Origin of the sequence: Longitalea arenae, assembly GCF_016924755.1 — a bacterium.
Lineage (GTDB): Bacteria > Bacteroidota > Bacteroidia > Chitinophagales > Chitinophagaceae > Niastella > Niastella arenae.
Genome location: NZ_JAFFJX010000002.1, coordinates 115,343 through 173,013 on the forward strand (window position 1 = coordinate 115,343; position 57,671 = coordinate 173,013).

General features: G+C 47.2%; 47 protein-coding genes and 2 tRNA genes (1 of these 49 cut by a window edge). 21 read left to right on the forward strand and 28 right to left on the reverse strand.

Translation table 11 applies throughout. The features are described from left to right. The 6 genes from JT717_RS05495 to JT717_RS05520 form a co-directional block, all read right to left on the reverse strand. A protein-coding gene (locus JT717_RS05495) for a glycoside hydrolase family 31 protein (RefSeq protein WP_205509202.1) crosses the window boundary here: on the reverse strand, window positions 1–583 show its start. The gene continues 1,565 nt to the left of window position 1, outside the view; the window shows 583 of its 2,148 coding nt (coding positions 1–583); it begins with the start codon at window positions 581–583; its stop codon lies beyond the left edge, outside the window. Between the two features lie 28 nt (window positions 584–611). Beyond that, window positions 612–3,191, reverse strand: coding sequence for a glycoside hydrolase family 95 protein (locus tag JT717_RS05500; RefSeq protein WP_205509203.1), 2,580 nt, complete (start codon window positions 3,189–3,191; stop codon window positions 612–614). 64 nt (window positions 3,192–3,255) lie between these two features. Then, window positions 3,256–5,706: a glycoside hydrolase family 2 TIM barrel-domain containing protein gene (locus JT717_RS05505; protein WP_205509204.1), complete on the reverse strand. Its 2,451-nt coding sequence runs from the start codon at window positions 5,704–5,706 to the stop codon at window positions 3,256–3,258. A 317-nt stretch (window positions 5,707–6,023) separates the two neighbouring features. Beyond that, on the reverse strand, window positions 6,024–6,701 hold the full coding sequence (locus tag JT717_RS05510) for a fasciclin domain-containing protein (RefSeq protein WP_205509205.1): 678 nt from the start codon (window positions 6,699–6,701) through the stop codon (window positions 6,024–6,026). A gap of 28 nt (window positions 6,702–6,729) precedes the next feature. Next, on the reverse strand, window positions 6,730–8,187 hold the full coding sequence (locus tag JT717_RS05515; RefSeq protein ID WP_205509206.1) for a RagB/SusD family nutrient uptake outer membrane protein: 1,458 nt from the start codon (window positions 8,185–8,187) through the stop codon (window positions 6,730–6,732). 12 nt (window positions 8,188–8,199) lie between these two features. Beyond that, the gene (locus JT717_RS05520) at window positions 8,200–11,304 is read right to left on the reverse strand and encodes a SusC/RagA family TonB-linked outer membrane protein (protein WP_205509207.1); all 3,105 of its coding nucleotides are present in this window, start codon (window positions 11,302–11,304) and stop codon (window positions 8,200–8,202) included. Between the two features lie 306 nt (window positions 11,305–11,610). Between JT717_RS05520 and JT717_RS05525 the strand changes: the two genes are divergently transcribed. After that, the gene (locus JT717_RS05525; RefSeq protein ID WP_205509208.1) at window positions 11,611–12,228 is read left to right on the forward strand and encodes a hypothetical protein; all 618 of its coding nucleotides are present in this window, start codon (window positions 11,611–11,613) and stop codon (window positions 12,226–12,228) included. Between the two features lie 66 nt (window positions 12,229–12,294). Here JT717_RS05525 and JT717_RS05530 read toward each other — a convergent pair whose 3' ends face one another. The 6 genes from JT717_RS05530 to JT717_RS05555 form a co-directional block, all read right to left on the reverse strand. Next, window positions 12,295–12,813, reverse strand: a complete 519-nt coding sequence (locus tag JT717_RS05530; protein ID WP_240347852.1) for a CYTH domain-containing protein — start codon at window positions 12,811–12,813, stop codon at window positions 12,295–12,297. Between the two features lie 76 nt (window positions 12,814–12,889). Beyond that, entirely contained in the window at window positions 12,890–13,426 is a 537-nt protein-coding gene (locus JT717_RS05535) for a DUF5063 domain-containing protein (RefSeq protein WP_205509209.1), read from the reverse strand. A 470-nt stretch (window positions 13,427–13,896) separates the two neighbouring features. Then, the gene (locus JT717_RS05540; RefSeq protein WP_205509210.1) at window positions 13,897–15,036 is read right to left on the reverse strand and encodes a glycoside hydrolase family 88/105 protein; all 1,140 of its coding nucleotides are present in this window, start codon (window positions 15,034–15,036) and stop codon (window positions 13,897–13,899) included. A gap of 25 nt (window positions 15,037–15,061) precedes the next feature. Beyond that, complete coding sequence (locus tag JT717_RS05545) at window positions 15,062–16,780, reverse strand: RagB/SusD family nutrient uptake outer membrane protein (protein WP_205509211.1); 1,719 nt, start codon at window positions 16,778–16,780, stop codon at window positions 15,062–15,064. Window positions 16,781–16,805: 25 nt separating this feature from the next. Next, window positions 16,806–19,952 (reverse strand): SusC/RagA family TonB-linked outer membrane protein, encoded by a 3,147-nt coding sequence (locus tag JT717_RS05550; RefSeq protein WP_205509212.1) that lies wholly within the window; start codon window positions 19,950–19,952, stop codon window positions 16,806–16,808. A 431-nt stretch (window positions 19,953–20,383) separates the two neighbouring features. Then, window positions 20,384–20,566, reverse strand: a complete 183-nt coding sequence (locus tag JT717_RS05555; RefSeq protein ID WP_205509213.1) for a hypothetical protein — start codon at window positions 20,564–20,566, stop codon at window positions 20,384–20,386. Window positions 20,567–20,970: 404 nt separating this feature from the next. Here JT717_RS05555 and JT717_RS05560 point away from each other — a divergent pair, with 404 nt between their 5' ends. The 10 genes from JT717_RS05560 to JT717_RS05605 all read left to right on the forward strand — a co-directional run bounded on the left by JT717_RS05560 (window position 20,971) and on the right by JT717_RS05605 (window position 30,831). After that, on the forward strand, window positions 20,971–21,348 hold the full coding sequence (locus tag JT717_RS05560; RefSeq protein ID WP_205509214.1) for a LexA family protein: 378 nt from the start codon (window positions 20,971–20,973) through the stop codon (window positions 21,346–21,348). Further along, on the forward strand, window positions 21,323–22,594 hold the full coding sequence (locus JT717_RS05565) for a Y-family DNA polymerase (RefSeq protein ID WP_240347853.1): 1,272 nt from the start codon (window positions 21,323–21,325) through the stop codon (window positions 22,592–22,594). The genes JT717_RS05560 and JT717_RS05565 overlap by 26 nt, the downstream gene beginning before the upstream one ends. 3 nt (window positions 22,595–22,597) lie before the next feature. After that, complete coding sequence (locus JT717_RS05570) at window positions 22,598–23,089, forward strand: hypothetical protein (RefSeq protein WP_205509215.1); 492 nt, start codon at window positions 22,598–22,600, stop codon at window positions 23,087–23,089. Window positions 23,090–23,092: 3 nt separating this feature from the next. Continuing rightward, a complete protein-coding gene (locus JT717_RS05575) occupies window positions 23,093–23,890 on the forward strand; it encodes an SOS response-associated peptidase (protein ID WP_205509216.1) in 798 nt (265 codons plus the stop codon). 404 nt (window positions 23,891–24,294) lie between these two features. Then, the gene (locus JT717_RS05580; RefSeq protein WP_205509217.1) at window positions 24,295–26,439 is read left to right on the forward strand and encodes an NHL repeat-containing protein; all 2,145 of its coding nucleotides are present in this window, start codon (window positions 24,295–24,297) and stop codon (window positions 26,437–26,439) included. 445 nt (window positions 26,440–26,884) lie between these two features. Then, window positions 26,885–28,108 carry a T9SS type A sorting domain-containing protein gene (locus JT717_RS05585; RefSeq protein ID WP_205509218.1) on the forward strand — a complete coding sequence of 408 codons (1,224 nt, stop codon included), beginning with the start codon at window positions 26,885–26,887 and terminating at the stop codon, window positions 28,106–28,108. A gap of 101 nt (window positions 28,109–28,209) precedes the next feature. Further along, window positions 28,210–29,610: an aminopeptidase P family protein gene (locus JT717_RS05590; RefSeq protein WP_205509219.1), complete on the forward strand. Its 1,401-nt coding sequence runs from the start codon at window positions 28,210–28,212 to the stop codon at window positions 29,608–29,610. Window positions 29,611–29,811: 201 nt separating this feature from the next. Continuing rightward, the gene (locus tag JT717_RS05595) at window positions 29,812–30,480 is read left to right on the forward strand and encodes an alpha/beta hydrolase family protein (RefSeq protein WP_205509220.1); all 669 of its coding nucleotides are present in this window, start codon (window positions 29,812–29,814) and stop codon (window positions 30,478–30,480) included. Window positions 30,481–30,641: 161 nt separating this feature from the next. Continuing rightward, window positions 30,642–30,715, forward strand: a tRNA-Ala gene (locus JT717_RS05600). 40 nt (window positions 30,716–30,755) lie between these two features. Next, window positions 30,756–30,831: transfer RNA gene (locus tag JT717_RS05605), tRNA-OTHER, on the forward strand. A gap of 570 nt (window positions 30,832–31,401) precedes the next feature. Here JT717_RS05605 and JT717_RS05610 read toward each other — a convergent pair. From JT717_RS05610 to JT717_RS05635, 6 genes are all read right to left on the reverse strand, one after another. Beyond that, a complete protein-coding gene (locus JT717_RS05610; RefSeq protein WP_205509221.1) occupies window positions 31,402–31,827 on the reverse strand; it encodes a DUF6157 family protein in 426 nt (141 codons plus the stop codon). Window positions 31,828–31,989: 162 nt separating this feature from the next. Next, window positions 31,990–32,406, reverse strand: a complete 417-nt coding sequence (locus JT717_RS05615) for a hypothetical protein (protein ID WP_205509222.1) — start codon at window positions 32,404–32,406, stop codon at window positions 31,990–31,992. A gap of 255 nt (window positions 32,407–32,661) precedes the next feature. After that, window positions 32,662–33,096: an organic hydroperoxide resistance protein gene (locus JT717_RS05620; protein ID WP_205509223.1), complete on the reverse strand. Its 435-nt coding sequence runs from the start codon at window positions 33,094–33,096 to the stop codon at window positions 32,662–32,664. A 37-nt stretch (window positions 33,097–33,133) separates the two neighbouring features. Then, window positions 33,134–33,940 (reverse strand): alpha/beta hydrolase, encoded by an 807-nt coding sequence (locus tag JT717_RS05625; RefSeq protein WP_205509224.1) that lies wholly within the window; start codon window positions 33,938–33,940, stop codon window positions 33,134–33,136. Between the two features lie 64 nt (window positions 33,941–34,004). Further along, window positions 34,005–35,159 carry a DUF1223 domain-containing protein gene (locus tag JT717_RS05630; RefSeq protein ID WP_240347854.1) on the reverse strand — a complete coding sequence of 385 codons (1,155 nt, stop codon included), beginning with the start codon at window positions 35,157–35,159 and terminating at the stop codon, window positions 34,005–34,007. A 12-nt stretch (window positions 35,160–35,171) separates the two neighbouring features. After that, the gene (locus JT717_RS05635; RefSeq protein WP_205509225.1) at window positions 35,172–36,116 is read right to left on the reverse strand and encodes a heme-binding domain-containing protein; all 945 of its coding nucleotides are present in this window, start codon (window positions 36,114–36,116) and stop codon (window positions 35,172–35,174) included. A gap of 151 nt (window positions 36,117–36,267) precedes the next feature. Between JT717_RS05635 and JT717_RS05640 the strand changes: the two genes are divergently transcribed. The 4 genes from JT717_RS05640 (at window position 36,268) to JT717_RS05655 (ending at window position 39,464) form a co-directional block, all read left to right on the forward strand. Further along, a complete protein-coding gene (locus JT717_RS05640; RefSeq protein ID WP_205509226.1) occupies window positions 36,268–37,287 on the forward strand; it encodes a sensor histidine kinase in 1,020 nt (339 codons plus the stop codon). After that, on the forward strand, window positions 37,268–38,029 hold the full coding sequence (locus JT717_RS05645) for a LytR/AlgR family response regulator transcription factor (protein ID WP_205509227.1): 762 nt from the start codon (window positions 37,268–37,270) through the stop codon (window positions 38,027–38,029). Before JT717_RS05640 ends, JT717_RS05645 begins: the two co-directional genes overlap by 20 nt. 200 nt (window positions 38,030–38,229) lie before the next feature. Further along, complete coding sequence (locus JT717_RS05650; protein ID WP_205509228.1) at window positions 38,230–38,751, forward strand: hypothetical protein; 522 nt, start codon at window positions 38,230–38,232, stop codon at window positions 38,749–38,751. A gap of 38 nt (window positions 38,752–38,789) precedes the next feature. Further along, window positions 38,790–39,464 carry a hypothetical protein gene (locus JT717_RS05655; RefSeq protein WP_205509229.1) on the forward strand — a complete coding sequence of 225 codons (675 nt, stop codon included), beginning with the start codon at window positions 38,790–38,792 and terminating at the stop codon, window positions 39,462–39,464. A gap of 102 nt (window positions 39,465–39,566) precedes the next feature. Here the strand turns inward: JT717_RS05655 and JT717_RS05660 are convergent, their stop codons facing one another. After that, a complete protein-coding gene (locus JT717_RS05660; protein WP_205509230.1) occupies window positions 39,567–40,892 on the reverse strand; it encodes a citrate (Si)-synthase, eukaryotic in 1,326 nt (441 codons plus the stop codon). 157 nt (window positions 40,893–41,049) lie between these two features. After that, window positions 41,050–42,150: an LptF/LptG family permease gene (locus tag JT717_RS05665; RefSeq protein ID WP_205509231.1), complete on the reverse strand. Its 1,101-nt coding sequence runs from the start codon at window positions 42,148–42,150 to the stop codon at window positions 41,050–41,052. A 318-nt stretch (window positions 42,151–42,468) separates the two neighbouring features. On the opposite strand from JT717_RS05665, the gene JT717_RS05670 reads away from it, so the two are divergent. Next, on the forward strand, window positions 42,469–43,254 hold the full coding sequence (locus tag JT717_RS05670) for a carboxylesterase family protein (RefSeq protein ID WP_205509232.1): 786 nt from the start codon (window positions 42,469–42,471) through the stop codon (window positions 43,252–43,254). A 214-nt stretch (window positions 43,255–43,468) separates the two neighbouring features. After that, entirely contained in the window at window positions 43,469–44,716 is a 1,248-nt protein-coding gene (locus JT717_RS05675) for a sialidase family protein (RefSeq protein ID WP_205509233.1), read from the forward strand. Between the two features lie 26 nt (window positions 44,717–44,742). On the opposite strand, the gene tgt is transcribed toward JT717_RS05675, so the two are convergent. After that, the gene (gene tgt, locus JT717_RS05680) at window positions 44,743–46,017 is read right to left on the reverse strand and encodes a tRNA guanosine(34) transglycosylase Tgt (protein ID WP_240347855.1); all 1,275 of its coding nucleotides are present in this window, start codon (window positions 46,015–46,017) and stop codon (window positions 44,743–44,745) included. Window positions 46,018–46,312: 295 nt separating this feature from the next. Between tgt and JT717_RS05685 the strand changes: the two genes are divergently transcribed. The 3 genes from JT717_RS05685 (at window position 46,313) to JT717_RS05695 (ending at window position 48,793) form a co-directional block, all read left to right on the forward strand. After that, the gene (locus JT717_RS05685) at window positions 46,313–47,452 is read left to right on the forward strand and encodes a glycosyltransferase (protein WP_205509234.1); all 1,140 of its coding nucleotides are present in this window, start codon (window positions 46,313–46,315) and stop codon (window positions 47,450–47,452) included. Next, window positions 47,422–48,072, forward strand: a complete 651-nt coding sequence (gene rsmG / locus JT717_RS05690) for a 16S rRNA (guanine(527)-N(7))-methyltransferase RsmG (RefSeq protein ID WP_205509235.1) — start codon at window positions 47,422–47,424, stop codon at window positions 48,070–48,072. The genes JT717_RS05685 and rsmG overlap by 31 nt, the downstream gene beginning before the upstream one ends. Before the next feature lie 76 nt (window positions 48,073–48,148). After that, on the forward strand, window positions 48,149–48,793 hold the full coding sequence (locus JT717_RS05695) for a response regulator (RefSeq protein WP_205509236.1): 645 nt from the start codon (window positions 48,149–48,151) through the stop codon (window positions 48,791–48,793). Window positions 48,794–49,244: 451 nt separating this feature from the next. On the opposite strand, the gene JT717_RS05700 is transcribed toward JT717_RS05695, so the two are convergent. From JT717_RS05700 to JT717_RS05730, 7 genes are all read right to left on the reverse strand, one after another. After that, a complete protein-coding gene (locus tag JT717_RS05700) occupies window positions 49,245–51,266 on the reverse strand; it encodes a M1 family metallopeptidase (protein WP_205509237.1) in 2,022 nt (673 codons plus the stop codon). A gap of 214 nt (window positions 51,267–51,480) precedes the next feature. Then, window positions 51,481–51,936: a PepSY-like domain-containing protein gene (locus JT717_RS05705; protein ID WP_205509238.1), complete on the reverse strand. Its 456-nt coding sequence runs from the start codon at window positions 51,934–51,936 to the stop codon at window positions 51,481–51,483. A 254-nt stretch (window positions 51,937–52,190) separates the two neighbouring features. Further along, window positions 52,191–52,856 carry a 16S rRNA (cytidine(1402)-2'-O)-methyltransferase gene (gene rsmI / locus JT717_RS05710; protein WP_205509239.1) on the reverse strand — a complete coding sequence of 222 codons (666 nt, stop codon included), beginning with the start codon at window positions 52,854–52,856 and terminating at the stop codon, window positions 52,191–52,193. Between the two features lie 75 nt (window positions 52,857–52,931). Beyond that, window positions 52,932–53,288 (reverse strand): four helix bundle protein, encoded by a 357-nt coding sequence (locus JT717_RS05715; RefSeq protein WP_205509240.1) that lies wholly within the window; start codon window positions 53,286–53,288, stop codon window positions 52,932–52,934. Window positions 53,289–53,359: 71 nt separating this feature from the next. Further along, complete coding sequence (gene purS / locus JT717_RS05720; protein ID WP_205509241.1) at window positions 53,360–53,605, reverse strand: phosphoribosylformylglycinamidine synthase subunit PurS; 246 nt, start codon at window positions 53,603–53,605, stop codon at window positions 53,360–53,362. Next, on the reverse strand, window positions 53,602–54,366 hold the full coding sequence (gene pssA, locus JT717_RS05725; protein WP_205509242.1) for a CDP-diacylglycerol--serine O-phosphatidyltransferase: 765 nt from the start codon (window positions 54,364–54,366) through the stop codon (window positions 53,602–53,604). Before pssA ends, purS begins: the two co-directional genes overlap by 4 nt. A 76-nt stretch (window positions 54,367–54,442) precedes the next feature. Then, the gene (locus JT717_RS05730) at window positions 54,443–55,732 is read right to left on the reverse strand and encodes an aminopeptidase P N-terminal domain-containing protein (RefSeq protein ID WP_205509243.1); all 1,290 of its coding nucleotides are present in this window, start codon (window positions 55,730–55,732) and stop codon (window positions 54,443–54,445) included. A gap of 329 nt (window positions 55,733–56,061) precedes the next feature. On the opposite strand from JT717_RS05730, the gene pckA reads away from it, so the two are divergent. After that, a complete protein-coding gene (gene pckA, locus JT717_RS05735; RefSeq protein WP_205509244.1) occupies window positions 56,062–57,666 on the forward strand; it encodes a phosphoenolpyruvate carboxykinase (ATP) in 1,605 nt (534 codons plus the stop codon). The last annotated feature ends 5 nt before the right edge of the window (window positions 57,667–57,671 follow it).

Consider the following 57,671-nt stretch of genomic DNA (forward strand, 5'->3'; position numbering starts at 1 on the left):
CGGCAGCGGGCACCAGGATCTCAACCGCATCTGAATACGGCCGCGAACTCCAGCTTTTATCGGTATTCCGGTCTTTGGCAAGCGGCGCATTCTTACTGTCTTTACGCACGGCTGTACCTGCATACACATTCAGGTAGCGGGCGGAATTGATAAAAACGCCATATCCTTTTGAAGAAACATAAAAGGGCGTAGGCGCATGGGTACGGCCGTTATCTTTACCGCCATAGTGATCTACATGCAGCTGTAATATTTTGCCGCGTTGGTGAACGGTTTGGAAATTCAATCCAAAACCATATAACTGTTCTTCTTTTTGTAAAGGAAAGCGCAAATAAGTTTTGCCATCCACCACTTTAAAGGTGATATCGGTCTCTGATAAAGGGAATTTTGCCGGTGTTATCGCGGCTATCGCTTCGCGTACGGGTTCTGCCCCGGATGCTTTCAACAGATCATAACTTTCCGGCACGCCGGCTGTTGCTTTCCAGATGCCTGGTGCGGTTTCCGTCCACACCGGCGCCTGCGCGAAGGCGGGTCTGACCTCAACTATTAGTAAAATAACCAGCAATAATCGTCTTGTATGAATCATATGTATTTTGTTCATGAATGGTGAATGGTCAATGATGAATGGCTTCCTGATCAACCGGCACAATCGTATAACTTTTTCCCTTTTCAGTCTTGAAATCAATAGTATATCTATCCGGAACCCTGAGCTCCGTTAACGTAACACCCGGTTTCTTTTCATAGGGTGGTTTTCCATAGCTTGTATTTAATTCATTGGGATTGGCACCGCTTGCTTTCTTTGATGTCACTTCCATCACCTTCACCGGATGCGGGGCACTTACGCGGCAGGGTCCACCCAAATTAGAAACGATGATAGCCTTTGATAACCTGCCTTCTTTCCATTGCATGTTAACGGTGAAATTACCACGGGCTTTAATGCCGCTGATGGCTCCCTGCTTCCACGCATCGAGTACTGCCGGTAGTAAGGCCAGCTCGCCATTATGGCTCTGCAATAACAGCTCGGTCATGCCGGCTGTGGCCCCAAAGTTGCCATCAATCTGAAATGGCGGATGTGCATCAAACAGATTGGGATAGGTTCCACCGCCACTCATTGCATCCCTCGTCACCGTTGGATCAATATAAGTGAATGCATCGCTTAATATTTTATATGCATGATTGCCGTCCTGCAAACGCGCCCACCAGTTTATTTTCCAGGCCATTGACCAGCCTGTACTCACATCGCCCCTGTGGATCAGCGATTGTTTGGCCGCAGCGGCCAGCTCGGGCGTAGTAACCGGATCGATCTGGCTGCCGGGATAGAGCCCGAATAAATGCGACAAATGACGATGTTTATCTTTGGGATCATCCCAGTCATTATTCCACTCCTGCAACTGGCCATACTGGCCGATATGATAGGGATATAATTTTTCTTTCGCGCGGATCAGCTGCTTGCGGAAGCCTTCATCTGTTTTCAGCAGGCTGCTCGTTTTGATAACCGCTGTGAACAATTCCCGAATGACGCTCATGTCCATGGTAGAAGCCTTGCCCACCTGGTATTCCTTTCCATTGATCTTCATCGTATTTTCTGGCGAAGTAGAGGGATTGGTGACCAAATACCCATTTTTATCAGGCAGCAACCAATGCAGCATGAACTGCGCGGCGCCTTTCATCAGCGGCCAGTTATTTTTCAAAAAGTGTTTATCTCCCGTAAATAAATAATGCTCCCACAAATGTGTACACAACCAGGCCCCCGCCATGGGCCAGCAGCTCCAGCGCGGCATACCCCGCGGGTCCCATTCATAACCACCGGGCGGTGACGTTTTTGCCCACAGGTCTGAATTATGGTGCACTACCCAACCTTCCTTTATATTATAATTCACTTTAGCCGTTTGGGCGCCGTTAACCGCCAGCTCTTTCATAAAATCAAACAATGGCTGATGGCATTCCGGCAAATTCGTATTCTCTGCCAGCCAGTAATTCATCTCGGTGTTGATGTTGGTAGTGTAGTTACTGCCCCATGGTGGTTTCACATGATCGTTCCAGATGCCCTGCAAGTTTGCGGGGCGCGAACCAGGCCGTGAACTGGCGATCAGCAGGTAACGGCCAAACTGATAGTATAACACCTGTAATTGCTGGTCTGTAGGGTTTGATGCATATTGTTTTAACCGCAGATCCACCGGTAACTTAACCAGGTTTGGATCTGTGGCCAGCTTCAGTTCAACCCGTTTAAAAAGCGACTGGTAATCGCTGACATGCGTTGCCTGTAATTGGGAATACGACAATCCGCCTGCTTTATGCATATTGGTTCTCGCTTCCATGGCAGGGTCTTTTCCTGCAAGTCCGGGCGACTTGTCAAATCCATTAAAGCTGGTAGCTTCCGATAAATAAATGATCACTTCATCCGCATCGCTTACCTGCAGTTGATCGCTTTGTTGCTGCACCCGGCCGCCGGTGGTGATGACCCTTACATGCACTTCGAAGTTCATACCTTCGCCTTTGTCTCCTGCAGAATCATATACTACCTGCTGCGGTTCATAGTCCCTGTTAGCTACAAACTTTGGAGCTTTGCCCCGCAGCACCAGGTAATTGGCCGCTGTGGCATTTACTTTATATTTTAATTTACTGGTCAATCCAAGGCTTCCATTGATCGCTCCTGGTTTGTCGGCAGTGATCCGCATCACGAGCACCTTAGCCGGATAACTGATAAAAGTTTCGCGCTGGTAGCTGACCTTGCCTAATGTATAGCGAACAGTAGCTACCGCCTTGTTCAGATCCAGGTCGCGGTAGTAGCTGCCCGGTACTGAATCTTTTACCTGCAAATGCCACCACAGATCGGCCATTGGTAAATACCTTGCTGAATAGGGGCCCTGCATCTTCTTCCATAAAGCAGCCGCCTTTTCATAATCACCTTCATCCACAGCCCGCCGCACCTGCGGTAATACAATGGGGCCATTCGGATTATTACCTGGTTCGGGAGCGCCGGACCATAATGTGGCATCATTTAATTGCAGGCGTTCGGTCACAATGCCACCAAATACCATTGCCCCTGTTCTGCCATTGCCCAATGGCAATGCTTCTTCCCAGGCTATTGCCGGTTTGTTGTACCATAGTTTCAGATCAGGATCGTTAAGCTGCGCAGATAATGCACCGCTCACCAGTTGAAGAAAGCAAAATATCGTTAGATTAAATTTCATCGTTGATTGGTTATTGCCCTATTAGCTGTGGCAGACCTTGAAAGTCTTCCACCCATAAAGCACCTTACAGATCTTTAAAAACAGTTTTCAGCCCTTCGCTCTTTGCGCCGATCACCGATCTGCCGCCGTTGGTCTTAACCCTGATGATGGCCCGGCCATTATACGCCTGTACATAACGCGCGCCCGAAGAGGTACCCTGGTTATCGATCAGCTTGCCATCACCGGCCAGGCTGAAGCGGATCCAGTTGGCAGCATCTAAACATTGTACGCCTTTGTTGTCGAGCAGTTTCACCTGTATAGTGGCAATCCCGTTCTCATCACTTATTTTTTCCAATAGCAAAGCGGCAGGTTTGCCCCATTTCTCCGTTTGGTAATTGAAGTTGATCGAATCGGTCACAACTGTTTTTCCCTGGCGGGCGATCACTTTCACCTGGTACGCGCCTTTACTTAACCGTACGCCCCAACGCAAACCTGCAGCGGGAAAATCCTGGCTGTTGCGTTTCTTAACCCCACAGCTTTTGCCATTTACAAATAATTCCGCTTCCGAACAGTTGGAATACACTTTTATCATTTTCTCTTCTCCTTCATTGCCCCATCGCACGGGCATGGAATGACCGTAAATATGTACCATTGGCTGGCTGGTCCAGTATGATTGAAACACATAGAACGCTTCTTTTTTGGTGAGGTCCCGTTCAACCACCCCTTTTTGATTCATGTACGGGATCGGATTATCTGGCCTTACCGGCGTGGAAAAATCTTTAAATGGCCATTGGGCAGTTCCTGTTAACCAGGGCATGGTTTCCTGCTCTTTTAAATGCCAGTCGACCAGGTTGCAGATATAAGATTCACTCCAGTCGCCGTCTTTCGATACGCGCGCAGCACCGCCATACAAACTGGCATCCCCGGCCCGTTCATCGGCGCCATTACCGGTTTTTACCGCTTGCAGCGCTTTATCAGGATTCTCTGAATGGCGGCCGGCATGACTGTCACCACCCCATTCCACATGCAGAAAATGATTTACTTTTTTGAACTCATCTTCCGACACCTGTTTATATTCTGTATAAACGCCCCGGTACCAGCCGGCCCAGATGGAGGGAGAATATACATCTACAATGTCTTTACAAAAATCACAGCGGCGGATAGCTGTTTTTCGGGAAGGATCCAATTTGTGCGACAGATCATTCAGCTCTTTCATAAAGCTGCGGATCTTCTCTTTGTCAAATTCCGGGAAATCGCCGGGCCAGTCATTTTCATTGCCAAGGCCCCAGATGATCACGGAAGGGTGGTTGTAATGCTGTTCGATCATATTGGTAAGCATGCGGCGCGCCTGCTCTTGGTAAACCGGTCCACCCAAGCCACCGCGGCACCAGGGAATTTCCTCCCACACAACAATACCCAGGCTATCGCAGAGATCTAAGATGAGACGTGATTGCTGGTAATGTCCCAGGCGAATAAAGTTTACGCCCATCTCTTTCATCATGATCATTTCCCGGCGCATCATGTCTTCTGTCATGGCGGCAGCAACACCTGCATGATCTTCGTGCCGGTGGGTTCCGCGCAATAAGAGCCGCTGACCGTTCAGTAAGAATGGACCATGTTCTACAAACTCGAAATGCCTGAAACCGATCTTTTCGGTTTGAACGAATTTGTTACCGCCCGCAGTAATGGTGGCTTCTACCGTATAAAGAACCGGCCTTTGCGGCGACCATAACTGAGGGCTCTTAATGGAAAGTTCAGCCAGGCTCACATCACCTGTTAAACCCGTGGCTGTAATTTCTTTTTGATGCACCAGTTTGCCTGCGGGATCAATTAATTTTATCGTTGCGGTTGCGCTTGTGTTGGATACCGGATAAAAACGGGCTGTTACATGTACATGACCTGCTTTACCTGCTTTGTCGGTTGCTGCTTTGGCAAACAGTTTATCGACGGCCACCGGTGGTGTATACACCAGGTTCAGGTAACGGTAAATACCGCCATATACATTAAAATCCGACAGGTTCGAAGGGATCAATTCCAGGTCCCTTGAATTATCAGTTCTTATGGCAATGGGTATTTTGCCCTTGAACTGGTGCTGATATTGCGGGGTTTTGCGGAAGGCGGCAACTGCTTCGGTAATGTCTACGCTGAATTCATCATACCCGCCAATATGCGTTGCTACTTTAGTGGTATATACATACACATCTGTTTTCTGCCCGGCGCCTTCAAAGAAAAGCAGGGTACGGCCATTGCTGTATGGATTATCTATAACCAACTGTGTCCGGTACCAGGCTGGTCCCTGGTAATAATTCAGATCCGGATCAACGGCGTCTTCTGCGTTTACGCAATGAGGTAATTGCACCGGTGTCCATAGGGGTACACTTTCCGGATTGCCCTTACCTACCGGCCGCACAATTTCCCAGATACCGCCTGCATCCTGCTTTACAAATTCCCAGTTATCGGTTAAACGCATCTTTTGCTGAGCACTTACCGGCCCACCTGCAATCATCAATAAAAACAACCATCTTAGTATATTCATCACTTGCTATTGTATATATTTCAACCTAAGGCCCCTGGTGGGGAAGTATGAAAATGCTGAGTTCCGGCCGGGCCGGCGATAAAAAACGTCAGCGAAAGATAAGTAAGAACATTACACCTGTTTTGAGATTGTACGGAATCGTTTCCGGGTTGCATGCGTTTCGTTAAAAACTTAAAATTCCGGCCCGGAACTATAAATAGTCCTGGCCAGAATTCTATGATTAACCGTGCCACGGCATTGGCAACAGAAATGAATGCCCCACTTGAAGAAGCAGGCTGTGACACCGTCAAACTGCACGATATATTTACACCCAGGACCTAGGGTTTTACGCCATACTCCACGACCCGGTCTACCACATGAATAGGACCATTGTCACTCAGGATCCCGGAGGTACGGCCGACAGTTACCCGAACGCTGTTCAGAAAATCATTCACCCTCACTCTGGAATCGCGGTCGTTCGAAAGCTTCAGATACATAAGGCTTTTCGGATTAGCCGCATCGGTTCCTTCCGGTAAAAGGGTTTTTAGTTCCACATTCTCGGGTCCCAGGTTATGATAGCTATACTCTCCCTCTGCGATCAAATACAATAACCAGTTCTTAACCTGTTGCGGTGTATACTGCGTCCAGCTTTTTGCTATAGCATTGTTCACTTTATAACGCCCCCACCAGGTATCCGAAGCCGTTGGCTGGGCGCTTCTGAAAACGGCATCATTGTGAAAGAAAATGAAGGTTCTTCCTGGTTTGGTATATTCAGCCGTATCGATGCCTGAATAAATGATAGCATCGTACATGCGCTTCAACACCGTATCGGGCTGGCTCAATACACTGCGTTCTTTCAGGAATTGCCAGGCCGTCTTATGGATATGCGGATCGAGTGTACTGGTTTCATGATCTGTATCTTTTTGCAGCTCGAGGCCAGCCAGCTTGCGGCAACCGGTCATGCATACCAGCAGCAAACCAAAGAACAGCATGTTATATATCAGTTGTTGCTTCATTTTTTTGAGCTTTAGTATTACAAATAGGTTATTCAGAGTAAGGATCGTTCTGCCTGATCAATGTGTTCCGGGTCAATGCCTGCCGTGAAATAGGCCAGAGAATTTTCCGCGGATCATCGAAGCCGGTCTCGCTGATGCCCAGTAATCGCTGGCGATAACGTACCAGGGGGTCCATTACTTCTATCACGCGTCCTGTTCTTACCAGGTCGAACCAGCGCTTGCCCTCGCCAAAAAGCTCTAACTGGCGTTCATTCAGAATAGCCGTTTCCACATCCCGGTCTGTAGGATAATCGGCAGCCACCAATGGTGTTATTCCCCTTAATGTGCGAATACGGTTGAGAATGGTAAAAACAGGCGCTTTATTGGCGCTGGTCTTGTTCAGCGCTTCTGCACGCAACAACAGTACATCGGCCATGCGGTAGAGGGTAAGCTTGGCGTCATTCTGCGCATTCGCAGGATATACAAATTTGTTGGAGCTATTCAGCGGATAGAACTTACCGATCTGGATGATCCTGGTGCCGGCGCTCACCAATGCGGTGTCGTAGGTAGCTGCACGGCGGATATCATTTTTGTTGCTTTCATAACGCAGGAACACGGTACTGTCTATATAATACTGAGATGTATTACCGCCGGATCCTATTTTGGAAATACCATTGCTGCCATCGCGGGTATAATCCCAATGCATGCTCCAGATGGCTTCCTTGGTACTGGCCGGATCCAGAAAGATCTTCCTCCAGTCGGTAGAATTGGTAGCGGAAACATCATATCTGAATGAGAGGTTGATCAGATTCTGCGAAGATTCCAGCGCCTTTGCATAATCCTTCTTCCACATATACACATCTGTAAGCAGCGCCAGCACAGCACCGGCGTTCATTTCCCAGACATTGGTATTTGTTTTATCTACCAGGCTCCATGCTTTGGTGAGATCAGGTATGATCACATTATTCAGCACCTCATCGGCGGGGGTTCTTGGGGCCAAAGGATCTTCATTCAAATTCTCATAAGGCTCCAGCCGCACCGGTACGCCGCCCCAGAGCCGGATGGCATAAAAATACATATAGGCCCTGATCGCATAGGCCTGCGCCAGGTAATTGTTACGTTGAAGCTCAGTGAGATTGCCCGACAAAGGAATATCAGGAATGTATTTAATGGCCAAGTTGGCACGGCCGATGGTCAGGTATAAATTGTTCCAGTTAGCTGCTCCGGTAAGGGAATTCAAACCATTCAGGGTCACATTGATCTGGTTCTCACCCGTACCACCAAACGTAAAATTGTCTGAACGGGCATCGCCCCAATCGGTGTAGTTGCCATTCAACGTTCTTTGTATGCCATCATAGATGGCTGCCACGCCTGTTCTGGCATCGTCGGGCGATTTCCAGAAACTTTGAGGCGACAGGTCGGAAATCGGTTCCTGATCCAGATACTTTTTACAGCCTGCGCTTGCCAGCAGGCCGGGGATCAATATATAATAAAGTAATTTTTTCATTTGGTATACATTTTAAAAATTCAGGTTAATACCGGCGCCAAATTCTCTTTTCCGCGGATAGCGGCCATTGTCCTGTCCCATTTGCAACGCGTTATTGAAAGCAATTTCAGGATCATACCAGAAGTAGTTTGTCCAGGTAAGCAAATTATTGCCATATAAATACACGCTGGCGCCCTTCATTTTTATTTTCGACGTAACGGTTTGAGGCAGTCCATAGGTCAACCGCACGTTGCGTAACCTGATGAATGAAGCGTCTTCGAGGTAGAGACTGCTTAATTCCCGGGCATTACCCATACCGTTATTTCTGGCAATAGGCCATTTGGTAATATCACCGGGCTGCCACCATGAATCGCGGATATATTCCGGATCAGGCGTTACATTGCTGGTAGCATTTGTGTTCAACTGCTGGCGGCCACGGTCGTACAACAAGCCGCCCCAGCTTACATAGATGTTAAATGACAGACTGAAATTTTTATAGCTGAACTGGTTGGCAAGGCCTGCTATCCATTTCGGTTGGGCATTGCCTAATGAAATACGGTCGGCATCGTCTATCACACTGTCTCTGTTGTTATTTTCCCATATCATATCGCCACCTTTCAAAATATTACCTTGTGTTCTCAGTTTGTTTACACGGCCATTGTAGGCTTTACCATCAAGCGTATAGCCATTGAATACACCGCTTACAAACACGGGGGTCAATTGCTCCCAGTCATCGGTATAGGCATTGGATTCGTCATACTGGTACACGCCCAGCGCTTTCCATCCATAGAAATCGCCTAAACGCTGCCCTTCCTCGGTGATCCAGTTGCCGGATGCGATGGGAATACCGCCGTACAAACTTTTTATGGTAGCATTGTTGAACGACATGTTATAAATAAGGTTCCAGGAGAATCTATTCGTGCGTACCGGGTAGCTGTTGATCACAAATTCAAAACCCTTGTTTTGGATAGAACCGATATTTACATTCACTTCATTGAAACCTGTTTCGTAAGGTAGGGGCGCCTGGTACAGCAGCTTATCAGTGATCTTGTTATAATAATCTGCAGTAATGGTCAGTCGGCCACGTAAGAACGACAGGTCAACACCCAGGTTGAATTGTTTTGTTTCTTCCCAGCTTAAGGCAGGATTGCCAAAAGTACCTGAAGGCGCTACGCCGGAAACACCGTTATACCAGTTCCCGTTTTCGTTATCGTCGCTTTCACCGAAAGTGTAGGTTCTGATGGCATCGTATTCCCCTATGCGGTCATTACCGGTTACCCCATAACTGGCGCGGATCTTACCATCATCGAGGTATTTATAGGCCCATTGCATAAATGATTCTTCGCTGAAGCGCCATCCCGCTGATACGGAGGGAAAATAACCCCAGCGGTTCTCTTTACCGAACTTCGAAGAGGCATCTGCCCGGAAATTACTATTGATAAGATATTTGCCCTTATAACTATAACCCAGGCGGCCAAAAGCGGAAGCAGAGGTATATCTTCTTTCACGGGTGTTGGGAATGTTATATACCTGTGGTGAATTGAGTGTAGTAACTTCTTCCGTTACAAAATTGGTTCCTGAAATTTCTGAACCGCGGTTGAAATTACGATCGGCACTTACCCCCAGCACGCCGGTTAAGCTATGATCACCCAGTGTTTTATTGTAGTTTAAATAAGCCTGCAGCATCCAGTAGGTGGTCAGGTCCTGTTCATCACTGCCTTCATTATCATTACCGGTGTTGCTCAATAATTTTGGCGCGAACTGCTCATGGTGGATGTAATTGGCTTTTACGTTGGCATCTACGGTCAATTTCAATGAGGGAATGAATTGATAACTGATATAATTGTAAAAGTTACCGTCCATGGTCTGGTATTCATTTTTTCGCAGCAGGGCCTCTGCTACCGGGTTCCTCCGGCCGCCGATCTGGCCTGCCAGGGTTCCATCGGGCCAATATACCCTGAAATGCGGTGGCCGCTGAATGGCCTGGTTCAGGGTATTCCCTTCATTGATCCGGTTTTCGGTTTGATAAGAGAACTGTATACGGTTACCATAGGTAAGTTTGTCTGTTGCCCTGTAATCGACATTAAACCGGCCGCGCATGATCTTCGCCCAGCTATTGATGATAATACCCTCATCCTGCAGGTATCCCAAACTGCCGTAATAGTTCAGGTTGTGCGAACCGCCGCCGAGGCTCACATCTACCTGCTGGCGGGTAGCCGTTCTGGTGAGCTGATCCTGGTAATCATTATCCGCATTGAACGAAGGGTTTAACGAATCTGCGCTTAAACCGCCAGAGCCGTTGCGCTTGAGTTCGAGCAGCCGGCGTTCGGCCGCATTGGATTGTGGTATCTTATGCGAGAGCTGGCTCATGCTGGTGAGGTACCGCACATCGAGCGTTGGCTTTCCTTCCCTGCCCTTTTTGGTAGTGATGATCACTACCCCATTGGCTGAGCGGGAACCATAGATCGCTGCTGAAGCGGCGTCTTTTAATATCTCTATAGATTCAATGTCGTTCGGATTGATCCCGTCGATATTCACACCCTGTGCGCCGTCTACGATATACAGCGGATCGGCACCGCCCTGGAAAGTTCCAATACCACGGATGCGCACCGAATTCCCTGCGCCGGGCCGGCCCGATTCCTGGGCTATCTGAAGGCCCGGTGCCTGGCCCTGCATGGCATCCAGCACATCTATCGCCTGGCGTTCCTGAATTTGTTTTGAAGTAACTGAAGAAATAGCGCCGGTAACATCTTTTTTACGTTGTGTACCATAACCAACAACGACCACCTCATCCATAGAAAGATTGGTGGGTGATAAAACAACCGTGATCTCTGATTGAGCACCTACGGCTACTTCTTTGGTCGTAAATCCAACCGAAGAAAATACAAGAACAGCATTGGCGCCGGGCACCGCCAGGTGAAACTTTCCCTGGGCGTTGGTGCTGGTACCAATGTTACTACCTTTAAGGGTGACAGTAACGGCTCCCAATCCTTTCCCGCTGGCATCATTCACTGTTCCATGCACAGTAGTGTTTTGAGCTACCACCGCGTGTAAACAACCAGTAAGAATAAGGAAGAGAATAAGTACCTGTCGTAGTGGGGCAAATAAATGCCGGGAAGAAATTGAATTCTTTTCCATACAGCAGTCAGTTTTTACGGGTTATACAGCACAGAGGCCATACAACGAGTCGCTAGAGTTAACAATAAAAGTTTTCGCAGTTATACCCTTGCAAGTACGCTACATTTTAGCATAAACAATTTTGCTAAATTGTCATAGTGATAAGCTATTTTAACATCGGCTGAAAACGGCCGATCTTGTTTTTTTACAAGATGTAACAGTGTCATGTTCATTACAATAACATTGTTTTAAACGATGTTTATCTGACAGTTATGCATGCAGCAGTAAGGCATAGTTTTTTTAGGCATATTGCTAAAACTATGCGTTATGGCACGAACAAAAAATGCGAAGGATACCCGCTCCAATGAGGAGCTCAACGATACCGGTGAATTTAATCAGGAACAAACCAATGCTGAAGCAAAGGACTCTACCGCCAGCCGCAGAAAAAAAGCAAAGCTGGCGCAGGACAGTTCATATATAGAAATTCCTGATGTATCGGATATTCCCGGGCAGGAGCATATCACCAATGCAGGCGTACCTGCGGCCATGGGTGATACCACTGCCGCATCAGACGATGAGGAAGGCATTCGCGATGGCAAGGATATTTTTGAAGAAGGTGATGATGAAGTGGAGATCGTGATGGGCACGGATGCCGATGTTACACCTGAAGACCTGGCTATGCTGGGTGAAAAAGACCAGGACATGGATATGAACGAAGATGAATTTATCAGAAAAGAAGGGCTCGACGATACCGACCTGGATGGCGATCCGTTGAATGAAGCGGCGGTTTCTGAAGACAGCACCGGCGACGACCTGGACATGCCCGACGAAAATGACCAGGATCTCAAAAAACCCATTGACGATGAAGAAAATGATTATTACAGTTTCGGCAGCGGTGATAATGACGCGCTGAACGAAGGCAGAAGAGACGACGAAGAGAAATAGCCAGGGAGCACTTCATAATGAGAACGGTAAATCAAACGCATTTGCGAATGGTTTACCGTTTTACATTTAATGGTTCCAGTGCTTATACGGGTTTACCGACAGGTTCGAATTGGAGTACCTTTTTTCGTGGGTCACTTCTTTGTCGATCCATGCAGGAAGAGAAAAGGTCTCATCCTCCCTGTCCAATTCTATTTCAGCAACGATCAGCCCTTCGTTCTCGCCTAAGAACTCATCTACTTCCCACAGTTTGCCGTCGTGGGTAATGAAGTTCCTTATTTTGCTGATCTCCGAAACGCAGAAGTTGTCGAGCAACTCCTTTGCATCTTCCACAGGAATGGCATATTCATATTCCGGTTTAACAGCGCCCACCGAACGCCCTTTAATGGTTATGTAACCGGCGGTATCAGTGAGGCGCACGCGGATCGTTTTCCCGGGGTCCGACACAATATAGCCCTGCCTGAAAAGCGATCTTTGCTCTTTTACCACCTCGCGCCATTTTTCTTTATTCACAAGGAATTTTTTTTCTATTTCTATGCCCATATCGCAAACCATTTTTAATGCTTTTTCTATGAGTGCAAGCTGCATACCAGACACAGCTACACGCCATAGTGTCGCACTTGTTCACCATAGTGTTGCAAGGTTGTTTGCAGGCCGGTAGTGTTTATCTGCCTTTCTGAAGGAAATAATGAATGGCGCAGATGGCATTGGCGCAATGGCCGCTCCAATGTGTATCGAAGTTCCATTTAAAATCCCAGACGGCATTCTGCTTGGCATCTGATGATTTCAGACTATACAAGAGCAGCGATTGCTTCAGGTATTTATAAATGGCGCCCAGGTCTTCATACAGGTCTCCATATACAATACCTGTATCCTTTTTACGCGTGGTGGGATCAAATACATACCAGTAATATCTGTAATCCCATAACCTGTCTGCTATAAAATGAAGTGTTTTTTGAAATTCGAGTTCATCGAGTTTTACGTCAAACTTCTGATCGCTTTTCTCTTCCATCAACATCATGCAATTACCCAGGTTATACAGGGTGAGCAAATGATTTTGAGAAAGCAGCACGAATTGCCGGGGCGTGTCTGCCTCATGCGATTCAATAAAGGAACAATACTTTTTGGCGGCGTCAATGAAGTTGGTGAACTCGTTTGTCGCAATGATTTTTGATACTAGTATCTTGTCAGAGAGTGGCAATGTGTTCTCAATAGCGGTTAATGAATAATGGTTGCCATTGAGTAATCCAAAAATGATGCCTGTTTATTGTAGGCAATACAATAAAAATTAGGCCGCTATTGTTTTTCAGCGCGCTACTTATATTTCCAAATACCAATTCGTATATTCCGGTATAAAGATCCCGTTAATGCACTTGCCCGAATAGTAAATATACTGCGCGCCTCTATAACTGAACCAACCGGGTACGCCTTCTTTAATTATCCATTTTTCTCCTTTTCCCCGGATTTAATGGTTATGCCCAATTTCCCCTTCCCTAACCTGTTCAGTGAGAGATCAAATACATGGCCAAAAGCATGCATGTTCTTCAGCGCCATCTGGTTCCAGCCGGCGGGTAACCGGGGCGTGCACCCGAAGTCGTTAAAAGCCACGGGGCGGATACCGAACTACCGGCAAACATGCGCTCCTGGCAGGTTCTTGCATGTATTCTTATTCTATCTCAACCACGCCGTAGCGCACCACAATACCGGGGCCTGGCCATGCAGGTCGCCGATATTGCGTTTGCGGTCGAGGTAGTATTGACGGTCATTCTTTTTATTAGTGCCTTCACAGACTTCACGTACATCGGCATTCTCATCGATATACGATACCAGGGCCAGCCAGCCTTTGCGGGCAGCCGGTCCGTAGGCAGCCGCATCGAGCCAGCCGTTTTTTACGCCCGTGATCATGGCAAAAGTGAACATGCCTGTACAGGAGGTTTCGGGCCATGATTCAGGATCATCGATCAACTGCCGCCACATGCCGCTTTCTGCCTGGTATTGTAACAGGGAGGCCATCATCGTCTTATAACCGCGCATGATACGTTCGCGGTTGCGGTTATCTTTTGGCAATGAGCGAAGCAGCTCTGCCATGCCAACTGCCATCCAGCCATCGCCCCGGCCCCAGAAGAAAGGCACATCAGGCGCATGGTAAAAGAGTCCATTCGGTTTTTGCAAAGAGTCGAGGTATACGACCATTTCTTTGGCGGCTCTTTCAATATATTTTTTATCGCCGGTAGCGCGGTAGGCCTGGGCCTGCACGGCAGTGATCATGAACATATCGTCGATCCACATCCGCGTTTGCCAGGTAAGTCCCTGGTTGTAGAACACATGTGATTCCGGTTTCACCCTTGGCCCTTCGGGCGGCCCCCATTGTTTGTCGGCAATACGCTGTCCCAGTTCCAGGTAGCGTTTGTCTTTTGTTTGCATATACAATTCCAGCGGCACCGCCCCAAACACAGTATAATCAACATGATCTGGTTTGGGGACCAGTGTGTCCTGCGGGCCGAACAATGGCGCAAAGCGATCGGCCAGCTTTTTTGTGAGGGCTTTGTCGCCGGTTTTTTTGGCAAAGGTCAGCGCTCCATACCAGGTGCAGGTCTCGGGATAAGTGATCACCTTTGGCGGGGTCGATCGTCCAAAATTGGTATGGGGCGTAAGCACAAAATGTTCTGCCACCCGCTTGCCCACTTCCTGTGGTGATGTGCCTGCCGGCCATTTTTCGGCCTTCGCTTTTTTTGATTGCGCCTCGCAGGTATTGGGATCTAATTGCGCAACCGCTGCTGCCAATAACAGGCATTGAATCGTTTTTTTCATGTTCCTCGTTGTTATATTATTATTGCTAATTCCATAGTGGAAAATACAAACTATTGTTATACGGCTCACCCGTGGTGGTAGCATCTATCTGCGCCTGGGGTATCGGCCTGAACACGTGTTTCGCTTCAATATTGGCAGCCGCTTCCCGGTTGTGCATGCGCACCCGTGGTAACAGTTTACCGGTGCGCACCAGGTCCCACCAACGCATATTTTCACCACAGAGTTCGCGCGACCTTTCGTCGAGGATAAAATCCAGTGAAAGATCAGCCGCTGTGATGTCCATGGCCGTTGCATTGCCGGCAGGATAGGCCGCTCTTTCGCGAACGGCATTGATATACTTTACCGCATCCGGCAAATTGCCGTTCATAAATGCAGCTTCGGCCGCTATCAGATAGGTTTCTGCCAGGCGGTAGACGATCACCGGTCTTATGGAAGGCGCATTGAGATCGGCGCGTTTTGTATCGAAATACTTCGTTAAGGTAGCCGACAGGGTATTGTCATATTTACGGGGCGGCACCAGCAGGTAAGGACTGGCGGCAATTTTTGCATCACTCGCATCTACACCCGGCATATAGATGGCGGTATCGCCCAACCTGAACTTCGTTTGTCCGGGAACGGCACCCGCTGGCGCACCGGCCGGTAATGGGTTCGGCCATACGGGATAACCCTTGGGATCGGGATTATTGGCATACCATACGGTTTGAAATGTTTTGCTGTAGCGCGTGTCATTCACTCTTTCCTTAAAAACTGTATCGGTTAACCAGCGCGTGGGAATGCAGCGGATATATGGCCGGCCGTAAGCGGTGCTGCGGATCATTCCCGGTCTTTTTTCATATTGCCCCACCCACATATGGTTGAGCACGTTATCGGCACTGTAATTACTGATGCCACTGTTATTCGGGCCATTGTATGCGAGGTTCGGTGTGTGTTGTACGGTCCAGATCACTTCTTCATTTTCCTCATTACCTTCCGCGAACACTTTGGCAAAATCCGGTACCAGATTCAAACCCAATGTTGCCCTGTTATTGATGATGTCTACGGCTGTATTGTATGCATCCTGGTAATCCGTTGCCTTTTTAGCAGCAGAACCAGCGCGCGTGAGATATACTTTAGCCAGCACATGTTTAGCGGCAACAGCAGTAGCTTTTCCGGGCAGCACGCCATTGCTTTTCGGTCCCGCAGGCAATCCGGCGATGGCATCTTTCAGATCCTGCACGATAAGATCATACACATCCGCTATAGGCTCCCGCTTTGCAGAGGTGACGGCTTCCGATTGAAAGTTTTTGTTCAGCGTAACATCGCCCCAGCATTGCACCAAAATAAAATAATAATTCGCCCGCAGGAATTTGGCCTGTGCCACCAGGCTGCTTTTAGTGGCCGGCGGCAGATCCACTTTATCAACGTTGTCGATAACGCCATTACAGGTATTGATGAAAAGATAAGCTGCGCGCCAAAGGGTGGTAACAGTGCCATGGGTCGAGGTATAACTATACAGGTTAATATCGCTGTTACCGTCAACGCCGCGCATGAATTCATCTGTGCCTATTACGGTGGCGGTGAACAATTCCTGCGCTCCCCAGAAATTGCGGGTCCCTGCATATGCAGCATCCAGGCCGGCCTGCAGGCCCTGACTGGTTTGAAAAAATGCAGGTACCAATATAGCGTTCGGTTCTTCTTTCAATTTCTTGTTACAGCCGGTCAAAGCGATCAGCAGCCCGCTGCAGTATATTAATAGCTTTTTCATAAATCACTATTTTGGGTTGTAAAAGTTAAAACGACAGGTTAAGGCCAAAGATCAATGACCAGGTTGGCGGTGTATCGGCGCCCACCGATCCTGTACCTTCCGGATCAATACCACCTGCTCTTCTAAAAGGTGAAAACAGGATGAATGGATCTGCAGCGGTGGCATATACACGACAGGTTCTGGCCCCGATGCGTTTAATCATCGCTGGATCCAGGTTATAGCCCAGGCTGATACTTCTGATCTTTACAAAGGATCCATCGAAATAGCTCATCACCGAACGGTTCAGTGGATTGGTAGCATTTGCATTTGCCTTTGGATTCCATGGCTCCCGGTTTTCTGGCGTCCAGTAATTTGTCTTAAGATTATTGTATGTACCCTGGTAAGTATTTACAAAACCGCCCCCATGCAGGCTGCTGTTCATGGTAGCACCCCACCTGGCAAAAGCAACCACGGTGAGGTCGAAACCCATAAAACCAAATCGCTGCGTGGTGCCGCCCTCCCATTTGGGCTGGCTGGTGCCAACAATGATCCTGTCATTGGTAGCATCGATGCTGTTATCCGGTTTGCCATCAGGACCGCTGAGGTCTGCTACGCGAATGGTGCCTATAACGGATGAGTTGCCCGACACCGATAAACCCAACGCTCTTGCGGCGGCCGTATCTTCGGCCGTATTCTGCCAAATGCCCACTCGTTTATAATCATAATAAACATCCAGCGGCTGGCCAACAAACCATCCATTGGCTACATCTCTTGTAACACCACCTGCCAACTGGGTTATTTTTCCGCGGTTGATAAAGAAGTTAAAGTCGCTTGTCCAGTTAAAATCTTTCCGGCCTTGCGCCTGAACGTTGATCGTACTGAGATGCACTTCGATACCCTTGTTCTCTGTTTTACCTACATTCGTAACAATAGCGTTCGGAATGCCGGAGGTGGGTGGTAATGTTTGGGGCAACAGCAGGGAATTGGTAAATGCTTTGTATACCTCTACTGAACCGGTAATACGGTTGCCCAACAGACCGAAATCTATGCCCAGGTTCGCTGTTTTGGTATATTCCCAGGTGAGGGTTGGATTGATGGTGGAGCTCAGATAGGCGCCGGTGACCATGGTGCCGCCATAATTATATACGAGGCCGCTCAATTGACCGAGCGTTTGAAAGGCATTGATCGATTGCTGGCCAACACTGCCATAACTCGCCCTGAATTTCAGGTTGCTGATAGCGCCTATATTTTGCATAAAATCTTCGCGGCTTATATTCCAGGCAAAGGCAGCAGAGGGGAATGAATGCCATTTATTTCCTTCCGCTAAACGCGATGAACCATCGGCCCGCAGGGTCAATGTCAACAGGTACTTATCGTCGAAGCTATAGTTCACCCGGCACATATAAGAAAGGATATCGGCTTTTGAGGTACTACCGCTTCCTTTTAAATTTGATCCGTAGGTGGGATTGTAATAGGCCAGGTAATCGGCCAGGATATTTGTGTTATCGAACTGGTTCTGCTGTGTGGCCACTTCCTGCAGGCTGTACAAACCGGTGAAATTTATTTTATGTCTTTCAGCAATGGTAGCGTCGTAAATAAGCAGGTTCTCAAGCGTGTAGTTATTCGATAAATTGGTTCGGTTCGACGAGCCCGATCCACCCTGGTTAACCCGGAAACTGGTTTTTTCAGAATAGAAATTACCATAAATATCGCTCCGGATTTCTGCACCGGCATTCAGGCGGTACTTCAATCCTTTGAAGAGGTTTGCTTCAAGGTATAAGGTGGTGAATGTTCCCAACCGCTTTCTGTCTTCCACCGCTGCACCTGGTATCAGGTCGGCCAGGGGATTCCATACCTGGTTGGCACTGCCCGGAACATAGGTGTTCAGGATATTACCGGCGCTGTCATAAGGCGATGCCAGCGGACTGGCCCGCAGCGCCTGTCCCATGGGGTTAGCGCTTTCCCCTTTGCGCACGGAATAGGTATTCAACGAATTGAGGCCCACTTTGAAAATGCGGCCCAATTGCTGATCTACACTTAACTTAACGGTGTAGCGCTCAAAGCTCTGCCCGTGATAGATGCCGGTCTGGTTAAAGTAACCGCCTGAAACGGCATACTGGGTTTGTTCCGTTCCACCGGTTACTCCCAGCTGATGGTCGGTAATGATACCCATCTTATAGATCAGGTCCTGCCAGTCGGTATTGCGGCCGGTCTTTATACCTTCTACTTCAGCGGGATCAAAGATCCCATTGGTGAGAAACTGGGGATCATCGAGACCGGTATATTTCCCCGGGTTGGCAATGATATTGGCCCATTTCTTCAAATTGGTGAATTCTTCTGCGTTCATCACCGGGAATTTCCGGGTTAAGCGGCTGGAGCCCACATAACCACTATACGTAAATACCGGTTTCGACGTTTTGCCGCGTTTTGTAGTGATCAGGATCACGCCATTTGCGCCTCTTGATCCATAGATAGCGGTGGAAGAACCATCTTTTAATATTTCAACGGAAGCCACATCATCCTGGTTAAGATCGTTGATATTCCCATTGAAAGGAATACCATCCACAACGATCAGCGGTGCATTGCTGGCGCCTAATGATCTTGATCCCCTGATGAGGATATTCGGAGTAGCACCGGGTTTACTGTTGGCGCCGCTGCGCTGAATATCAATACCAGCTCCCTGCCCCTGAATGGCAGCAGCCAGGTTGCTCGAGGGAACGTCTTTGATAGATTGTTCGCTGATGGATACTATAGATCCGGTTACATCAGATTTACGGCGCGTACCGTATCCTACCACGATCACTTTATCCATTTCCAGTTTATCGGAGCTCATTGAAATGGCGAGGTTAAGCTGGTCATTATTGCCAACCTTTATTTCTTTGGTTACAAACCCTACCATGGTAATGGACAGCGTACTGTTTACGGGGGCACTGATCTGAAAAGCGCCGTCTTCTTTTGTGGTGGTTCCGTTAGAGCTTCCTTTAACGATCACCGACACACCCGGCAGCGGTTCGCCGGCCTCGGTCCTGATGGTTCCCTTGACGGTTACGCTCTTTACTGCCGCCTCCTGGGCATCCAGGAAAACAGGCGCCAGTAAAGAACAAAAAAATATACTCACGGATAGCAATACATTCTTTTTTAGAAAAGCATGCCCATATTTTCTCCTTTGTAGCAGTGTTGAGTTGGTTAACATACAGCAAGTTTTTACAATTGAGTAATTGAACAATCGTCGGTATAACTGGTGTGCGTACACTAAGCCGCGGGCGGCGTATTATCATGGTCGTTTTTTCATAAGCATTCAGGCAACAGGTATCCGGTCGACTGACATGACCGGATTTCCTAATGCAAGCAAATGATTATTACGACAGCCTTTCTATAATCAAATCGCTATTTATTCAGCTATTTTGGCATTGCCTAAACAAGTGGAGGCGACACGAAGGTCACCTCCTTTATCAACTGACTGTATGAGAGAACACATCGACTATAAAATATTAAGGGCCATCTTGCGATGGCCCCTGATACCCCTCCGGGCTACTAATCATTTATGGACATGGGGAGGAGTTGTGCGTAAGGATAAGGCGGAACAAATAGGATTACCGGTGATGCATGTTACTTAAGTGCCGGTCAAGGTTTTTTTTTACCTCTTTTGTCGTTACCGAAATGCTGCGTGTGCGCCAGTGAAAAGATCGTCTTATAATCTACATCCAACAGATCACTGATCTTGTATAATTCAGCTAACGTAAACTGTTCAACGTTGGTGATCAAACGCGTCATCCGGTTATTGTTGGTACCCAGGTCGTGAGCCATTATAGTTTTAGGAACATGGGTAAAGATTTCCTTGAATTCGGATATATGTTTCCCCTCAATCAATATTTTTACAGCTTTATATCGTGGATCTTTTTCCATGTATCAAAGAAAAAAACAAATTCGAATTCAAATTGCATAAAGGATGCATTGTACTTTTTTTGTTATAAGCTGAACTTTTTTCTGCTGCGTTTATAACTAAATTCATTACGATCGGTACAGTGATCACCTGGCCTGCTATTGTTACCAAAACCGCTCAGCATCTGCATTTTATCGACCTCGCTCCCTTGCATGCGTTTCCTGGAAATGAAAGCGGAATCCCAAAATCATAAAGTTTTCCACTAAAATCATTAGTACAAATTTACTAATAATCTTAGTATTTTTGTACTGCAATCAAACAATTATTTATGGGCTTTCCGTCTCCGGCAAAAGATTACCAGGAGGATGTAATTGAATTGTCGAAATACCTGGTGCAGCATCCTACCGCTACCTTTTATTTCAGGGTGTCGGGCGATAGTATGATCAATGCCTGTATGCCACATGGTTCCCTGCTGGTGGTCGACCGGTCCATAAAACCCGCCAGTGGTATGATCGTACTGGCCGTGGTAAGTGGCGAATTTACCGTGCGCCGCCTGGTGCAAACCCGCAAGTCGCTGGTGCTCCATGCCGAGAACCCGGTTTACAAACCATTGGTAGTCACAGAAGAAATGAATATGCAGGTCTGGGGCGTTGTAACCGCCGTGATAGTAAAGTATAAATATGATACAAATGATCGCGTTGGTTGATTGTAATAATTTCTATGCATCATGTGAACGGCTTTTTCAGCCCAGGTTGCAAAACAGGCCCATTGTCGTGCTGAGCAACAACGATGGTTGTGTCATTGCCCGGTCCGACGAGGCCAAGGAACTGGGCATTGAAATGGGCGCTCCCTCCTTCCTTATTGAGCAGGTGCTGCAACAGCACAATGTATCGGTTTTTTCTTCCAACTATACCTTGTATGGCGATCTGAGCGACCGGGTGATGACCACCTTGTCGCAATTCTGCGACCAGGTAGAAGTGTATTCCATTGATGAAGCATTTCTCGATCTCTCGGCTTTCCGTCATTTTAACCTGGCAGACTATGCACAAACCATCCGCAGCACGGTCATGCAGCATACCGGCATTCCGGTTTCCATTGGCATTGCGCCTTCCAAAACGCTGGCAAAAATGGCCAACCGCCTGGTAAAAAAAAGGAACAAACAACTCGGGGTGTATGCCATCGATACGGCGGAGAAAATGCAGTTTGCCCTGCAAAATACCCAGGTAAAAGACATCTGGGGTATCGGCCCGCAGTATACGAAATTGCTTAACAGGAACGGGTTTATCACTGCCTGGGATCTGTCACGGGCTCCGGAAGAATGGATCCGGAAGAACCTTTCGGTTGTGGGGCAGCGAATGTATAACGAGCTCAAAGGCATCTCCTGCATTTCTTTTGAAGAAATGCCACCCAAAAAGAAAATGGTTTGCGTAGCGCGGGGATTCGGCAAAGTATTGAGCGAAAAGCAGGAAGTAATGGAAGCGCTGGCTAATTTCACCGCCATGGTTGCGGCTAAGCTGCGCAGTGAGCAGCTGGTCACCAGCGCCATCCAGATCTTTGTGCAAACCAATGCCCACCGAAGCCAGGAGCCACAGTATTTCCGCTCACTCACCATGCGCCTGCCTGTGCCTACCAACAGCACCAATGAACTGATTGCACATGCCCGGCACGCACTGGAAACCATTTACCGGCCGGGCTATAATTACAACAAGACGGGTTGCACCGCCATGGAACTGTCTCCGGCCACGGAAGTGCAAAGCAATATTTTTGACCAGCAGAACAGGGCACGGAATTCGCAGCTCATGCAGGTGCTGGATGTGGTGAACAGATCGTTTGGAAAAAATACCGTGCGCTTTGCCCTGCAGGGATTTGGCACCCGCTGGAAATTGCGCCAGTTGAAACTATCGCCCTGTTATACCACCCGCATCGATGAAGTATTGACCATAAAGATCTGAGCCATGCACAACCCCTTCGTTCTACTTACCACCCGGTTGCTTGAATCGCTCATTAAAGCGGGTAATAGTTTTTTTGTGCGGCAAACCTACATGCGTGGTAAAAACCCACTCGATCCGCTTAACAAAGCCGCTTTCTTATTTACTCACTACACTGATTACAGCCGGGCAAAAACGCATTATGATACGCTCGATAAGGACCCCAACCGATTTCTATATAATGTGAATGAAGCGGAACACTACGAAAAATTATTCATTGCAGCGAGCCAGCCGGAAGGATATCATATTTACAGTCCGCTGGTGCAACAGCCCTGGAAACCCACACCGGTCATTGCCGCGCGCATCCGCACTTATATTAATGAAAAATTAAATTGGGCAGTGAGCAGGAATGAGCAGGTAAAAGCGGATCTTTTCATTCAGTTTGGCGAACTTTTCATTACCTTAAAGTGTGGGATCCATGAGGTGAAATTACCGCTTGCTGACATTGAAAATCTTTGATGCATGTGTTACGATATATCTTTTACTTCGAATATTCAGTTAATTACAGATTACCTGCCCGACCTGGTGATCGATCCGCAGCTATCGATCGATTTTGACCTCACCATACACGTGCAGGCACAGGCTTACCGCAAATACCCGGTCATCATTTTTGAAGACGCCCGGTACAAGCTAAAACCCTTTGAATGGGGCGTGATCGCCGATTACATGAACACGCCTGAGAAAGTGAAACAAAGCCGCCAGTATATGTGCAATGCGCAGAGCGAAAAGATCATCAATGATAAAAAATCATTCTGGCGCAGGATCCGCTCTAAAAGATGTCTTATTCCGGTGAACGGCATTTATGAACATCGTGAAATAAAAGGCTGGAAGAATAAAGTGCCGTATTATGTGCATTTGAAAGACAGGCCCTTATTCTGTATTCCCGGTTTATATCATTATTCCCCCATTCCTGATGTAGAGACCGGCGAAATAAAAGGCACCTTCACACTTATAACCCGCGCCGCCAATTCCGTCATGCGGCAGATCCACAACGGCGGGCCGAATGTATTCCGCATGCCCATGTTCCTGCCGAAAGAACTTGAGATAAAATGGTTACTGCCCGACTTAACCGATGAAGAAATGCAAGAGATCCTCGATTTTGAAATGCCTGCTGAAGCGTTGGATTACTGGCCGGTATTTACCATCCGTTCTACCAAACCCCGCCCCGATAACCTGGAGAAAACAGCGCCCTATGCGTGGCCCAATCTGCCACCACTGGGCATTGATGAAAGTACGGAGCAAAAAAGCCTGTTCTCATAGTAAAACTACTGGAACCACTTATTGGAACAATAATATAAGTATTTACCCGTTCTTTAGTTCTCACTACCGGGGATCGAAGCAAATGCAAAGTGGATAAGCCAGCAACCGAACAGGGAGTACCAGATCATAATATAACAAGTTACACCGGCCTGTCAGGTGAACAGCGCGAAAGGAATCGGCTTACGGGTAAAGTACAATTGATTGCACATGCCGTATTTTCCGCTCCCCCATCTTAAGGCTTCGAAAATAGTTCTCCGTGGTTTATTACTATAGAAAAACTACGGAACGAAAAGAAAAATTTTTCATGTTAATATCATTTAAGACCGGCATTTGCTGAATCACAAAACTTTTTATATTTTTTCATAGTATATAACTTCTGTTATTAAACTAATCCTGTTAATCCCATGAAACTCAACCAGATCGTTTTAGGCAGCCTGCTGATGTTCGCAGGCAGTTCTGTAGCGCACTCACAAACTATTACTACTGTTGCCGGTGTTATCGGTTCTCCCGGGTATGCGGGAGACGGCGGGCCGGCCAACAATGCCCGCTTTAACCAGCCAAGAGCAGTAGCCACCGATGCCGAAGGGAACCTGTACATTGCGGATATGCGCAACCGCGTTATCCGGAAAGTGAATAACAACGGTACTGTTAGCACAGTTGCCGGAAACGGTACTGCTGGCAATGCCGGCGCCGGAGGTCCAGCCACCGCAGCCCAGTTAGCGCAGCCCACTGGTATGACCATCGACAATGAAGGCAACGTTTACATTGCCGACTACAACAGCTCTGTCATTAAAAAAGTAACTACTTCTGGTATCATGACCATCTTCGCCGGAACCGGAACCGAAGGTTTCAGTGGTGATGGCGGTCCTGCATCCCAGGCAAAATTATATCGTCCTACTGCCGTTGCGGTTGACAAAGACGGTAACGTATTCATTTCCGACGCTTCTAACAAGGTTATCAGAAAAGTAAGCAAATCAGGCATCATCAGTACTGTTGCCGGTGTACCCGGAAGAGCGGGTTATGCTGGTGACGGCGGTCCTGCCACCAAAGCATTGCTTACCCAACCTGCAGGGATAGCGGTAGACAACTCTGGTAATATTTATATAGCTGATCCTTCCAACTCGGTGATCCGTAAGGTAAACCCGGCCGGTATCATCAGCACTTTTGCCGGGAACGGAACAGCCGGTTACAGCGGCGATAATGGCCCTGCTACCAAAGCCCAGTTCCAGATCGGTTCACCGCAGGGTTTGGCGGTTGACCCGGCTGGTAACGTGTATGCCTCTGACTATCAAAACCACGCCATCAGAAAGATCAATACAAAAGGGATCATCACTACCATCGCTGGTACCGGTGCTCCTGATTACGCTGGTGATGGCGGTCCTGCTATCCTGGCCAAGATCTGGTATCCCATCGGTATTGCTACCGATATTGCCGGTAACGTATTCATCACTGATAGTTATAATAATACCATCCGTGAAATAGTTTCCAGCTGTAACGCCCCCATGCCGAGCTTCGAACTGCAACCTGTTAATAAAAGCGTTTGTAAAGGCGGTAATGTCGCTTTCAGCGTAAATGCCACTCATGCCGAAGCTTATCAATGGCAGGTATATTCGAATGGCGAATGGAGCGATGTAGCAGACGGTGCAAACTATTCAGGCGCCACTACCAACACGCTTACCGTGATCAATGTGGGCGATAAAATGAATAATTACCAATACCGCTGCGTGGCCAATAATGCCTGCCGCACCCTGTTCTCGAATAAAGCAGCATTGAATGTTACCGGTGGTGCAACGCCTACCCTCGTTGTTGCGCCTGCACCAAACGGGATGTGCGCCGGATCTCCTGCCAGCTTTACTGTGAAAGTGACCAATGGCGGAACCGCACCATCGTATAAATGGCTGGTGAACGGGAACGACGCTGGGGTAAGCACACCAACCTACAGCAATCCTTCTTTAGGGAACGGCGATAAAGTAAGTGTAGTACTTACCAGCGCGGGCGGTTGTACCGGTGGCCAGATCTCTTCAAACGTAATTGAAGTGAACATGGGCTCTGCACCGGAGATCAGAACCAATAAAGAGATCAAAATATTCGAAGGATACAGCGCTAAATTATCTGCTGTCAGCGAAAGCCAGATCAGCAGCTACAGCTGGACACCCACGGTTGGCGTAACTGCTGCCAATACAGCGAGCCCGATCGTAAAACCGGCCAAAACCACTACCTACAAAGTAACTGCAAGAAATACCAGCGGTTGCGCAGGTACCGCCGAGGTTACTGTAACAGTGGTTAAGAAAATTACAATGCCAAAAACATTCACGCCTGGCAAAGGCAATTTCCAGATCCCTGAAACAGATCCGGAGTTTGCCCTGGCTACCTTCTCAGTAGCTGATGCAACCGGTAAAGTGGTGTTCTCAACTACCGACATCAACAAAGGCTGGGATGGAAATATCAAGGGCGTGCCTGCCAAAGCCGGTTTGTATACTTATACGATCACTGGTCAGCTGCGCTTGGCAAAGATCAATTCAAAAGGAACTGTACAATTAGTTCGATAATATTCCTGGGATTTAAAACAAAAAAAGGTGGACCGGTTGATCCACCTTTTTTTATTTACATACTATCTCATTGAATGTCAGCCTCGTTTGGCGCCACGTTTAATATAGTCTTATTTCAGATCAAGATTCATAGAAAATAGTAGCCGGCCCTTGCATTTATAAAAAAACGTGTTAATCTTTGTATTAAGAAAATCATCCAAGTAACCGTACCAATCTCCTACTGACAGGCCGCCGAGCCGCAAAACACCTTACTTTCCAGCAAATTTTTTACGTAATTCAATTACGGCCTGATTCCTCCTATACTTAATTCCAATCTCCCCCTGAGAAGTCAATAGCTTCCAATACCTGTGGTCATAGCATCATTGTATCACCCTTACAAACCACAAGTATGAATCATTTGTACCCTGCAATTTTAACCAGCATTGGATCGTCAGTTATCAGAAGATTGACATTAGTAATAGTTATTATTATATATAACGCTGTTGCGGTTGCACAATCCCTGAACTTCAATACACCGGCCATTGAATCAGGCACCGACAAACAGCCCGGATGCGTGTACCGGTTTTCAGCGATTACGTCTGGCGGATTAATAGACGCGCTGGTACGAGTAGACAGCCTGATCGGTGTTTCGCTCTACAATATAGATGCAACGCCTTCAGGATCTTCTACCACCGCCCTTCAGCCACAATTGCAGTCCCTGGGCGGCGTTGGTTACCACTACGCAGTGTTTACCATCAGTTTTGTAACCGTTGCATCAAACATCCCTTCACCGGTGTATGATTTCAGCAGCGTGTTCATGGGGCTCGATGGCAGTAACCAGATAACCGAGTTTAACGCTATCACTGTTGACAACCCCAGTTGGGCGTACTGCAGCAACACCCCTAAAGTAGCGGTCACTCAACAGGGCAATATGGTATGGGGCACGGCCACCAGTTCGAACCCTGCGGGCGGACAAGGCATTGATGATACTGATTCTACGCAAATGTACCGGGTAAATTCAGCGGCCCCGAAAACTGTAACCATCCGGGTGGGTTACTATCAGCACCAGAACGGCTGGAATGGCAACGACCTGTTTAGCCTGAATATGCGGGGCAGTGAGCTGGATCCTATTGTGCTGCCAGTTGATCTGCGGAGCTTTACGGCACAACTGGCCAATGAGAAAATATGGCTGGCCTGGAGCACCGGCAGGGAAGTGAATATGAGCCATTACGCCATCGAAAGAAGTTACGATAATAAAGAATTTCACCAGGTGGCTTTGATGTTCTCTGCAGAAACCCCCACAATTAGCAATAACTATTCCTATAAAGATCCTGTTAAAAACACGGTTGGCGCTGTGATCTACTACCGGCTGAAAATGGTTGATAAGGACGGAAAGTATAAATATTCTGAAACAAAGACCGTTCGTTTGGGAAACGGAAACGATACCACAAAGATCTCAGCTTATCCCAACCCTGTAGTGAACGAGTTACGTATATCAATTCCACAGAGCTGGCAGAAACAGACCCTGAACGGCCAGTTGATTAGCACAAACGGCAACGTTATAAAAACATTTAAAATAACTACAAGTGCAGTGATCTCCATGATGGATGTACCCGCAGGAACCTATTATATCAAAGTGATAAATGGCAGGGAGATCAGCACGCAGGCAATCGTAAAATCAAGAAATTAAAGATAGTTTTTAAGGGTACGATCAATAACGCCGTCCTGTTTCTACAGGATGGCTTTTTTGTTTTTGATCAGGCCATCTTCGTAAATTCGGCCCAAAACTACATGCATCAACCTCTTTTCGAACGGCAGGTGTATATAGAACGCCGCCGGCAATTACAATCAAAACTCACCAATGGCATTGTGTTGTTGCTGGGCAATGAAGACAGCAGCATGAACTATAAAGACAACTGTTATCCGTTCCGGCAGGACAGCACCTTCTTATACTACATCGGTATCGATCAACCTGGCCTGGCCGCTATCTTCGACCTCGATGAAAACAAGGAGATCCTCTTTGGCGAAGATGCCAGTATCGATGACATCATCTGGACGGGCCCGCAACCGCTGGTACAGGAACTGGCCGAAGCGGTAGGTATAGCCGCGAGTGATAAGCTGGCTACACTCGCCAGCCTGCTGTCAGCCGCCCGCGCAGCAAAACGCCCAATACATATCCTTCCGCCCTACCGGCCGGAAAATAAAATAAAACTGGCCAACTGGCTGAATACCTCCATCGCCCAACTGCATGAATTCGTTTCAGAACCGCTTATCCGTTCGGTTATTTCACAGCGTGAAATAAAAGAAGAACGCGAAATTGCCGAGATGGATAAAGCCGTATCGATCAGCGCCGACATGCATATGGCCGCTATCCGGCAGGCGAGGCCGGGTATGAAGGAATATGAACTGGCAGCGCAGGTAGAAGCCATCGCCCTGGCCAGTTATGGCCGCCTCTCTTACCCCGTTATTCTTACCATAAACGGGCAAACCCTGCACAATCATTACCATGGCAATACGATTGAGGATGGACAAATGGTGCTCGTAGACGCAGGCGCAGAAACCACCATGCATTACGCCGGCGATCTTACCCGCACCTTCCCGGTGGGAAAACAGTTCACCACCCGCCAGCGGGAATTATACAATGTAGTACTGCATGTACTGGATCATGCGGTGTCCCTGCTCCGGCCCGGTATTCAATATAAAGAAGTGCATACCCAGGCCTGCATCAAACTGGTGGAAGGATTAACGGCAGTAGGTTTAATGAAAGGTAATGCTACGGAAGCAGTAGCAGCAGGCGCCCATACTATGTTCTTTCAGTGCGGGCTTGGACATATGATCGGCCTTGATGTGCATGATATGGAAGACCTGGGTGAACCCCTGGTAGGCTATGACGACCAGTTGAAAAAAAGCACGGAGTTCGGCTGGAAATCGCTTCGCCTTGGCAAGACGTTAAAGCCGGGATTTACGCTTACGGTTGAGCCGGGCATTTATATTATTCCTGAATTGATTGACCGGTGGAAGGCGGAACAGAAACACAGCGCTTTTATCAATTATGAGCTGCTGAACAGCTACCGCGATTTCGGAGGCATACGCATAGAAGACAATTATCTTATTACCAACAATGGCAGCCAGCTGTTAGGTAAACCGCTGCCCAAATCCCTGGAAGAAATAGAAGTTTTGCGTAAAGGCTAGGGAGTTTAATCTTTCGTTATGCGGGCGCCCGGCCAGTTTAGAAGATCCTGGCCGGCCGGCCGTTCCTGCTATCACTATAACCACACAAGCAGGTGCTTTAAAAACATCGCTGAAACGGCCACTCCCAGCCTGTCATTCCTGAACCATACTCATCTGCCGGTGACATTTATTAAAGTATCTTAGTGTCTTCAATCGGCCATTATGAGCAGTAAACGCATCACCATACCAGTATCATCCGCTGTAGGAAAAGTATCAGGCGTATTTACCCTGCCCGCCAATGCAGTTTGTGTGTTGACCCTCGCGCATGGGGCCGGTGCAGGAATGGATCACTCTTTTATGGTGAACCTGTCTGAAGCGCTGGCAGCGATTGGTATTGGTACCCTGCGATTCAATTTTCCTTTTGCGGAAAACAAAAAGGGCAGGCCCGATTCGCCTGCTGTGGCCCACCAGACCATTGAAGCGGCCATTCAAAAGGCGCAGGAACTGGAACCTGCATTGCCGCTGTTTGCCAGCGGAAAATCATTTGGCGGCCGGATGAGCTCGCAGTATTTGAGTGAACACCCCGAGGCTCCGGTACAAGGGATCATTTTTTATGGTTTTCCCCTGCACCCGGCCGGCAAGCCATCGATTGACCGATCGGAACATTTAAAGGCCGTGAAAGTACCGATGTTGTTTTTACAGGGCACGAAGGATACCCTGGCGCAATGGGACCTGATCCAGGAGGTTTGTGGCGGACTGAAAAAAGCCAAACTGGTAAAGCTGGAAGGCGCCGATCATAGTTTTAAAGCAGGCAAACAAGACATCATGAGTTTACTGGTGAAGGCCACGGGGGAATGGGTGGAAAAGATCGTAAATAAGAAGGCGAAATAGGAAAATTGGTTTTATTTGGTGAAAAGTGCAGCAAGCTCTATATTTGCAAACTCAAAAATAATCGGGGAATTAGCGTTCAACGATGATATAATGGGGATTAGCTCAGTTCGCCAGAGCATCCCGACATGGTCGGGAGGGTCGCGGTTCAGCTACGAAATAATGGGGAATTAGCTCAGTTGGCTAGAGCGCTTGCATGGCATGCAAGAGGTCGTCGGTTCGACTCCGATATTCTCCACATCTTTCAAAGGTCTGCAGCAATGCGGGCCTTTTTTGTTGGAATCAGCTCTGGTAGCCAAAGCGTCCCGACATACCAAGCCGGGAAGGTCGTCGGTTCGACTCCGATATTCTCCACATCTTTCAAAGGTCTGCAGCAATGCGGGCCTTTTTTGTTGGAATTAGATCAATGGCCAGAGGAGCTCCGACATAGATCCTGGCGACCTTGTTGTACTGCTTTATAACTGCGGAGCGCCGCTTCGTGACCTTATTGTGTTAGTTCCCATCTCACTGCAACAATGGGCAACTTCCAGGTGCACCTTCCCGAGCTAACTGTAACTATTCGTGTTCGCGCTCTATATATTGGTGATTTCCTCTGCAAGTTGCCTGCATGGAGCGCCCGCCTGGCAACATGGGGTATTTGCTGCGCTACTTTACATGAAAGTCAACAACTTAATGATGATAGTTGCCTGCTGACGCCGGAAATCTGCAACCTATAGAACAATGACACGCACATAAACAGCTGGATCACCCACTTACTCACTGTAAACACGCACCTGAAAGCTGTAATCATCCAGCAAAACTGTTAAGCAGGCAACTTTTTTGTTTTTCAACCTGGCCTCTAACGATCCACCCCAATTCTAACCTGAATTGGAAATAAGTGCTTACTCGTCCTGAGAAAGCGCAGGCTGTCAGCTGAAATATTTTTTATTTCCTTGAACTTCGCATCGCTTTCACTTTCTTACATGTTGCATCTGACAGAAAGCGTTGGTACGCTTCCGTTTCTACGCCATACAAGGCCACTTTTCCGTTAATATCGCAATGCACACCGAAACCATAGGTTTTTGTCAACGGAGATGCTCTTAAACAAGGTTGTCCTTTCGAAAAGAAAATTTCGCGCGCTTCCTTTTGTGCTGCTTTTGTGAGATCATTCCTGGTCGCAAATACCTGGAATAAGACCTCATCGGAAGTGAATTTGTATGGGTTTTTAGCTATCAACTCATACTGTATCTCCGCTACCGTCTTTTTGTCGCCCTTCGATGGCGGCACTGTGCCGCGAGTTGCTTTTGTGTCTTCCGCTACCTCAATGAATGTGTCGAAATAATTGGTTGTATGTATTTTTTTGTCCGCCATTTTTCTGTTATTAAATACACCTGTTAAATATCCAAAAAAGCAATTGACCGATAACCTTCCCTGTTGCTACAAAGATAAACCAGCAGGCAGTGTATTTTTCCATAAACCTGACGGTGTTCGAAAACGCGTGTGACTGGCTCCCCGCAACGGTGCGACCTTTGGTCATTTTTCCTCGGAAAACGGCACCAGGCAAAGCACGTCTTTTCCGCTTTGATATATTTCCAAACAATAGCCATTGGGATCCAGGTCGGGGTGTTGTAACAGCGTTTGAAAAGTACGGCCAATGATGGTCTCATCTTTTTTCCAGTCCACCAGTAACTCACTGGCATAAATTCCTTTTCTTATAACCATTGTTTTACAGCCAAGCTGCGCTGCTTCTCCCGGAAAAGATTCTTCCACGGCCGCCTTGTAAACAATTTGCCCCTTGTCATTCATGTGACTGATGCCATAAGTGGTTCTCTGGTTCCCAGCTGGCAGCAGTGCATGTAACTTCATGTATGCTCCACCCACCCCTTCCGGAAATGAGCTGGCTTCTACGTAAAAGACGGTTCGATCTTTTTCCATGATGTACTTTTCCATGACACATATGTTTTGTAGTATAAAACTACTATCCGCTATACTCCGGAAAGGGTGTGATCGGGACAATTATGGGGGGCGATTGCGACAAGCCATTCACGGATGGCATTTAAACGCCAAAGCCCTTAGAAATTAGCATGTACCTCATAGATATCACAATAAAAAGTATCCCGCAAGCATACACCAGGCTGCCATCTGCAAAAAAGCTCATAAGACAAAGTCCTATGAGCTTTTCATCATCCGGTTCAGCGCTCCGGCTTACACCAGGTTGATCTGCACATTGATATTACCGCGGGTAGCTTTTGAATACGGACAGGTTTGATGTGCTTCTTCCAACAGCTCCTGCGCCGTTGCAGCATCTAACCCCGGCAAATGAACGTTCAGCCTTGCCTGTAAGAAGTAACCGCCATTGGTAGTACCCAGGTCAACCTCTGCATCCACCGCCGTTTCGGGCGATAACTTAATTCTTCTTTTTGCAGCAGCAATACCCAGGGCGCCAATGAAACAGGCCGACCAGCCTGCGGCAAATAACTGTTCCGGATTGGTGCCTGTGCCTATACCCGGTGTGGATAGCTTCACCTGTAAATTACCATCCGAGCTATGTGAAGCGCCATCGCGGCCGCCCGTAGTATGTGTTTTACCGGTATATAAAACTTTTTCGATCTTGTTGCCTGTGAATTCCAAAGTGTTCATTGTGTTTGTTTTTTTAATGTTATGGATATTACCTATTTTATTTCCTGGTCGCTGCTTGTATGATGACATCCGCTACCGCATTCGCTTTTGATATAAAAATCACATGACTGCCTTTTATTTCGGTAACCTGCGCACCTGCACGTTTGTACATATTCCGTTCAATCGCCGGGTTAAGCGCTTTATCTTCGGTAGCCACAATACCATAGGCGGGTTTGGTTTTCCAGGCTGCATTGGTTACCGGTGCACCAAAACAACTTGCGAAGATGGGCACCTGGGAAGCGGCCATAAAATCAGCTTCCTCCTTACTAAGATCTGCGGCAAAACCAGTATGGAATTTTGCTTTGTCAAAATACACGACTCCTTTCTCATCGGGTGGTAAAATGCCACTCTCGCCTGCCATCGGCAATGACATAGCCAGCTGCGCGGTGGTTTCGCCTGTATCGGGCATAAAAGCCGCGATGTATACCAGGGCCGCAACTTTGGCATGCGAACCGGCTTCGGTTATTACGGTTCCGCCCCAGGAATGTCCAACAAGGATGGTTGGTCCATCCTGTTTATCCAGCGCCCGGATGGTTGCATCTACATCATCTTTCAAAGAAGTAAGTGGATTCTGTACAATAGTAACATGATACCCTTTCTTACTTAAGATCTTGTAAAGCGCTTTAAAACCGGATCCGTCTGCAAATGCGCCATGAACGATCACGATATTCTTTACAGCAGCCTGTCTTTCCAACTGACTGCTTATGGGTGCGGCATTCGTATGCACCGCGGCCATCATTACAAAAAGCGCTGTCATAGCCATTACCAGGTAACTGCGTATGGGTTGTAAAAAACTGTTTTTCATTTTCACGTTGAAGTTTGTTTGTTTTTATAAAGTGTTTAGATAACTTTTTGAGAAGCCATGCCTGTTAGTTAAGCCGGGTAGCAGCAGTGATCCGTCCAGTACCGGTATGCTGCAGAAAGCCGATCAGTTCCCAGCCATCTTTGGTATAATCTGCAGGCAGACTGATAGTGGCATGGCCACTGGGTTTCACTTCCACGGGAAGCAGTTGCCGCACTACCTGCACATGGGTTAAAGCACGGCCTTCATTTTCACCAGCCATTACCTGCGTGGCTGCATGCTTTTGTACCAGGGCCAGGAACAGGGTTTTATTTCTTGTTTGTCCCGTCAGTTCATAGTTCACCGTTAGTTGACGATCCTGCTGCTGACCTGTCAATGTAAGTGTATTATCAGCCGCTTTGTTTACCTCAGAGGTCACGGCCTTTACGATCCGCGTCTCATCCGAACCAACATACTCGCTTGCACCATTCACGACTGCCTGGGGCGTATAGATCGATTCTACCCGTAACCAATCGGCATAGCTGCGCTGTCTTTCGGTATAGGCGCGGTCACTGAACCGGTCTTTCCAGCCCTGGTGATCCCAGTAGTCAACATGATATGCGATCACGTATACGGGTTGACTGGCATTATCCTGCTGCAGCTTTTCCAGCAATTTATCTGCAGGCGGACAACTCGAACATCCTTCCGAGGTAAACAGCTCTACCAGCGCAAAACCTTTGTTATCTACCGGCGTCGATCGCTTATAGTATGGAAAAAGAGAAACTTTTGCATCCAGGATCGTTTGTACCCGGCCGGTGGTATCGGCAGTGGCGCCCGAAGCCTGCCGGCGATTCTCATAAGAAATACGATAGCCAGTTCCTGCATTTTCCGGGCGCGGTTCAAGGGAAACCGTTTCCAGCTGCTGCAGTTCGCCATTGATCTTGCTGCCATACCAGCGGGTATTATCCTGCTGTTTATAAGTAGCCAGCGTATAGGATTCGCCGGCAGCATGTTTTCCGGTATCACTGGCATGGTATTCCATAGCCGCCGCATTACCATACAATACCGACATCGTGCCTGCTTTTTCATTGATCCAATGCGTGATCACCTGTAAGCCACTGTCGTTAAAGGCGTATTCCCTGATGTTGAGCTCTTTACCAGAGACCTCGTTACAGCTGCTCAAAATCCCTGCTGCAAGAAAGACAGCGAATACCAACTGCATTGCTTTCATGTATGTTACCATAGTTATGTAGATTTAATTTTTTGTTGGCAGGTCAAATACAAAACCGGTAGTGGCGGCAGCCTTATGACAGGAAGCACATTTTGACGGTTCTGTCGCGGTACCATAAGGCTTTAATGCTGGTCCGTCGAAGCGGGCATATCCCCATCCATCGGTGTCTTTAAATTGTTGCGCATCGCGGACCATATATTGAATATTGATGAATTTCCCCGGCCGTACATTCCCTTCTCCATCTTCCAGTTTCTCCCATACCAGCTTGGCTATTATCGCTCCATCGGGAAAAGGATGAATTTCTTTACGCTTTATTGCTTCCATGGCAATGGCATTCGCATACATGATACGCATACTGCCATTGTCGAATCGCGAAGTAGTGCTCATCACCTGCCAGCTGTGGTAATCGGGCATATGTTGTATTCCGTTATAATAAACCCGTAAATTGCCAGGCTGCGGTTGCTGCACCTGTTGCATACGCTGTTTGGCAGCGGCCTGCACTTTTGCAGTATCATTGATCGCAGATACTATCGTTGTGTTCAGGTAATTCTTTAATACAGTAAGATCTGCTGCGCTCACCTTCGACTGTGGATGTATAGCGGTGTAGGCAGGCAGCGGCATGCGGCCGGCGTTGGCCATATTGTACATTTCCCAAAGCAGGCTTTTTTGTTCATTGGCCGACAAACTATCCCAGGTTGAAAAATTGAAATGCTTCCGCCCTTCCTGCACATCGCGGGATACAATGGCGGAAGCAATGGGCAACTTATCGTACCAGCGAATATTGGTTTCATTGCTATGGCAATCATAACAGGCTCTTTCCAGCAGCTGTTTTACTTCCTGCGGCACCTTGATCTCACCGGTAACCGGCGGATTAGCGACCACTTCATTGCTCAGCGAGACGGCGGTTACGGCTACCACTGCTGTGGCTACCAGCCCTGTGATTATTTTTAATGTTGACCATTTCATCATTTGCTTTGCTATTTGCTGTTTGATGATGCAAATTGAAAGCAAAGCCGTCACATGAAAAGGCAGAAAACCGTGTAGTAGGCATATTGGCACCTGAACCAGGCAATTGAGCGGTTCAATAATCGGCCATTTAATTCTACATTTGACCCATCGAATGAGTACAAACAATTTCACCATTTCCGGTAAAATAATCTGGCTAAGCTCGCTGGCGCTCGGCCTGTTGGTGGCTGTTCCGAAATTTGCAGAACGGCATTTTAACCTGTATGAAACGCTGGTCAATTCCGGAGTGACCACGCTGTTCGCGCTTTTCGTGTGGTATTATAATATTCGTACGCTGCCTAAATACAGCTACCGGGATATTGCCAAAGGCTTTTCTGTTAAACGATTGCTCATCAGCCTTGCCATGGGTATCGGGGTCATGTTCTTATTAGCCCTATTGCAGCAATTACTGATCTCATCCATTGATTTTGGGCCTGCCATGTTAATGATCGAGATCCGTGGGGTGCTGGTGAATGTAACCTTTTACATGTTCATTCACTTCCTGTATCAAAACTACCTGCATCAAAAAGTAAGTATCGAACTGGAGCGCACCAGGATGGACAATCTGGCCGCCCAATATGAATTGTTAAAACAACAGGTGAATCCGCATTTCCTGTTCAATAGTTTGAATACGCTGAAATACATGGTGGAAAACAAAGATGAACACTCGGTGGATTTTATTCTGAAGTTATCTGACTTCTATCGATTTACCCTCGAAAGCCGTAAGCTCGACCTGATCCCTGTGTCGGAAGAACTGAATATCCTGGAAGCCTATATTTTCCTGTTAAAAGCAAGGTTTGAAGACGGGCTCGATATTTCCATCAACATAGATAAAGCGCACTATACTTCTTATATGCCTCCCTTTACCCTGCAGTTACTGATCGAGAATTGCATCAAGCATAATATTGTGTCGCTCGAAAAGCCACTGCAGATCAGGTTGTATTCGGAAGGTGCATTTATCATTGTGGAAAACCAGGTACAGCTGAAAAGAACAAAGGAGTCATCAATAGGCGTAGGGCTTGAGAATATTCACCAGCGGTATCTACACCTGTTAGATAAAAAAGTCATTGTGGAACCTACCCCATCTACTTTTACGATAAAACTACCTGTTGCATATGAGAATCGTCATCATTGAAGATGAAATAAAAGCGGCCAAATCACTCACCGGTATGATTGCAGCAGTAAGACCGGAAGCGAAGGTGCTGGCCAATTTACAGAGTATCGAAACTGCGGTAAATTATTTTTCTACCAATGAACACCCCGACCTGGTGTTTATGGACATCCAGTTGTCAGATGGACTGGCGTTTGAAATATTTGCTTCCGTAAAACTGAATTGTCCGGTTGTATTCTGCACCGCCTTTGGGGAATATGCGATGGATGCCATTAAAGCGAACGGTATCGATTATATCTTGAAGCCGTTCTCCAAAGAAGAAGTGCAGAAAGCTTTTGATAAGGTAGACAACTTTAAAAATTTCTTTCAGCAAAATACCCTGCCCGATCTGAACCGGCTGTTTGAGAAGGCGGGCGCTCCTCAATGGAAGACCAGTTTCCTGGTATTTAAAGACAACAAGTACGTTACCGTTCAAACCGAACAGATCGCTTTTATATATATCCGCTATGAAACCACTACCATTATGAGCTTCCAGGGACAGTCCTTTCCCCTTACCCAGTCAATGGAACAGGTGCAGGAGCAGTTATCACCCCGGCAATTCTACCGCTTAAACCGGCAATACCTGGTAAACTTCAGTGCGATCAAGGAAGTGGAGCATTATTCTGCCCGAAAATTATTTGTAAAGCTGGTGCTGCCCACGCCGGACGAGTTATTGATCGGCAAAGAAAAGACCACCGCTTTTTTGCAGTGGATGGGTGACCGGTAGCAGGGTCTTGCGCGCACCACCCGCTCTTATTTTTGTTGGCCGGAAGCCACAGCATTTCAACTCTTTTCAAATTAATATATCTCTAATGACAAAGTTCGGCGGTACATTATGGATTTCATGGATCAATTACTATCTTACAGGCGATTTCGAATATCGGTCTCAGCCAATAAAATTACGGTATCCTAACCCCGAATATGACAATGAAAAGATTTGTTGTGGTTCTACTGGTCTTACCTTTTTTAATGAATTGCACACCTGACGAAAAGGAAAAAGCAAAAGAAACCAAACAAAAGACCAGTACAACAAAAACCAAAACGGCTAATAAAGACAAAGCCGCTTCAGCCGCCAAGGCTGCTACTTCCAAATCCAGGTTGGAGTTCATTCAGTCTATTCCAGGCTCTATCGACGGCTGCGGCGAATTCTTTACGTACGACTCCGTTAAACTTTCTGACGAAAAATATATTTTCTTATCCGATATGGGCGAAATGGCGATCATTCGCATCAAAGGAAAGGATGTTCAACTTAAAAAAAGCACCCGGGAATCAAAACAGATCAATGCCACCAATTCTGTAGAAGTGTATTACGCCGTGGGTTATAAAGTCGTATTGCGCAAAAAAGAAGTGAAAATGGTTGACCAGCTCTATGAATACACAGGCACCTTACAAATAACCGGCAAGAAATACAAGGTTACCTATAAGGTTAGGGGCGAAGGTGGGTGTTAGGCTTCCGGCAAAAATGACAATTAACCCTATAACCCTGCATGAAAAAACTATTCTACCTGGTCTGCCTCGCCGGTTTAGCCAGCTGCGAGCAAAGCAAACCCATCAAATCAAGGGTTAAAAGACAGCAGCCACTGAACAGCAGATACAAGAGCCTGTTTGAGCTCTATCCGAATATTGCCATTGATACCCTTTGGGTGTACTCACCGGATGATTCCCTGACCGCTTATAATGGCCGCGCCATCGATAGCCTTAATGCCCGCTTCTTCCCGATGGAAATGGCGCAACAGCATTTCAATGAACCGGGCTTGTTTGCTGTTTATAAATTCGCGATAGACAATAACCGGTTAGGGTTGCTCACCAGGACCCCTTCAGAGTATGTTCCTTCTTCCATTAAATTGTTCATCTACGATAAACGGAACGACAGCCTGACTTCTTATATTGAATTGGGCGAGCGCTGGGGCGATGCAGGCGACTGGATGATCAAAAACAGCTGGCTCTTCCGCGATAGCAGGAACCGCTTACAGGCACTGATCCATGTTACCCAGGGGCACGATAACAGCGTTGATGACCCCAGCGATACAACAACCGTTGAAGAAGATCTTTATACCCTGCTGGATCTTTCGAAAGATCAGATCGACACCATTTTTGCCGAACAGCAAAAACTGCCGGCAAGCTATAAACAAATCATCAGCAAAAAGACAAGGATCCGATAATCCACGTTAAATGATCCACCATTCACCATTGACCATTCACCAAAGAAAAAACCCCGTCCCTGACGGAACGAGGTTCAGCTATATTAACCGGGGGCAATGATCTTATTCTCCCCAGATCTCGTCTTTTCCCTGCAGCCAGCTTTTTACCAGTTCGGTAGTTACTGACTTCGGCCGCTCGATGGCAAAACCCAACGCTCTGTCCCAAATGAGGCTGGCCAATACACCCAGCGCGCGGCTTACGCCAAACAGCACGGTGTAAAATTCATATTCAACCATTCCATAATGAACCAGCAGGGCGCCGCTATGCGCATCTACGTTAGGCCATGGGTTCTTCACCTTACCCAGTGATTCTAAGATCGGCGGCACTACCGCATATACATTCCATACGATTTGCACGAGCGGGTCATCGGGAAAATGACGTTTCGCGAAATCCATCTGGGCGGTGAAACGGGGATCCGTTTTACGCAGTACGGCATGGCCATAACCGGGTACTACTTTTCCTTCGCTCAGCGTTTTGCGCACATACGCTTCGATCTGTGCTTTGGTAGGCACTTCGGTTTTCAGTTCTTTCTGCATTTCCATGATCCATTTCACCACTTCCTGGTTAGCCAGGCCGTGTAAAGGACCAGCCAGTCCGTTCATACCTGCAGCCAGGCTCAGGTAAGGATCGCTTAATGCCGAACCTACCAGGTGTGTGGTGTGGGCCGATACGTTACCGCCTTCATGGTCGGCATGAATGGTCATATACAAACGCATCAGTTCTTTAAAGCTCTCATCTTCGTAACCGAGCATATGCGCCAGGTTACCAGCCCAGTCGAGCAGGCCATTGGGTTGAATATGCTGATTGTTGCGATACTTACGGCGATAGATATAAGCAGCTACACGGGGCAGGCGGGCCAGCAGGTCCATTGAATCGTCGAATACAGCCTCCCAATAATCTTTTTTATTCATTCCCTCGGCATAACGGCGGGCGAAATTGCTTTCCGTTTGCAGGGCCATGATACCGGTCACAAACATGGTCATGGGGTGAGCGGTAACAGGTAAAGCATCGATAGCAGCGAATACGTGATTGGGAACATGTGAACGGCGCTGCCAGCTGCTGGTGATATATGCTACGGCTTCTTCATCGGGCAGTTCACCGATCAGCATCAGGTAGAAAAGTCCTTCAGGTAAAGGTTCATTACCGCCGGGGATCTTGGGCAGTTTTTCCTGCAGCTCGGGGATGGAATATCCACGAAAACGTATACCTTCTTTTGCATCGAGTAATGAAGTTTCTGAAACCAGGCCGGTTATTCCGCGCATACCCTGGTAGATCTGAGATAACTGTACTTCTCCGATCTTTTTATTACCATGTTGCTTTAACAGATCTTTTAACTCGGCTGAAGAGGCTTCTGCCTTTACCTTGAACCTATCCTTTAGAATTCCCATGATGCTGTATAATTATTTGTAAATATGTAATAATGAGGGCAAAAGTTTGCTAAAGTTATAACAAACCCACTCAAAACAGTAAAATTAATTCAGCAATGATTTATATAGAAATAAACAACAATCGTTAGCCCATATTATTATTTTCATAATGCGTGCTTTACTTGGGTGCAATCCGATACAACCAGATAGCCACAATAGAAAAAATAATATTGGGAGTCCAGGCAGCAAGCAGCGGTGGAAAGTTTCCCTTGGTTGAAAAAGTAAGGGAGAATTTATCCATCACTACGAAGAAAGCTGCCGTAATAATACCAACTGCCAGGTGCAGGCCACTGCCACCGCGCGTCTTGCGTGAGGCTACTACAGCTCCGATCATGGTGAGTATGAAAACTGAAGTGGGTGTAGCGTCGCGCCGGTACCGTTCAACTTTATAATCGTTCAACCCTTCAGCACCCCTGGCTTCCTCGCCCTTTATGTACCTGTTCAGTTCGGGCGTGGTCATCTTATCCTTCAGGTATTTGTCAAATTTGATCTCATTCGGTTTCAGGTTCAGGTTCAGCGTCATTTCAGGAATGATCTTCGAAACCTCCTTTACGCCTGCAATCTTTCGCTCGGTCACATTCTGCAATTTCCAGGTCTTCTTTGCGGTATCCCAGCGCAGATAATCGGCCCGCAGGTTATAGGTCAATTTGGTACCATTCAGCCGGTTCATATAAAAATCGTTGGCCGATTTGCTGGAGGTATCGTAATTGCGCATGCCGGCAAAGGTATTGCCGTCGATGCGGAAATAATAGTTTCGGGTACGTTTGGCGGCTTCGCCCTGCTCATAGGAACTTTTACTGTCGATATAGGTTGCCTGAAAATTCCCGCGCAACAATTGTGCTTTGGGAATGAAATACTGGGTGGCTATCCAGAAAATGCCGCCCAACAGTAAAGCGCCTAAAAAATACGGGCGCAGCATGCGGTTGAACCGAACCCCACCGGCCAGGATAGCTACCAGCTCACTTTTACCCGCCATTTTTGAGGTGAAGAAAATGACCGCAATAAACACCATCAGCGGAAAGATCATCGAGATGATGAAGGGAACAAAGCCGAAATAATATTTGGTAATGATCTGCGAAGTAGAGAGCCCTGACTTTACAAAGTCGTCGGCCTTTTCACTGGTATCGATCGCCACGGCAATTACCGAAAAGATCAATACCATGAAAACAGTCGTAGAAATGAACTTTTTTAATATGTACCAGTCGATTTTCTTTATCATTCGGTAAAAACGCACTGTAGGCGGGGCAAATGTAGCAGAAAAATCGGGCAGTTTGCAGGCAATTAGAATGTTCTAATACAACTTTAAGAAAAACGAATGCTGCTGCAAGCTTCAGGTGCAGGGGGGAAGAAGAGCTGCAGGTTCCCGGTTACCAGGCACCGGTTGTCCGTTAACAAATGCTGGCAGCCGCAAAATAGTCCGGCTTTCGAAGCAAAAACCGGGAAACTGGCGACCGGCAACCGGTAACAATTGCCTGAAACCTGTAACTTGTAACCTGAAACGCTCATACAAGCAACATCTTTAACTAATTGACGAACGATGTATAAACTATTAACTACCTTATTCTGGCTTATCGCCATGCAGACCATTTCGGCACAGGTAAATGACCTATATGAAAAAAAAGAATTCATCAGCGGTAACGATACGCTGCGTTACCGGGTGCTGTACCCCATCGACTATCAGGCTGATAAAAAGTATCCGCTGATCGTGTTCCTTCATGGTTCAGGCGAAAGAGGCAGCGATAATGAAGCGCAATTAAAACATGGCGGCAGGCTGTTTGCCGATTCCGCCAACCGCCGTAATTTCCCCGCCATTGTTATCTTTCCCCAATGTCCGCAAAACGACTTCTGGTCACGGATCCGGAGAGAGCCTAATAAAAAAGATTCATTGGGAAGCTTCAGCTTTCCTTCTGAACAACCCATTGGCAGGAGCCTCGACCTGGTAAGCCGCCTGCTCGATTCGCTGGTGGCCAGCAAACTGGTGAAAACCAAAAAGATCTACCTGGGTGGTTTGTCGATGGGTGGTATGGGCACCTTTGAACTTTTATGGCGGAAGCCGAATTTCTTTGCGGCGGCCATTCCCATTTGCGGTGGCGGCGATCCGCAAAAAGTAACGGTATATGCGCGGAAATTTCCCATCTGGCTATTCCATGGCGATAATGACCAGGCAGTACCGGTGGGTAACTCGCGGCTTATGTACAATGCGCTGAAAGCAGCCGGCGCAAAAGCAAAATACACGGAATACCCAGGTGTGGGCCACGATAGCTGGAATAACGCGTTTGCAGAACCCGAGCTTCTGCCCTGGCTGTTCAGGCAGAAAAAATAATCTAATTAAGTTCTACATATAGGCTACATGTCGCTTCAGGCGGACTGATCTTTATCCACTTACTTCACATTCACATTTTCTGTGAATAACATATGGCTGAAAGCAACTTTCAGCGTGATCCCCGTATTGCCCGAAATACATATTTGGAAATACGGCCAGAAATAGCTTACTTTATTATGTAGCACATAATCTGCATAATCTTAAAACTGATTGCATGAAATCTAAACGATCTGCCTGCCTTAACCGGTCTATATCCGTATGGCCATTACTTTTACTGGTTCTTATCTTTGGCTGCCATAAAAAGGCACAGCCGGCCAAAGAGACCGATCAGAACCCGGACAACGAAAGAATAGCCACAACAGAAGCATCGCCTGTTCACACCAGCATGCGGCTTTTTGACGGAGGCAATGAAAGCATTTATCACTCTTTTCGTATTCCCTCGATCATCAAAACCAAAAACAATACGCTCATCGCTTTTGCGGAAGGCAGAAGATGGAACCCAGGTGATTACGGCGATATCAATGTCGTATTCAAAAGGTCCTTCAATAATGGCGCAAGCTGGACGGCTCTTGGTGAAGTGGCCGCCAGCGGAACGGGCACCTGGGGAAATCCTACAGCAGTATACGATGCCAACCTGGGCGAAAACGGTCGTCTATGGCTGTTTATGTGCTGGAATGATGGCGCTATCGACGAATGGAGCGATTTTGACAGCTGGGGCGATAGAAAGGTATATTCGTCCTTCAGCGATGATAATGGCACTACATGGTCAACTCCCAAAGATATGACCAGCACCCTGGTTCCCCCCAATTATAAATGGGATGCTGTAGGCCCGGGTATCGGTATAAGAACAGCCTACAGTCATGCAGGCCGGCTGATTGTTCCTGCACTGGGCAGAAATATTTACAGCGATGACCATGGCGTTACCTGGAAGTATCAGCTTATTCCCGGCACCACCGATGAAAGCACTATCGTAGAACTGATGGATGGCCGTTTGTTGAGAAATGACCGGCCCAATACAAGCGCATGGACAAGCGCCAAAAAAAGAAGAAAATCATTTGGCACTATTGAAGGCGGCTTTGAGGCGTTTGCGCCTGATAATGCCTTAACCGATCCCAAGTGTGAAGGTTCAATGATACGGTACAATACCGATGCACCTGCAAGAATAATGTTTCTGAATCCAAATGATATTGATCAACGCTGCAATATGACCGTGCGCATCAGTTACGACGAAGGATTAACATGGGCAAGAAGCAGGGCTATTTTTGACTGGAATACCTGCGATTATGCAAATATTACCGTTGCAAAAGGTGGTTACTCCTGCATGGTAAAAACGGCCGACTACTGTGTGGGCGCATTAATTGAGATCAATGAAAATGTTCACAGCAGCAGCACCAGTAATAAATCCATAGAATTCCATAAGTTCAATCTACCCTGGATATTGAATGGTAATACCGAACCGTAATTCCTCCAGCCGCCTGAAGGGGGTTCTTACAAGCGGGTCTGCAACCTGGTTACCATCTCATTCTTCCAACTGATAAAATCGCCTTGCAGAATGCGCCTGCGTGCCTCACGCACCAGCCATAAGTAAAAGGCCAGATTGTGTACGCTGGCGATGGTGAGTCCTAGGATCTCCTTTGATTTTACCAGATGCCGCAGGTAGGCTTTGTTGTAGTAATTGCTGATGTGGCAATCGATGCCATCATCGATGGGTGAGAAATCGTGCTCCCATTTTTTATTGTCGATATTGATCACGCCCTGCGAAGTGAACAGCATGGCATTGCGGCCATTGCGGGTAGGCATCACGCAGTCGAACATATCCACGCCCAGCGCAATACATTCCAGGATGTTCCAGGGAGTACCCACCCCCATCAGGTAGCGGGGTTTATGCGCTGGCAGGTTGTCACAGCACAAACCGCAGAGATCGTACAACATATCATCGGGTTCTCCCACGCTCAGTCCGCCGATCGCATTGCCGGTAGCGTCTTTGGAAGCAATGTATTCGCAGGAGGCTTTGCGCAGATCGGTATAGGTGCTGCCCTGTACAATGGGGAACAGGTTCTGGGTATAACCGTATTTATCGGGCGTTTCATTGAAACGTTTAAAGCAACGGTCGAGCCAGCGATGGGTAAGGTGCATTGACTTTTCGGCATATTTATAATCGCTGGGATAGGGCGGACATTCATCAAATGCCATGATGATATCGGCGCCGATATTCCGTTGTATATCCATCACCGATTCGGGTGTAAACAAATGGCGGGAGCCATCAATATGCGACTGGAACAATACGCCCTCCTCACTGATCTTGCGGGTGCCGGCCAGGGAAAAGACCTGGTAGCCGCCGCTGTCGGTGAGTATGGGCCTGTCCCACCCTTTAAAGCGGTGTAAACCTCCTGCCTTTTGCAGCACATCGGTACCGGGGCGAAGGTATAAATGATAGGTATTGCCCAGGATGATCTTGGCATTGACCTCTTCTTTCAACTGCTGTTGGGAAACCGCTTTCACACTGCCTACTGTTCCCACAGGCATAAAGATGGGCGTTGGTATTTCACCGTGGTCGGTGACAATATGTCCGGCCCGGGCTTTAGACTGGTTATCGGTATGCTGTAAGGTGAATTGTAAAGCGGCCATTGTTTTTGAAATTGGGCGCAAAGATAATCCGTTCCCGGTTACCAGTTTGCCGGTTACTGGTCGGGTTACCAGTCGCCGGTTAGCAGTGGCCGGTTGCCGGTTGCCAATTGCCAATTGCCGATTGCCGGTTGCCATTTGCCGGTTGCCGATTGCCAATTGCCGGTTGCCGATTGCCAATTGCCGGTTGCCGATTGCCAATTGCCGATTGCCGGGTGTCGGTTTGCCGGGGCTACATTCCCTGCAACCTGAAACCAGGAACCTGCAACCCGTAATCCTTAACTGTTTCACCATTAATTTGGGTCATCGTACGCACCGTTAATTTCCCCATGGCTGTTGATTTCTATGGGTACAACTTGAAATTAAAAACTGATTAGTTTATCCTATTTTCGTGCAAAACCTTCACGGAACCGTGCCTAAATTAATTTCTCTTATGGGCGAGATATCAACGTTTTTCATTACCTGGTGGCCTTGGATCCTGTTCTCTTTATTTTGCCTGGTTACGCTGATCCAGTTAATTTATTACATCGTTTTTTTCAGGCGCGTGGCATTTTTTAAACCCACTGTGAAAGAAAAGTCGCAAACACATCCCGTGAGCATCATTGTTTGCGCCCGTGATGAAGCCAATAATCTCACCCGCTATTTGCCCGGCGTGTTGGTGCAAACCTACCCTACTACCCATGAATTAATCGTCGTAAATCATAACAGCCAGGATGAGACCCGCTACCTGCTCGATGAATTTAAAAAGACCTTTAAGAACCTGCAGGCCATCAACCTCGAGCAGGAAGCATTGGGCATACCCGGAAAAAAATATCCGCTTTCCATTGGCATTAAAGAAGCCAAACACGAAATATTATTACTTACCGATGCCGACTGTGTTCCTGCATCCGAATTCTGGTTACAGAAAATGCAGGATGCCTATCATGACGGTGTGGAGATCGTACTCGGCTATGGCGCTTATAACAAAAAGCCCGGCATCCTGAATAAACTCATCCGCTTCGAAACCTTTCATTCAGCCCTGCAGTACATGTCTTTTGCGTTGGCCGGACTACCGTACATGGGTGTGGGAAGAAACCTTTCCTACAAGCGGGAATTGTTCTTTCGCACCAAAGGTTTCTCTTCTATTAACCATGTAGCCAGCGGAGATGATGACCTGTTCATTAACCAGGTAGCCACCAAACACAATGTGAACGTGGTGCTTGATCCCGATGCCTTCACTTTATCGGAGCCCAAACGCCGTTTCGGCGACTGGATAAGGCAGAAGAACCGCCACTACAGCACTGGTAAATTCTATAAACCGGTTCATAAATTCCTGTTAGGATTATACTCCACTTCCCACTTTTTACTGTACCCTCTTTTTGCATTGTGCCTCGTGTTCTTCGACTGGCGTTTGACATTGGCTGTATTCGGCCTCCGCTTCATCTGGCAGGCCGTGGTATATTTCAATGCCATGAAAAAGATGAATGAAAAAGATCTTTTTTTCTGGTGGTGGATTTTAGATATCTGGATGTTCATACATTATTTCATCTTTGCTCCTTCATTATGGAGAAAGCCCAACAAAAACTGGAACTGATCACTAAGTATTTCAGTGATTTCACCCCTGCCCAGCTGCAACAGCTTGCTGCCCTCGAGGGGTTGTACAGCGACTGGAACAGCAAGATCAACGTTATTTCGCGCAAAGACTTCGACAGCCTGTACGAGAAGCATGTACTGCATTCTTTGGCCATTGCCACTGCATTTGAATTTGCTGCCGGTTCAACCATTGTTGACCTGGGTACCGGCGGCGGTTTTCCCGGTATTCCCCTGGCTATCTTTTTTCCGGAAGTCAGATTTCACCTGGTCGATAGCATTGGCAAGAAGATAAAAGTAGTGAACGCGGTAGCCGAAGCACTGGAACTGAAGAATGTAACTACCGCCCATAGCCGCATAGAGGATGTGAAGGACAAAAAGTTCGACTTTGTTGTATCAAGGGCGGTAGCGCCCCTGAAAGACCTGTGGAAATGGTCGAAACCGCTGTTAAAGAAGCCGGCTCCCAACAGCACCAATCAAAAACCAGGGCTCATTTGCCTGAAAGGTGGCGACCTGAGCACCGAGATCGCCGAAAGCGGTTGCAGACCGCGCGTTATGGAAGTGTTTGAGATCTTTGGGGAAGAATACTTTAAGGATAAGTATCTGCTATACGTACCGGTTTAGCCTTCCTGTAAGGGGGGTGTGTAAAACTACCTATAAGTGGTATTTTACGTTTCGGCAAAAAAAGGAACTTTGTACCATGATGGATATTACTGTATGTATCGTAGATGATACGAAAGATATTCGGTCTGCCCTGGAACAGATCGTAACTATGTCGGAAGGATACCGGTTATTGGGTAGTTGTGCCACGGCAGAAGAAGCACTGGTAAGGATCCCCGATTGGAAACCGAATATTGTGCTGATGGACATAAACTTAGGCGAAGGGGAAAGCGGGATTGATGTAGTGCGGCAGCTGAAAGCTGAATATGCCGATATCCTCTTTATGATGTGTACGGTGTACGAAGATGACGAAAAGATCTTCGAAGCATTGAGTGCCGGCGCCAGTGGATACATTCTTAAGAAAACAGCTCCCCATAAATTACTGGAAGCGATCAGGGAACTACAGGAAGGCGGTGCGCCTATGAGCAGCCAGATCGCCCGCAAGGTCGTTGCTGCTTTTCAAACCAAAACAGCAGGCGCTGAAGCCGCTGAAAACTCACTCAGCGTTCTATCTAACCGTGAAAAAGAGATCCTCGAATTGCTTGCTAAAGGCATGCTGTATAAAGAAATAGCAGCCAGTTTGTTCATCAGTCAGGAAACCGTTCGCAAACACGTGTATCACATCTACGAAAAATTACATGTTAATAACCGCGTTGAGGCCATTAACAAGTTCTTTGGCCGTTAGGAAAGTGAGCAGCGGCGGGTGCAACCAGGCAAAATTACCCACTAAGTAGTATTGTTTTAATTATAATACGATCCTAGCTTTGCATCTGGTTGTCACATCAAATACTTATATGCCATTTTACCTTCCCTGTGCTCTGTTTCAATAACCTTATTAGATAAGGGAAGCCATTCATTAAGTTGAATGGCTTTTTTTATTTATAACGGAATTCGAAGATTGAGAGCCTCCGTTGTAACACGATAATTATAATTAGCTGATGTGCTGATTTGCTAATGTGCTAATGGAAAACACGATATCTAACAATTAGCTTATGTGCTGATTTGCTAATCTGCTAATGGAAAACACGATATTTAACAATTAGCTGATGTGCTGATTTGCAAATGTGCTTATGAAAACGCAAAGGTTGTATTTCATTAGCTAATCAGCACATTAGCAAATCAGCACATTAGTATCCCTACCAGGGAATATCCAGTTTATTATTCTTTCTGTCTATATCTGCCAGCCGCATGGAAGGATCGATCTCGATGACCTTCAGGTCTGTAAGCTTGCGGTCGATCTCAAAAGTATACTGGGGATGCGTCCATTTCCAGGGCTCATATACATTCCGCGGTATAGCAGCGTCTTCAACCGGCTTCGCGCCAAACATCAGATACATGGGCACATAGGCCATCAGTTTGCTGCCATCTTTAAAGGTGATCAATACATCCATCGGCATGGGCATATTACCCAGTCGCCTTAGCCTGATCTTTGATTTACCATGTTCTTCCCATAAACTATCGATACCGTAATCGATGGTCTTGGTGGTGTTCACAAAATACTCGCGGTACCAGTCCAGCTTAATATCACTCGTCTTTTCAGCTACGCGGATAAAGTCGTTCACATTCGGATGTTTAAAACGCCATTGGTTATAGTAATTCAGCAGGATCTTGTCCCGCACCGGTGCGCCTACGATATAACCCAGCTGCTCCATGAACACCTCTCCTTTGGAATAGGAGGCAATACTATAGGCCAGATTGGTCTCAAAATGATCGGCATGTGTGGTGAGCGGTTCTTCGAGCCTGCTGGCCACCAGTCCGAAATAGTTATCATACGCATCCTCATGCGGATTGGCAGTTCCCACGTAAGACCTGCTGGTAGTGAGTGAATCAACAAGTACTTTTTTACGTGGACCGGTTCCAACGGCACTTTGTTCAGCCAGCTGACCCGAGACGGTCTGGTAATAATTGGTCACCAGCGTGGAGGCATAACTGGTAAATCCTTCATCCATCCATGCATACTGCGATTCATTGGTGCCCAGCATCATCTGGTACCAGCTGTGCATCCATTCATGGATGGCGGTGCTTATACTGGGGCCCACCAGCAGGGTACCCATTGGATATTCCATTCCCCCATCGCCCCCATGGATGAACGTATATTGCTTGTAGGGGTAAGCGCCGAATTTCTTTTCAATGTATGGTAGTACGATCACCGCCATATCGGCTACGCGTTTCCATTGCTCCTGGAAGTCTTTGATATAGTTTTCTGCCGTACCATATTTCTTCTTATTGTCATCGGTCATTCCTTCGAACACCTTGCGCAAATGAGCGGCATCGTTGTTGTAGATGACATGTATGACCGGACCGCCGGATATTGTACGCGTCAAATGCGCATAATCAGGATCGGCTGCCCACATAAAGTCATGCACGTTAGGTGCTACAAAACGCCAGGTAAGTGTTGAGCCGGCCGGTTTGGCTACTTTTGCGCCTGCCTCTTCATAACCGAAGCCAATCTGGTTGGCATTTTGCAAATAGCCGGTACCGCCGATCAAATAGTTCTTGTCGATGGTAATGTTCACTTCATAGTCGCCCCAGACACCGTAGAACTCGCGGGCCACATAAGGCGTAGGATGCCAGCCTTCATAATCGTATTCACACATCTTCGGATACCACTGGCTCATGGAATACCGCACGCCGGTTTGCGGATTATCACGGCCGCTGCGGCGGATCTGCAAAGGCACCTGCGCTTCAAAATCCATCTCAAATACCACTTTGGCTTTGGGCAGAATGGGTTGGGTGAGCGGCACTTCCAGGATTGTTTCCTGGGTGTTGAACTTCTGCGCCACACCATTCATTTTTAAAGAAAGCACTTTCTGATAGCCGATCTCATCTTCTTTCAGGTATAAAATTCGGTCACGCACCCGGCCATCCCAGTCGGCCCGGTTATTGATCTTTTTCTGTCCCAGTACCCGGCTCCGGTTATCCATCATGCTGTTGGGCTGAAAGGCATTCCAGTATAAATGATAGAATACTTTTTTCAGGGTATCAGGTGAGTTATTGGTGTATTCCAACCGCTGTTTGCCGGTAAACCGGTTCGTGGTCACATTCATGGCAACATCCATCGTATATTTTACCCGCTGTTGCCACCTGTCGGGCTGGCCCCATGCCACCAGAAAGAGGAGGGTACAAGTGCAAAGAGTATAAAACCTTTTTCGCATCATTCCTGTAGTTTATATTAAAATAGTTTTCCGGTGCGGAAGGTAGGCAAAAAAGAAAAATTACAAACAGTTATAAGTTATAACCGGTTAATACGATAAGCGTTTGGCAGCTTTCTGCATGAATAGGGCCCGGCCGCAGTATAAAACAAAAGATCCCCCCGGAAAAACCGAAAGGATCCATGATATATGTGGAGTTATTGATTAAAAGGTGAATCGCCTACAACTTGATATTATCTCTTAAGAGGCGGCCGGTACTATCGAAATAGAGGTGTTTTTTCTGAATGTCGTTCTTTTGAATTTCGAGGCGGTACTGTGTCTTTTCTTCCCGCAAGGCTATCTTATATACTTCTTTGATGGTCCATTCCTCTGCATATTTACTTTTCTCGAAGCCGTCTTTAATGGCTGGGCTCAGCTCGCTTTCAGGGATCTTGTTCTCGGTGTTCTGCCAATCGCCTTTATTGGTAAATTTTGCTTCGTAGTGTACATTATCCAGGTCAAAGGAGGCGGTAAAGCCGCTTAAGCGGTCGCGCCATTCCAGGTTAGTGGCCATGGGATATTTACGTCTGAATGCTTCGGTTACTTCTGCCGGTACTTTACGCACCTGTGCATCAACGGTACTGTATATGGTAAGAGCCAAAAAAAGCGCCAGACAGTAATACATGATTTTTTTCATACTAAAAACGTGTTGATTGATTAATACCATGCAAATTTCAAACCCTCATGTGAAAAGAAAAACATAAAATTGGCGATTGGCCAATTTGCTGCTCTGTTAGTACAAGATCGATCGGGAAGTTGAATAGCGTAACAGTTACCTGTTAGTGCATACCGGTTTCGGGGCTTGCTTTGCAGATGTAAAAGATTGTAATGCAACCAGCATTTAACATGCGGCGCCTGGTAAGCGGCAGCCGGCTACTGACAACCGGCGACTCATTCTTTACCGGCAAGTACAATTACTATTTCCCCCTTCACTTCTTTTTGCTGAAAATGCGCTACCAGTTCCTGCAAGGTACCATGCGCATTCTCTTCGAACATTTTGGTGAGCTCGCGGCTTACACTGCATTGGCGGTCGGCCCCGAAGTATTCAACAAATTCCTGCAGGGTCTTAAGCAGGCGGTGGGGCGATTCATAAATGATCATGGTGCGATCTTCTTCGGCCAGTTTCTTCAACATGGTTTGACGGCCTTTTTTGGGAGGAAGAAAGCCTTCAAACACAAAGCGGTTCATGGGTAGTCCGCTGTTCACGAGTGCGGGCACAAAGGCAGTGGCGCCTGGCAAACACTCTACTTTTATTCCCTGTTTAATGCATTCGCGCACCAGCAGAAAAGCTGCGTCGGAAATACCTGGTGTACCGGCATCCGATACCATGGCCATGGTCTTTCCTTCCTGCAACTGGTGAATGAGGTGTTGTAAGACCTGGTGCTCATTATGTTGATGATACGCTGTAAGTGGCCGTGAGATCTGGTAGTGATTTAACAATTTACCCGACGTGCGGGTATCCTCAGCCAGGATGAGATCCACCTGCTTCAACACCTCCAGGGCCCTGAGCGTAATATCCTGGAGATTACCTATGGGAGTAGGAACGAGATACAGCATAGTATCAATGTGCTAATGTGCTGATTTGCTAATGTGCTGATTTGCTAATGAACGCATGCCTTGTTAGTAACAAAGTTAATTTCTTCTTGAGGTTGCCAGTATCTTAGTCAATACTCTTTGAATTTCATTCAATTTAACGATAAGATCTTTACAATCAGGATAACCTTCTGACTGATCACACAGCATTAGCCAATACTGTGTTTCATCCGCTTCCTTGGCTGCGACCTTCATTTTGTGAATGAAATCGTTCTTACTTTCAGCATTCTGTGCCTCCATGGCATTGGCACAAATGGAAGTACCGGATCTTAACAATTGATTCGTAATTACAAACTTTTTTAAAGCTTCTAACTGCTCACAATATGCTATCAGCTTCAATGAAAAATCGAATGAAAGCCTTAAGATCATGTTTTCCTTGAATAGCACCTTTTGCATAAAGATCATTTCGTTTACAAAAGCTGCTACTATTCAGAATACAACCATTAGCACATCAGCACATTAGCTAATTAGCTAATTGAAAGTTCAAAGTATTCCATTACCGGGTTGGCGAGTAACTTCCTGGAAGCTTCTTCGGCAATGGCTTTTGCCTGGTCAGGGGTGTTGGCTTCTACCTGCAGGGTGATATTTTTTCCTACCCGCACATCCTGAATATTGCCTAATCCCAGATTTTGTAATCCACCCATTACGGCTTTTCCCTGCGGATCGAGCAATTCTTTTAACGGCATTACCTTCACCTGAACTGTATAGGTCATGTGGTTTTATTTTTGAACGCCAAAGATAAGATGATGTAAAGAATAAATACAACCGGTACAGCCAACCATTTTAAGAATATAGCTGCAATTATGGCTGCTAACAGTAAAATCAGCTTGGGTAAATTGCTTTTTACCGAGAAGTTCTTAAATTTCAGCGCCATCAGCGGCAAATTGCTCACCATCAGATAGCTTACCAGTAATATAATAGCATACCACAACCATTTATTCTGCATCAGGCTTACGGCTTCCGCACTTTGAGAATACCAGTAAATAAGCGGGAAAGACGCGATCAGTAAACCTACAGCAGGTGTGGGAACGCCTTTGAATCCGTATTGCTGTGAATCGTCGATATTGAATTTGGCTAACCGGTAAGCGGCCGCACAGGGAATCAACAGGGCCGGCATTAACCAGATGACCGGTATTTCAATGCCATTGGGCTGCGATGCAAAACTCAATCGCAGGAACTGGTAAACGATCAAACCCGGCGCCACGCCAAAGCTCACTACATCGGCCAGGGAATCGAGTTCTTTGCCCAAAGCAGAAGTAGCATTGAATAAGCGCGCCGCAAATCCATCTAAAAAGTCAACTACAGCAGCCAGGGCAATGAATAAAGAGGCCATCCATAATTTCTCGGGGATTTCGATCAACTGGGTACCCTGTTCATCACTGACAATGATAATTCCGTTCTGCAGTATGTAAATGATCGCAATACAGCCAAAGAATAAATTGATCAGTGTAAACAGGTTTGGTATGTGTTTCATGCTTGCAAATTAGCAATTGAGTATTAGTCTTTTTTTAGTTTTCATCAGCACATGAGCAAATCAGCACATCAGCTAATTATTTCTTCATCATCGCTTCAATATCCTCCGCCTTTATGGGAATCTTTGCCATCAGGTCTTTGTTGCCGGTACGGGTGATCCACACATTATTTTCAATCCGGATTCCCATTTGCTCTTCCTCTATATAAATCCCCGGTTCAATAGTGAATACCATCCCTGGTTTTATGGGTTCGGTACGCGTACCCAGATCATGTACATCGATGCCGAGGTGATGCGAAATGCCATGGTATAAATATTTGCGGTAAGCGCGGTTGTCCTTGTCTTCGTTCTTAACATCGCCGGGCGACAACAAACCCAGCTTCACAAATACTTTGGTAGCTTCCGCCCCTACTTTTTCGGTATAATCCACAATGCTGATGCCGGGCTTTAGAATACTTTTCGCATATTCATGCAGGCGCAAACAGCCTGTATACACTTCCCGCTGCCTTTTCGTAAACTTTCCATTCACCGGTACCGTGCGGGTAAGGTCGGCGCAATACCCGCCATATTCAGCGCCAAAATCCATTAATACCAATTCGCCATCCTTACATTCCTGGTTATTCGATATATAATGCAGGATGCGCGCCCGGTCGCCACTGGCTATGATGCTGCTGTATGCCGGCCCCGTAGCCCGCTGCGACAAAAACGAATGCCAGATCTCCGCCTCTATTTCATACTCCATCACGCCCGGCTTAATGAATTTCAACAGTCGTTCAAACGTCTTGTGGGTGATTTCTATTGCCTGTTGTATAACAGCAACTTCCTGCGGCGATTTGATCGCCCGCAGTTCTTTCATTATACGGGCGCTGCGCCTGTACTGATGCAAAGGATAGCGCTTGCGCATCGCTTCTGCATACCGGTAATCGCGTACCGGCACCAGGCTGCCCTTGCGATCATTCTCATTGGTGTTCAAATAAATGGTTTCGGCCAGATGTATCCAGCCCTGTAATGCCGCCTCGAGGCTGTCGAGCCAGATCACGGTTTGCATACCCGAGATCTTCCTGGCTTCATCAGCGCGCAATCTTTTTCCATCCCATTTCTCCTTTAATTCATTGGGCCGTACCAGCACCAGCACTTCGCGGAACTTGGGATCGGGATTATCCGGAAACAGGATCAGCATCGTATCTTCCTGGTCGATACCACATAACCAGTACAGATCACTGTTCTGCTTAAAAGGGTGCAGGGCGTCGCCATTGGTGGGCAGTTCATCGTTGCTGTTGAAGATGGCTATGGAGTTCTTTTCCATCCGGGCCACAAAGTTCTTGCGGTTCTGCACAAAAATGGCAGGATCGAGCGGCAGATATTTCATGTAGTAAGAGTTTCATTGAATGAACCGTAAAAATAGAGTAAAAGGGGCAAGCGATGTGATGCACAAACACCATTTTAACGATTAAGCCCACTTAACCAGGTAATTGCCACTCCTGAACATCGATCAAAATCTGAATAAAAACAGGTTTCGCACGTTTTCAGAAAAAGCGTCTCACCGATCAATGCGATCTTATACTAACACATGTTAGCAAAATAATTTACAATAAATTACCCATTGCATTAGATTATATTCAAAAAGGCCCCAAATGGCCGCATTGGACTGAATAAATTTTAATTATACCTTTGAAGTCTCAACAAACGAACGCTTGTATGTCATTATCCACTATTGCCATCCCAACGAAAGGACTTGAGGAGCTGGGGCTTCACTCAACCAACACATTGCATTATCAGCTTAGTGCAGAGGAATTAGTACAGGACACATTACGGTTAAACCAGGGCGAACTGAACAACACCGGCGCCCTGGTAGTGAGAACAGGAGAATTTACCGGCCGTAGTCCGAAAGATAAGTTCATTATTAAAGACGAGATCACTGAAAACACCGTACACTGGAATGAATTTAACATTCCGCTGGAAGAAAAATATTTCCATTGCATTCGCAAAAAGATCCTGGAGCACCTGAACGCCCAACCCGAACTGTGGGTACGCGACGGTTATGCCTGTGCGGAACCCCGTTACCGGTTGAACATCCGCGTCATTAATGACAATCCCTGGAGCAACCTCTTTGCTTATAACATGTTCCTGCGGCCCGAAGAGGAAGAGCTGGACCAATTTACGCCTGAATGGCATATCCTGGCCGCTCCCGGCTTAAAGCTCGACCCAAAAGAATGCGGCGTTCGGCAGCACAATGCGGCGGTCATAAGCTTTAAACACCGCACCATTTTGATCGCCGGCAGTGGATATACTGGCGAGATCAAAAAAGGCATTTTTTCCATTCTCAATTATATATTACCCCATGACCGGGGCGTATTAAGCATGCACTGCTCGGCTAACCAGGGCAGGGAAGGCGATACGGCCCTGTTTTTTGGTTTAAGCGGAACCGGTAAGACCACTTTAAGCGCCGACCCGAACCGTAAACTTATTGGTGATGATGAACATGGCTGGACCGACCAGGGTGTGTTCAATTTTGAAGGTGGTTGTTACGCCAAGTGTATCGATCTGAGCCCGGAAAAAGAACCGGCTATCTACGGTGCCATCCGCGGTGGTGCGCTGGTAGAGAACACTACTTTTTATAATGGTACCAATGAAATTGACTTCGCCAGTAAAAGCATTACCGAAAACACCCGTGTTTCTTACCCATTACACTATATCTGCAATGCGGTAGAGCCAGCCCGGGGCGGTATTCCTGAAAATATTTTCTTTTTAACCTGTGATGCTTATGGCGTGCTGCCCCCGATCTCGCGACTTACCCCGGCACAGGCCATGTACCAGTTCATTTCAGGTTATACTGCGAAGGTAGCTGGAACGGAAGCCGGCGTTACCGAGCCCAAATCAACTTTCAGCGCCTGCTTTGGCGCCCCCTTCTTACCCCTGCACCCCGGCTTTTATGCCAGTATGCTGGGAGAGAAACTGAAAAAACACAAGGCTAAGGTATGGTTGATCAATACCGGCTGGACCGGCGGCTCTTATGGTACCGGCAGCCGAATGAAACTGTCGTACACCCGCGCCATGATCAGTGCTGCCCTCGATGGCGCCCTTGACCAGGTTGAGTTTGAAACCCATCCGGTATTTGGAATGGAAGTTCCAACCAGCTGCCCGGGCGTACCTTCGGTTATACTGAACCCGCGGAATACCTGGGCCGATACAGCTGCTTACGACAAAGCAGCCGAAAACCTGGCTAAACAGTTCATTACCAATTTTGAAAAATATGCGTCGGGAGTGGCGCCTGAAGTGCTGGCCGCGGCGCCAAAAATATAGTCGGC

Excerpts from the sequence above, each read along its gene's own strand:
- JT717_RS05660 (WP_205509230.1), bottom strand. The coding sequence starts at position 40,892 with ATGGGAATTCTAAAGGATAGGTTCAAGGTAAAGGCAGAAGCCTCTTCA.
- JT717_RS05675 (WP_205509233.1), top strand. The coding sequence starts at position 43,469 with ATGAAATCTAAACGATCTGCCTGCCTTAACCGGTCTATATCCGTATGG.
- JT717_RS05525 (WP_205509208.1), top strand. The coding sequence starts at position 11,611 with ATGGCACGAACAAAAAATGCGAAGGATACCCGCTCCAATGAGGAGCTC.
- JT717_RS05530 (WP_240347852.1), bottom strand. The coding sequence starts at position 12,813 with ATGCAGCTTGCACTCATAGAAAAAGCATTAAAAATGGTTTGCGATATG.
- JT717_RS05610 (WP_205509221.1), bottom strand. The coding sequence starts at position 31,827 with ATGGCGGACAAAAAAATACATACAACCAATTATTTCGACACATTCATT.
- JT717_RS05730 (WP_205509243.1), bottom strand. The coding sequence starts at position 55,732 with ATGAAATATCTGCCGCTCGATCCTGCCATTTTTGTGCAGAACCGCAAG.
- JT717_RS05575 (WP_205509216.1), top strand. The coding sequence starts at position 23,093 with ATGTGTTACGATATATCTTTTACTTCGAATATTCAGTTAATTACAGAT.
- JT717_RS05635 (WP_205509225.1), bottom strand. The coding sequence starts at position 36,116 with ATGATGAAATGGTCAACATTAAAAATAATCACAGGGCTGGTAGCCACA.
- JT717_RS05500 (WP_205509203.1), bottom strand. The coding sequence starts at position 3,191 with ATGAAATTTAATCTAACGATATTTTGCTTTCTTCAACTGGTGAGCGGT.
- JT717_RS05650 (WP_205509228.1), top strand. The coding sequence starts at position 38,230 with ATGAAAAGATTTGTTGTGGTTCTACTGGTCTTACCTTTTTTAATGAAT.
- JT717_RS05570 (WP_205509215.1), top strand. The coding sequence starts at position 22,598 with ATGCACAACCCCTTCGTTCTACTTACCACCCGGTTGCTTGAATCGCTC.
- JT717_RS05565 (WP_240347853.1), top strand. The coding sequence starts at position 21,323 with ATGATACAAATGATCGCGTTGGTTGATTGTAATAATTTCTATGCATCA.
- JT717_RS05625 (WP_205509224.1), bottom strand. The coding sequence starts at position 33,940 with ATGAAAAACAGTTTTTTACAACCCATACGCAGTTACCTGGTAATGGCT.
- JT717_RS05560 (WP_205509214.1), top strand. The coding sequence starts at position 20,971 with ATGGGCTTTCCGTCTCCGGCAAAAGATTACCAGGAGGATGTAATTGAA.
- JT717_RS05515 (WP_205509206.1), bottom strand. The coding sequence starts at position 8,187 with ATGAAAAAATTACTTTATTATATATTGATCCCCGGCCTGCTGGCAAGC.
- JT717_RS05555 (WP_205509213.1), bottom strand. The coding sequence starts at position 20,566 with ATGGCTCACGACCTGGGTACCAACAATAACCGGATGACGCGTTTGATC.
- JT717_RS05540 (WP_205509210.1), bottom strand. The coding sequence starts at position 15,036 with ATGAAAAAAACGATTCAATGCCTGTTATTGGCAGCAGCGGTTGCGCAA.
- JT717_RS05715 (WP_205509240.1), bottom strand. The coding sequence starts at position 53,288 with ATGCAAAAGGTGCTATTCAAGGAAAACATGATCTTAAGGCTTTCATTC.
- JT717_RS05630 (WP_240347854.1), bottom strand. The coding sequence starts at position 35,159 with ATGGTAACATACATGAAAGCAATGCAGTTGGTATTCGCTGTCTTTCTT.
- JT717_RS05615 (WP_205509222.1), bottom strand. The coding sequence starts at position 32,406 with ATGGAAAAGTACATCATGGAAAAAGATCGAACCGTCTTTTACGTAGAA.
- JT717_RS05590 (WP_205509219.1), top strand. The coding sequence starts at position 28,210 with ATGCATCAACCTCTTTTCGAACGGCAGGTGTATATAGAACGCCGCCGG.
- JT717_RS05580 (WP_205509217.1), top strand. The coding sequence starts at position 24,295 with ATGAAACTCAACCAGATCGTTTTAGGCAGCCTGCTGATGTTCGCAGGC.
- JT717_RS05685 (WP_205509234.1), top strand. The coding sequence starts at position 46,313 with ATGGGCGAGATATCAACGTTTTTCATTACCTGGTGGCCTTGGATCCTG.
- rsmI (WP_205509239.1), bottom strand. The coding sequence starts at position 52,856 with ATGCTGTATCTCGTTCCTACTCCCATAGGTAATCTCCAGGATATTACG.
- JT717_RS05620 (WP_205509223.1), bottom strand. The coding sequence starts at position 33,096 with ATGAACACTTTGGAATTCACAGGCAACAAGATCGAAAAAGTTTTATAT.
- rsmG (WP_205509235.1), top strand. The coding sequence starts at position 47,422 with ATGGAGAAAGCCCAACAAAAACTGGAACTGATCACTAAGTATTTCAGT.
- JT717_RS05665 (WP_205509231.1), bottom strand. The coding sequence starts at position 42,150 with ATGATAAAGAAAATCGACTGGTACATATTAAAAAAGTTCATTTCTACG.
- tgt (WP_240347855.1), bottom strand. The coding sequence starts at position 46,017 with ATGGCAACCGGCAATCGGCAATTGGCAATTGGCAACCGGCAACCGGCC.
- purS (WP_205509241.1), bottom strand. The coding sequence starts at position 53,605 with ATGACCTATACAGTTCAGGTGAAGGTAATGCCGTTAAAAGAATTGCTC.
- JT717_RS05695 (WP_205509236.1), top strand. The coding sequence starts at position 48,149 with ATGATGGATATTACTGTATGTATCGTAGATGATACGAAAGATATTCGG.
- JT717_RS05645 (WP_205509227.1), top strand. The coding sequence starts at position 37,268 with ATGAGAATCGTCATCATTGAAGATGAAATAAAAGCGGCCAAATCACTC.
- JT717_RS05655 (WP_205509229.1), top strand. The coding sequence starts at position 38,790 with ATGAAAAAACTATTCTACCTGGTCTGCCTCGCCGGTTTAGCCAGCTGC.
- JT717_RS05545 (WP_205509211.1), bottom strand. The coding sequence starts at position 16,780 with ATGAAAAAGCTATTAATATACTGCAGCGGGCTGCTGATCGCTTTGACC.
- pssA (WP_205509242.1), bottom strand. The coding sequence starts at position 54,366 with ATGAAACACATACCAAACCTGTTTACACTGATCAATTTATTCTTTGGC.
- JT717_RS05640 (WP_205509226.1), top strand. The coding sequence starts at position 36,268 with ATGAGTACAAACAATTTCACCATTTCCGGTAAAATAATCTGGCTAAGC.
- JT717_RS05505 (WP_205509204.1), bottom strand. The coding sequence starts at position 5,706 with ATGAATATACTAAGATGGTTGTTTTTATTGATGATTGCAGGTGGGCCG.
- JT717_RS05510 (WP_205509205.1), bottom strand. The coding sequence starts at position 6,701 with ATGAAGCAACAACTGATATATAACATGCTGTTCTTTGGTTTGCTGCTG.
- JT717_RS05705 (WP_205509238.1), bottom strand. The coding sequence starts at position 51,936 with ATGAAAAAAATCATGTATTACTGTCTGGCGCTTTTTTTGGCTCTTACC.
- JT717_RS05700 (WP_205509237.1), bottom strand. The coding sequence starts at position 51,266 with ATGATGCGAAAAAGGTTTTATACTCTTTGCACTTGTACCCTCCTCTTT.
- JT717_RS05520 (WP_205509207.1), bottom strand. The coding sequence starts at position 11,304 with ATGGAAAAGAATTCAATTTCTTCCCGGCATTTATTTGCCCCACTACGA.
- pckA (WP_205509244.1), top strand. The coding sequence starts at position 56,062 with ATGTCATTATCCACTATTGCCATCCCAACGAAAGGACTTGAGGAGCTG.
- JT717_RS05595 (WP_205509220.1), top strand. The coding sequence starts at position 29,812 with ATGAGCAGTAAACGCATCACCATACCAGTATCATCCGCTGTAGGAAAA.
- JT717_RS05670 (WP_205509232.1), top strand. The coding sequence starts at position 42,469 with ATGTATAAACTATTAACTACCTTATTCTGGCTTATCGCCATGCAGACC.
- JT717_RS05550 (WP_205509212.1), bottom strand. The coding sequence starts at position 19,952 with ATGTTAACCAACTCAACACTGCTACAAAGGAGAAAATATGGGCATGCT.